The sequence below is a fragment of the Pseudarthrobacter sp. NIBRBAC000502770 genome (assembly GCF_006517815.1).
Taxonomy (GTDB): Bacteria; Actinomycetota; Actinomycetes; order Actinomycetales; family Micrococcaceae; genus Arthrobacter; species Arthrobacter niigatensis.
The window spans coordinates 4,247,401-4,303,442 of record NZ_CP041198.1 but is presented as its reverse complement, the minus strand read 5'-3'; the positions used below and the strand labels follow the sequence as shown (position 1 = coordinate 4,303,442).

General features: G+C 67.6%; 49 protein-coding genes and 3 pseudogenes (2 of these 52 only partly in view). 19 read left to right on the top strand and 33 right to left on the bottom strand.

The features are described from left to right. The 5 genes in view from NIBR502770_RS20480 to NIBR502770_RS20460 are tightly spaced (at most 45 nt apart) and all read right to left on the bottom strand, a layout consistent with a single transcriptional unit that may run on beyond the window. Positions 1 to 653, bottom strand: the 5' portion of a protein-coding gene (locus NIBR502770_RS20480; RefSeq protein WP_141158344.1) for an ABC transporter permease. 232 nt of this gene lie to the left of the window's left edge; the window shows 653 of its 885 coding nt (coding positions 1-653); the start codon lies at positions 651 to 653; the stop codon falls past the left edge of the window. Continuing rightward, positions 643 to 1,665, bottom strand: a complete 1,023-nt coding sequence (locus NIBR502770_RS20475) for an ABC transporter ATP-binding protein (RefSeq protein WP_246857341.1) — start codon at positions 1,663 to 1,665, stop codon at positions 643 to 645. The genes NIBR502770_RS20480 and NIBR502770_RS20475 overlap by 11 nt, the downstream gene beginning before the upstream one ends. Positions 1,666 to 1,710: 45 nt before the next feature. After that, positions 1,711 to 2,937 carry a hypothetical protein gene (locus tag NIBR502770_RS20470; RefSeq protein ID WP_246857340.1) on the bottom strand — a complete coding sequence of 409 codons (1,227 nt, stop codon included), beginning with the start codon at positions 2,935 to 2,937 and terminating at the stop codon, positions 1,711 to 1,713. A 9-nt stretch (positions 2,938 to 2,946) separates the two neighbouring features. Further along, positions 2,947 to 5,811: a PEP/pyruvate-binding domain-containing protein gene (locus tag NIBR502770_RS20465; RefSeq protein WP_141183178.1), complete on the bottom strand. Its 2,865-nt coding sequence runs from the start codon at positions 5,809 to 5,811 to the stop codon at positions 2,947 to 2,949. Between the two features lie 39 nt (positions 5,812 to 5,850). Then, complete coding sequence (locus tag NIBR502770_RS20460; RefSeq protein ID WP_141158346.1) at positions 5,851 to 6,891, bottom strand: universal stress protein; 1,041 nt, start codon at positions 6,889 to 6,891, stop codon at positions 5,851 to 5,853. Positions 6,892 to 7,308: 417 nt separating this feature from the next. Between NIBR502770_RS20460 and NIBR502770_RS20455 the strand changes: the two genes are divergently transcribed. Then, positions 7,309 to 7,968 (top strand): NAD(P)-binding protein, encoded by a 660-nt coding sequence (locus tag NIBR502770_RS20455; protein ID WP_141183177.1) that lies wholly within the window; start codon positions 7,309 to 7,311, stop codon positions 7,966 to 7,968. 63 nt (positions 7,969 to 8,031) lie between these two features. Here the strand turns inward: NIBR502770_RS20455 and NIBR502770_RS20450 are convergent, their stop codons facing one another. Next, entirely contained in the window at positions 8,032 to 8,643 is a 612-nt protein-coding gene (locus NIBR502770_RS20450) for a copper resistance CopC family protein (RefSeq protein ID WP_141183176.1), read from the bottom strand. 111 nt (positions 8,644 to 8,754) lie between these two features. Between NIBR502770_RS20450 and NIBR502770_RS20445 the strand changes: the two genes are divergently transcribed. Continuing rightward, positions 8,755 to 10,197, top strand: a complete 1,443-nt coding sequence (locus NIBR502770_RS20445; protein ID WP_141158349.1) for an NCS2 family permease — start codon at positions 8,755 to 8,757, stop codon at positions 10,195 to 10,197. 79 nt (positions 10,198 to 10,276) lie between these two features. Here the strand turns inward: NIBR502770_RS20445 and NIBR502770_RS20440 are convergent, their stop codons facing one another. Beyond that, positions 10,277 to 11,581: a sodium:proton antiporter gene (locus NIBR502770_RS20440; RefSeq protein ID WP_141183175.1), complete on the bottom strand. Its 1,305-nt coding sequence runs from the start codon at positions 11,579 to 11,581 to the stop codon at positions 10,277 to 10,279. Positions 11,582 to 11,778: 197 nt separating this feature from the next. On the opposite strand from NIBR502770_RS20440, the gene hutG reads away from it, so the two are divergent. Beyond that, complete coding sequence (gene hutG, locus NIBR502770_RS20435; RefSeq protein WP_141183174.1) at positions 11,779 to 12,771, top strand: formimidoylglutamase; 993 nt, start codon at positions 11,779 to 11,781, stop codon at positions 12,769 to 12,771. Positions 12,772 to 12,807: 36 nt separating this feature from the next. Here hutG and NIBR502770_RS20430 read toward each other — a convergent pair whose 3' ends face one another. Continuing rightward, entirely contained in the window at positions 12,808 to 13,473 is a 666-nt protein-coding gene (locus tag NIBR502770_RS20430; RefSeq protein ID WP_141158352.1) for a response regulator, read from the bottom strand. Then, the gene (locus NIBR502770_RS20425) at positions 13,470 to 15,050 is read right to left on the bottom strand and encodes a sensor histidine kinase (RefSeq protein WP_141183525.1); all 1,581 of its coding nucleotides are present in this window, start codon (positions 15,048 to 15,050) and stop codon (positions 13,470 to 13,472) included. The genes NIBR502770_RS20430 and NIBR502770_RS20425 overlap by 4 nt, the downstream gene beginning before the upstream one ends. A gap of 310 nt (positions 15,051 to 15,360) precedes the next feature. Here NIBR502770_RS20425 and NIBR502770_RS20420 point away from each other — a divergent pair, with 310 nt between their 5' ends. From NIBR502770_RS20420 to NIBR502770_RS20405, 4 genes are read left to right on the top strand one after another with little or no spacing between them, the layout of a single operon-like run. Beyond that, complete coding sequence (locus NIBR502770_RS20420) at positions 15,361 to 16,371, top strand: tripartite tricarboxylate transporter substrate binding protein (RefSeq protein WP_141183173.1); 1,011 nt, start codon at positions 15,361 to 15,363, stop codon at positions 16,369 to 16,371. Then, positions 16,368 to 16,871, top strand: coding sequence for a tripartite tricarboxylate transporter TctB family protein (locus tag NIBR502770_RS20415; protein WP_141158354.1), 504 nt, complete (start codon positions 16,368 to 16,370; stop codon positions 16,869 to 16,871). Before NIBR502770_RS20420 ends, NIBR502770_RS20415 begins: the two co-directional genes overlap by 4 nt. Beyond that, the gene (locus NIBR502770_RS20410; protein WP_141183172.1) at positions 16,872 to 18,410 is read left to right on the top strand and encodes a tripartite tricarboxylate transporter permease; all 1,539 of its coding nucleotides are present in this window, start codon (positions 16,872 to 16,874) and stop codon (positions 18,408 to 18,410) included. A gap of 51 nt (positions 18,411 to 18,461) precedes the next feature. Further along, positions 18,462 to 18,854 carry a universal stress protein gene (locus NIBR502770_RS20405; protein ID WP_141183171.1) on the top strand — a complete coding sequence of 131 codons (393 nt, stop codon included), beginning with the start codon at positions 18,462 to 18,464 and terminating at the stop codon, positions 18,852 to 18,854. Here the strand turns inward: NIBR502770_RS20405 and NIBR502770_RS20400 are convergent. Next, positions 18,851 to 19,732: a fumarylacetoacetate hydrolase family protein gene (locus tag NIBR502770_RS20400; RefSeq protein WP_141183170.1), complete on the bottom strand. Its 882-nt coding sequence runs from the start codon at positions 19,730 to 19,732 to the stop codon at positions 18,851 to 18,853. The genes NIBR502770_RS20405 and NIBR502770_RS20400 overlap by 4 nt on opposite strands. Positions 19,733 to 19,936: 204 nt before the next feature. Here NIBR502770_RS20400 and NIBR502770_RS20395 point away from each other — a divergent pair, with 204 nt between their 5' ends. Continuing rightward, the gene (locus NIBR502770_RS20395) at positions 19,937 to 20,194 is read left to right on the top strand and encodes a hypothetical protein (RefSeq protein ID WP_141183169.1); all 258 of its coding nucleotides are present in this window, start codon (positions 19,937 to 19,939) and stop codon (positions 20,192 to 20,194) included. A 79-nt stretch (positions 20,195 to 20,273) separates the two neighbouring features. Here the strand turns inward: NIBR502770_RS20395 and NIBR502770_RS20390 are convergent, their stop codons facing one another. The 5 genes from NIBR502770_RS20390 to NIBR502770_RS20370 form a co-directional block, all read right to left on the bottom strand. Beyond that, positions 20,274 to 20,519 (bottom strand): hypothetical protein, encoded by a 246-nt coding sequence (locus NIBR502770_RS20390; RefSeq protein ID WP_141158359.1) that lies wholly within the window; start codon positions 20,517 to 20,519, stop codon positions 20,274 to 20,276. Positions 20,520 to 20,681: 162 nt separating this feature from the next. Next, entirely contained in the window at positions 20,682 to 22,274 is a 1,593-nt protein-coding gene (gene hutH / locus NIBR502770_RS20385) for a histidine ammonia-lyase (RefSeq protein WP_141183168.1), read from the bottom strand. A 2-nt stretch (positions 22,275 to 22,276) separates the two neighbouring features. Beyond that, positions 22,277 to 23,974, bottom strand: coding sequence for a urocanate hydratase (locus NIBR502770_RS20380; RefSeq protein ID WP_141183167.1), 1,698 nt, complete (start codon positions 23,972 to 23,974; stop codon positions 22,277 to 22,279). 151 nt (positions 23,975 to 24,125) lie between these two features. Then, positions 24,126 to 24,953 carry an IclR family transcriptional regulator gene (locus tag NIBR502770_RS20375; RefSeq protein WP_141183166.1) on the bottom strand — a complete coding sequence of 276 codons (828 nt, stop codon included), beginning with the start codon at positions 24,951 to 24,953 and terminating at the stop codon, positions 24,126 to 24,128. Between the two features lie 184 nt (positions 24,954 to 25,137). Beyond that, the gene (locus tag NIBR502770_RS20370; protein ID WP_141183165.1) at positions 25,138 to 26,754 is read right to left on the bottom strand and encodes an HNH endonuclease signature motif containing protein; all 1,617 of its coding nucleotides are present in this window, start codon (positions 26,752 to 26,754) and stop codon (positions 25,138 to 25,140) included. A 314-nt stretch (positions 26,755 to 27,068) separates the two neighbouring features. Between NIBR502770_RS20370 and NIBR502770_RS20365 the strand changes: the two genes are divergently transcribed. After that, complete coding sequence (locus NIBR502770_RS20365; RefSeq protein ID WP_210418896.1) at positions 27,069 to 28,574, top strand: amino acid permease; 1,506 nt, start codon at positions 27,069 to 27,071, stop codon at positions 28,572 to 28,574. A 58-nt stretch (positions 28,575 to 28,632) separates the two neighbouring features. Here the strand turns inward: NIBR502770_RS20365 and NIBR502770_RS20360 are convergent, their stop codons facing one another. From NIBR502770_RS20360 to NIBR502770_RS20350, 3 genes and pseudogenes are all read right to left on the bottom strand, one after another. Next, a complete protein-coding gene (locus NIBR502770_RS20360) occupies positions 28,633 to 29,562 on the bottom strand; it encodes a hydroxymethylglutaryl-CoA lyase (protein WP_141183164.1) in 930 nt (309 codons plus the stop codon). Next, positions 29,562 to 30,769, bottom strand: a pseudogene (locus NIBR502770_RS20355) (CaiB/BaiF CoA transferase family protein). Before NIBR502770_RS20355 ends, NIBR502770_RS20360 begins: the two are co-directional and overlap by 1 nt. A gap of 261 nt (positions 30,770 to 31,030) precedes the next feature. Beyond that, a complete protein-coding gene (locus NIBR502770_RS20350) occupies positions 31,031 to 31,804 on the bottom strand; it encodes an IclR family transcriptional regulator (RefSeq protein ID WP_141183163.1) in 774 nt (257 codons plus the stop codon). A gap of 231 nt (positions 31,805 to 32,035) precedes the next feature. On the opposite strand from NIBR502770_RS20350, the gene NIBR502770_RS20345 reads away from it, so the two are divergent. The 3 genes from NIBR502770_RS20345 to NIBR502770_RS20335 all read left to right on the top strand — a co-directional run bounded on the left by NIBR502770_RS20345 (position 32,036) and on the right by NIBR502770_RS20335 (position 34,890). Beyond that, positions 32,036 to 32,815, top strand: coding sequence for an ABC transporter ATP-binding protein (locus NIBR502770_RS20345; protein ID WP_210418895.1), 780 nt, complete (start codon positions 32,036 to 32,038; stop codon positions 32,813 to 32,815). 55 nt (positions 32,816 to 32,870) lie between these two features. Next, complete coding sequence (locus NIBR502770_RS20340) at positions 32,871 to 33,737, top strand: ABC transporter permease (protein WP_210418894.1); 867 nt, start codon at positions 32,871 to 32,873, stop codon at positions 33,735 to 33,737. Positions 33,738 to 33,810: 73 nt separating this feature from the next. Continuing rightward, positions 33,811 to 34,890, top strand: coding sequence for an ABC transporter substrate-binding protein (locus tag NIBR502770_RS20335; RefSeq protein ID WP_141183162.1), 1,080 nt, complete (start codon positions 33,811 to 33,813; stop codon positions 34,888 to 34,890). A gap of 110 nt (positions 34,891 to 35,000) precedes the next feature. On the opposite strand, the pseudogene NIBR502770_RS20330 reads toward NIBR502770_RS20335, so the two are convergent. Then, positions 35,001 to 35,863 (bottom strand): annotated as a pseudogene (locus tag NIBR502770_RS20330) (SDR family oxidoreductase). A 139-nt stretch (positions 35,864 to 36,002) separates the two neighbouring features. Between NIBR502770_RS20330 and NIBR502770_RS20325 the strand changes: the two are divergent. Both NIBR502770_RS20325 and NIBR502770_RS20320 read left to right on the top strand, forming a co-directional pair. Continuing rightward, positions 36,003 to 36,356, top strand: coding sequence for a helix-turn-helix domain-containing protein (locus NIBR502770_RS20325; RefSeq protein ID WP_141183522.1), 354 nt, complete (start codon positions 36,003 to 36,005; stop codon positions 36,354 to 36,356). Positions 36,357 to 36,523: 167 nt separating this feature from the next. Then, entirely contained in the window at positions 36,524 to 36,787 is a 264-nt protein-coding gene (locus tag NIBR502770_RS20320) for a hypothetical protein (protein ID WP_141183161.1), read from the top strand. A 4-nt stretch (positions 36,788 to 36,791) separates the two neighbouring features. On the opposite strand, the gene NIBR502770_RS20315 is transcribed toward NIBR502770_RS20320, so the two are convergent. Next, positions 36,792 to 37,541 (bottom strand): 3-hydroxybutyrate dehydrogenase, encoded by a 750-nt coding sequence (locus tag NIBR502770_RS20315; RefSeq protein ID WP_141158370.1) that lies wholly within the window; start codon positions 37,539 to 37,541, stop codon positions 36,792 to 36,794. Positions 37,542 to 37,616: 75 nt separating this feature from the next. Continuing rightward, positions 37,617 to 38,996, bottom strand: coding sequence for an MFS transporter (locus tag NIBR502770_RS20310; protein WP_141183160.1), 1,380 nt, complete (start codon positions 38,994 to 38,996; stop codon positions 37,617 to 37,619). A 127-nt stretch (positions 38,997 to 39,123) separates the two neighbouring features. Between NIBR502770_RS20310 and NIBR502770_RS20305 the strand changes: the two genes are divergently transcribed. Further along, positions 39,124 to 40,017: a LysR family transcriptional regulator gene (locus NIBR502770_RS20305; RefSeq protein ID WP_141158372.1), complete on the top strand. Its 894-nt coding sequence runs from the start codon at positions 39,124 to 39,126 to the stop codon at positions 40,015 to 40,017. Positions 40,018 to 40,072: 55 nt separating this feature from the next. Here the strand turns inward: NIBR502770_RS20305 and NIBR502770_RS20300 are convergent, their stop codons facing one another. Beyond that, a complete protein-coding gene (locus NIBR502770_RS20300) occupies positions 40,073 to 40,972 on the bottom strand; it encodes a spermidine synthase (RefSeq protein WP_141183159.1) in 900 nt (299 codons plus the stop codon). 152 nt (positions 40,973 to 41,124) lie between these two features. On the opposite strand from NIBR502770_RS20300, the gene NIBR502770_RS20295 reads away from it, so the two are divergent. Further along, positions 41,125 to 41,538, top strand: a complete 414-nt coding sequence (locus NIBR502770_RS20295; RefSeq protein WP_141158374.1) for a VOC family protein — start codon at positions 41,125 to 41,127, stop codon at positions 41,536 to 41,538. Positions 41,539 to 41,647: 109 nt separating this feature from the next. Here the strand turns inward: NIBR502770_RS20295 and rfaE2 are convergent, their stop codons facing one another. The 10 genes from rfaE2 to NIBR502770_RS20245 all read right to left on the bottom strand — a co-directional run bounded on the left by rfaE2 (position 41,648) and on the right by NIBR502770_RS20245 (position 52,652). Further along, a complete protein-coding gene (gene rfaE2, locus NIBR502770_RS20290; RefSeq protein WP_141183158.1) occupies positions 41,648 to 43,177 on the bottom strand; it encodes a D-glycero-beta-D-manno-heptose 1-phosphate adenylyltransferase in 1,530 nt (509 codons plus the stop codon). Further along, positions 43,174 to 44,613, bottom strand: coding sequence for an aldehyde dehydrogenase (locus NIBR502770_RS20285; RefSeq protein ID WP_141183157.1), 1,440 nt, complete (start codon positions 44,611 to 44,613; stop codon positions 43,174 to 43,176). Before NIBR502770_RS20285 ends, rfaE2 begins: the two co-directional genes overlap by 4 nt. Positions 44,614 to 44,697: 84 nt before the next feature. Then, positions 44,698 to 45,414 (bottom strand): SDR family oxidoreductase, encoded by a 717-nt coding sequence (locus NIBR502770_RS20280; protein WP_141183156.1) that lies wholly within the window; start codon positions 45,412 to 45,414, stop codon positions 44,698 to 44,700. 44 nt (positions 45,415 to 45,458) lie between these two features. Beyond that, positions 45,459 to 46,850, bottom strand: coding sequence for a PfkB family carbohydrate kinase (locus tag NIBR502770_RS20275; RefSeq protein ID WP_141183155.1), 1,392 nt, complete (start codon positions 46,848 to 46,850; stop codon positions 45,459 to 45,461). Continuing rightward, positions 46,847 to 47,557, bottom strand: a complete 711-nt coding sequence (locus tag NIBR502770_RS20270) for an SIS domain-containing protein (RefSeq protein WP_141183154.1) — start codon at positions 47,555 to 47,557, stop codon at positions 46,847 to 46,849. Before NIBR502770_RS20270 ends, NIBR502770_RS20275 begins: the two co-directional genes overlap by 4 nt. Then, positions 47,554 to 48,819: a glycosyltransferase gene (locus tag NIBR502770_RS20265; protein ID WP_141183153.1), complete on the bottom strand. Its 1,266-nt coding sequence runs from the start codon at positions 48,817 to 48,819 to the stop codon at positions 47,554 to 47,556. Before NIBR502770_RS20265 ends, NIBR502770_RS20270 begins: the two co-directional genes overlap by 4 nt. Further along, positions 48,816 to 49,850, bottom strand: coding sequence for a glycosyltransferase (locus NIBR502770_RS20260; protein ID WP_141158381.1), 1,035 nt, complete (start codon positions 49,848 to 49,850; stop codon positions 48,816 to 48,818). The genes NIBR502770_RS20265 and NIBR502770_RS20260 overlap by 4 nt, the downstream gene beginning before the upstream one ends. After that, positions 49,847 to 50,935 carry a glycosyltransferase family 9 protein gene (locus NIBR502770_RS20255; RefSeq protein WP_141183152.1) on the bottom strand — a complete coding sequence of 363 codons (1,089 nt, stop codon included), beginning with the start codon at positions 50,933 to 50,935 and terminating at the stop codon, positions 49,847 to 49,849. Before NIBR502770_RS20255 ends, NIBR502770_RS20260 begins: the two co-directional genes overlap by 4 nt. Then, positions 50,935 to 51,471, bottom strand: a complete 537-nt coding sequence (locus tag NIBR502770_RS20250) for an HAD-IIIA family hydrolase (RefSeq protein ID WP_141183151.1) — start codon at positions 51,469 to 51,471, stop codon at positions 50,935 to 50,937. The genes NIBR502770_RS20255 and NIBR502770_RS20250 overlap by 1 nt, the downstream gene beginning before the upstream one ends. Positions 51,472 to 51,695: 224 nt before the next feature. After that, entirely contained in the window at positions 51,696 to 52,652 is a 957-nt protein-coding gene (locus NIBR502770_RS20245) for a sigma-70 family RNA polymerase sigma factor (RefSeq protein ID WP_141183150.1), read from the bottom strand. 147 nt (positions 52,653 to 52,799) lie between these two features. Between NIBR502770_RS20245 and NIBR502770_RS20240 the strand changes: the two are divergent. Next, positions 52,800 to 53,828 (top strand): annotated as a pseudogene (locus NIBR502770_RS20240) (NAD-dependent epimerase/dehydratase family protein); the annotation flags it as partial. Between the two features lie 118 nt (positions 53,829 to 53,946). Here the strand turns inward: NIBR502770_RS20240 and ccmD are convergent. Beyond that, positions 53,947 to 54,801 (bottom strand): heme exporter protein CcmD, encoded by an 855-nt coding sequence (ccmD, locus tag NIBR502770_RS20235; protein WP_141183149.1) that lies wholly within the window; start codon positions 54,799 to 54,801, stop codon positions 53,947 to 53,949. Positions 54,802 to 54,985: 184 nt separating this feature from the next. Here ccmD and NIBR502770_RS20230 point away from each other — a divergent pair, with 184 nt between their 5' ends. Both NIBR502770_RS20230 and NIBR502770_RS20225 read left to right on the top strand, forming a co-directional pair. Further along, positions 54,986 to 55,954: a hypothetical protein gene (locus NIBR502770_RS20230; RefSeq protein ID WP_141183148.1), complete on the top strand. Its 969-nt coding sequence runs from the start codon at positions 54,986 to 54,988 to the stop codon at positions 55,952 to 55,954. Further along, on the top strand, positions 55,954 to 56,042 hold the start of the coding sequence (locus NIBR502770_RS20225) for a phage holin family protein (RefSeq protein ID WP_141158388.1). 343 nt of this gene lie beyond the right edge of the window; the window shows 89 of its 432 coding nt (coding positions 1-89); it begins with the start codon at positions 55,954 to 55,956; the stop codon falls past the right edge of the window. Before NIBR502770_RS20230 ends, NIBR502770_RS20225 begins: the two co-directional genes overlap by 1 nt.

Here is a 56,042-nt window from a genome sequence, read left to right as displayed (position 1 = left end):
ATCGCCCCCACCGGAACAACGGTCAGCGTGGACAGGAACAGCCCGATTGCCGAGAGCCCGGCGAGGGACAGGGCAAGGTAGGCGGCGATCAGCAGTATCCGCAGGAAAGCTTCGCCAGGCTGGACTACCCCTCCGGAGAGCAGTGTCACCGGGCCTACGGGGAACAACGCAGCCCCAATGGCCGCACCTGCCAGGCCAACGGTCAACGGAGCCGCGATGCAGAAGGCGAGTGCCCCCGCGTACTTCACCAGGAGGAGCCTCACCCGCCCGGCCGGCGCCACCAGCAGGTACCGGAGGGTGCCCAGGTTGGCCTCTCCGGCGATCGTATCGCCGGCCACCACCCCCACCGCTAGCGGCATGAACAGCGGGACCGAGACCAGCATGGCGGTGAAAGCCACAAACAGGCCGTTCTGGGTGATCCGGTCGAGGAATGCAGGGCCCCGCCCCGGCGGGACCCTGGAAGAAACCTTCACGGCCACGGCAATGAGTACGGGGATGGCGGCGAGCGCCAGGAGCAGGGCCCAGGTCCGCCGCCGACCGAAAAGGACCTTGAACTCCGACCCCAACAGGGACAGCCCGGAACTGCGCGGCACTGCGGCCGGCCGGGCTGTTCCGGCAGCCTCCGGAAGATCCGCGGGAACACTACTGGGCAACGTCGAATCCTTCCCCGGTCAGGGCAACAAAGCGGTCCTCGAGACTTTCACGTTCGACGGCGAAGCCCCGGACACGGACCCCCGACTGGACCAGGCGCGCCACGACGTCCTCCGGCAGCACGGCCGGTTGCAGGCTCGCATCCAACGCCGCAACGATGGTCTCCCCCTCCGGCTGGGGGCGCCGTGGTTCCGGCCCCTGCGGGCTTGGACGGCCCGAACGTGCAGGCTCCGCCTCGGCGTCCCCCAGCCCGGGCACCAGCCCCAGCCCCGCCAGGATCTGCCGCGCCGCACCGCCGTCGGGTGTTACCAGCCGCAGGCGCGTGCTTCCGGCCTGGCGCAGCTCGGCCAGCGGCCCCTGCGCCACGAGCTTGCCGGCGCTCATGACCGCAGCGTGGGTGCACATCTGGTCCACCTCGGCCAGAAGATGGCTGGAGACAAAGACAGTGGTGCCCTGGTGCGCCAGCGAGCGCACCAGGTTGCGGACTTCGCGGGTCCCCTGCGGATCCAGGCCGTTGGTGGGCTCGTCCAGGACCAGGAGGTCCCGGGGCGAGAGCAGTGCGTTGGCGATGCCCAGCCGCTGCTTCATGCCCAGGGAGTACGCGTGCACGCGCTTCCCTGCGGCGTGTTCCAGGCCTACACGCTGCAGGGCCTGCTGCACGCGGGCCCTGCGCGTGGCAGGCACAGTGTGCGGGCTGGCGGAATCGAGCCGGTGGAGGTTGGCGGCGCCGGACAAAAAGGGGTAGAACGCGGGGCCCTCCACCAGGGCGCCGACGCGCGGCAACACCTCATGGAGTTTGTCCGGCATCTCCTGGCCCAGCAGCGTCACGGTGCCTGCAGACGCGGCAGCCAGCCCCAGCAGCATCCGGATGGTGGTGGTCTTCCCGGAACCGTTGGGCCCGAGGAATCCGAAGACCGTCCCGTGCGGGACGGCCAGGTCCACGTGGTCGACGGCGGCCTGCTGGCCAAAGTGCTTGCTGAGGCCCCGGGTCTCAATCGCCAGCCCCGAAGTCACCTGGCCTGCTCCGGCCCGGCCGCCACTCCCCCGTCCGTCCAATGCCTACCGCGCTGCCGCTGCGGCCTGCAGCCCCTCGGGCGGCACCATTCCAGCGAATATCCGGCCGTCGTCGGTCACCAGAACGTTCAGCAGCGCGGTGGAGAGCAGCCGGCCGCCGGGTACGGCGATGGTGGCCTGGGACAGCAACGGGTCCTGGAGCAGTGGTTCGGCCGCCGCAGCCGAGCCAGCCGCCGTACCCACCACCGTCTCCCAGCCGGTACCGGTGACGGCAACATTCCCCTTGGCGCCGCCGTGCATGGCACCCGGGCCATGGGCATCGGCAGGATCATGGGACTTTGCGGGATCATGGGGATTCTCCGGGACCGGGATCTCCTTCACCGTGCTGCCCGGGGGCGGGCTGAAGCTGAAGACTGACGGGTCCGGCGCGTCGAGCGAGAGGCTGGTGAACCCGGAAGCGAACGCAGGCTTGTCGGCGCCGCGAGCGGTCACCTGGACGGACAAAGGCATCCCGCTCTCACCGTCGACGGCGATGGCCACCTTGCCCACCAAGGTCCCGTCCGTGCGGGGCTCGAGCAGCAGGTTGTAGGCGGCACGCCCCGCAACGGATACATCGGGGCCAACGGAAACGGCAGTACTCGGGTCCACCTTTGACAGGAACTGTTGGGCCAGTTCAGCGGGAGTGTGCATGCCGGGTGACCCGTGCGGGTCGTTTGGAGGCGCGGGGTCCGTTGTGGGGGCAGGGCCCTGGGCGCGCTGGGGCAGGGCCAGATGGGCTGCCGTGTTGTCCTTTGAGGAGTAGAACCAGACATCGTTTCCGTGGCGAACCACGTCCCGTTCGGCCAGTTGGTCCATCACCTGTACACGGGCGTTGTCTTTGCCGTCCACGTAGATATGCGCGGTGTGGTTGCCCGTCAGGAGCTCAATCACCGAAGCGACACTGCCGGCGGACGCAGGACCTGACGCGGACCCGGATGGTTTCCCGGCGGCCGGAAGTTCCGGCAGCCCCAGGTCGGCCGACTGTTCCACCGTGCCCGAGAATGTGCCCCCGCGGTGGCTGGCGGCCAGCTCGAGGACCTGGGCGGGCGTCTTGGCGGGGAGAGGGTTGCTGGCACCGGCCGGAAGGGACCCGACCAGGGCTGCGGAGGCGATGGCCGCCGGAGCCACGACGGCCGGAAGCCATCGCAGCCACGCCTTGCGGCCCCTGGTGCTGCTTCGTTGCGCGTTGATGTGTTGAGACTGTCCGCTGGAATCCAGCCTGTTGGAGCCCATAAACCAAGACTACGCCCGCGCAGGGGGGTCTGTGCCCCTGGGGACGGGTCCATTCCGGGGGTTGCCGGGGTGTTCCGGCACGATGGTTCCTGCGGCGCCGTCGACCGTTATTCTTTGGCCCGTACTGATCAGGCCGGTGGCGTCCGGCACTCCGACCACTGCGGGAATACCGTATTCCCTCGCAACGACGGCGCCGTGGGAGTTGGCCCCGCCCATCTCCATCACCAGTCCTCCCGCCGTCAGGAACAGCGGTGTCCAGCCCGGGTCCGTGGATGGGGCAACCAGGATCTCGCCGGGTTCCAGGCGCGCCCCGACAGGATCCAGGATGACCCGTGCCGCAGCGGTCACCGTCCCGGCCGAGGCCGGGCTGCCGGCCAGGGTCCCGTTTGGCACGGCTCCGTTTCCTGCGGGTCCGACGGCGGTACGAACCGCTTCGGGTTCCGTGCCGTCCGAGAGCAGGACCCGGGGGATGTGCCGGCGCCTGAGCTCCACGGCATAGTCCTGGCGCCGCGCCGCCACGAGGGTCTGCATGTCCCGGACGGCAGCTCCGCTGTTCCCGGCTGTTCCGGCCAAGGCCTGCCGGGTCTCGGCGAAGTCCAGGAAGAATACGTCGTCGGGCCTTTCCACCGTTCCCGCCTGCGCCAGTTCGTTGCCCACCAGGAGCAGTTGGCGGCGGACTTCCCCGAGGGCCAGCACCAGCTGGTACTTTGGCAGCTCGCGCAGGCCGGCGAACAGCCGTGCCCTGCGGAGCGCGGCACGCACCAGCCGTCCCCGGATCTTGCCGCGTGCGGATGCCCTGGCCACAAGCCGGGCCACCTGCGCCTCGGCGGCCTCGGCGGCCTTGCTGAACTGGGCGTCTGGCGCCAGGGCCGGGTTGTCCAGCCGCAGGTAGTTGGCAAGGATTCCCAGGATGTGTGCCGGCTCCTCCGACCACCGCGGGAGTCCGACGTCGATTTCGCCCACTGCCCGGTGGCCGTACCTGTCCAGGAACCTTGCCAGGCCGGTGTCCAGGCGCGCCGGCAGTCGGCCGGCCTGGAAGGCTGCAGCCAGGGCTGCGGGGTCGCCGTCCATCAGGGCGGTGCGTGATTCGGCGTCCTCCTGGATTGACTGTGCCAGGTGCCACAGCTCCAGGTCCATTTCCGTGGTGACGTTGTTGGGCAGGCCGCGGATCACGGGCTGCAGCTCGGCCCAGGCATCGCCGCCCAGCAGCTTGCCGGCAACACCCAGCATGGCAAAGCCAAGGGCGGGAAGGGGAAGGATCGCCGGAACGATCCGGAACAGGCGTGAGCCCACCAGCTCCTCGGCATGGTCAAGGCGTGCCAGTGCGGCCGCGTCCTCAGCGGGAGCCAGGGAAGCGTCGAACTCCTGGATAAAACGGTCCAACCGGCGGAAGGCCGCGCTGGGACGGAACAACGCACCGAGGAAGTTGGCGGGAACCTCTGCCCGGACGGCCGCGGGCACGACGTGCCGCAGCAGCCCGAAAGGCGTCCTGGTGGTCACCGAAAAGGCGGGGTCTGCGAACAGTTGCCGCATGACCGTTGCCGTCCGGGCTTCCATGATGTCGAAGACGCGGGGAACGAGGCGGCGGCCCACGCTGCTGCGGATGGGCGTGGTGAAGTCGATGTAGATCCGCTGCCCCGCCTCGGCGTACGGGGACGGTCCTCCCCGGGGGTCGGGAACGGGGAACCCGGCAACGGTGGCCACCGATGAGGCGATCAGCCGGACGGCCGCAAGGCCCATCGGAGTAAGAGGCCGGGTGAGTCCCTGCGCGAGGCTGAAGCAGAGGTACGCCCTGGTCCCGCCGGCGGTGGAACCCGGCGGAACCCGGCCGGCGGCACCATTACTCCGGGGGACGGGATAGAGCGTGGTGATGGGCCTCGATTGGGTCAGCCATTGGGCGCCCCCACCGTCCACGGCCCATTCGGTGTCCTGCGGGGCACCAAAATGTTCCCCGGCCCGCAACCCCAGCCGCACCAGGCCGGCCACTTCCCGGTCCGTCAGGCAGGCGGCACCCCGGCGGCCCCGCACCTCTCGCAGCTCAGTCCCGCCGCCGGCGGCCGGACGTATCTCAACGGTCTTGTCGCCGGGTTTGCTTTCCAGCACCCTCCCGGTCAGGGCGTCCACCACGAAGTGGTCCGGGTTGACCGCGCCGGAGACCACGGCCTCGCCGAGGCCCGGGCTGGCGTCGATCACCACCTGCCGGCGGCTGCCGGTGACCGGATTCGCCGTAAACATCACGCCCGCAGTCTCCGCGTCCACCATCCGCTGGACCACCACCGCGAGCGCCACGGTGGCCGGGTCGATCCCGAGGCTTGCCCGGTAGGCAGTTGCACGGTCGGTCCACAGCGATGCCCAGCACCGCCGGACGGCATCCAGCACCGCCGCGGTGCCCACCACGTTCAGGTAGGTGTCCTGCTGGCCGGCAAAGCTGGCGAAAGGCAGGTCTTCCGCCGTGGCGGAAGACCTTACTGCCACCGGGACATCGGGACCCAAGGCGGTGTAGGCCTGCTCCACCGCCTGGGCAACTCCTGCGGGAATGGGAGCCGCCAGGATTGCTGCGCGGGCGGTTCCGGCGAGTTCTGCCACGTCGGGTGACGCCCCGCCGGCCCCATCCCCATCCCCATCCCCATCCCCATCCCCAAGCGCGGCGTACACCCCGGCCAGCGGCGGAAGCAATGCATCGGTGGCGCCTATAGCCTGCCGGTATGCAGCGGTGGTGAGGCAGAACCCCTCCGGAACCGGCAGCCCGGCAGACAACAGCTCTCCAAGGTTCGCAGCCTTGCCACCCACCAGCGCCAGCATTCCGGCGTTGAGCTGGGCCAGGTCAAGCACCAGCCCGCCGGACCCGTCATCGGTTGGGGTGCGCTGCGTCATATCCGTGGTCTTCCGCTGGCTGCCCGGTAAAGTCGCGGTCTACGCGGCGTCGCCCAGGATGGGGCCGAACCGTCCACGGTCCGCCAGGCGCGGGTCCTCCCGGTCCGGGACAGCCATGACTGGGCCCTTCGCATGGTGGAGCACGCCGTCCGACGTCGAGCCCAGCAGCATTCCGGTGAAGCCGCCGTGGCCGCGCGTACCCACCACCACCAGCTCAACGTGCCGGCTTTCCTCAACGAGCACGTCCACCGGCGAGCCGTCCTTCAATTCGTACTCTGCCTGCAGCCTGGGGTAGTGGCTGCGGAGCCACGCCATGCCGGCTTCCAGGGTGACGCGGATATCGTCGAAGAGGGCCTTGCGGTCCATGGGTGCGGGAACCCAGGCCAGCGAGCCGCTGTACTGGGGAACGGCGCAGACCACGCGGAGGGAGGCCCCGAGCCGCTCGGCCTGGTCGGCTGCTTCAAGGACGGCGACGCGGGCCTGCTCGGAGCCGTCCACACCAACCACCACCACATTCTCAACCGTGCGGTGGCCGGACTTGGCCTGTTCAGCCTTGACGCGGCGGTCCTCCGTGGACTCCCCCAGCCGGTCCGAGCAGAACAAAGGGACCGTCACGGTAGGGCACTTCGCGTGGGCGGGCAGGGCACTGCTGACGGAACCAAGGAGCCGCCCTACGAAGCCGCCGCGGCCGCGGGTTCCCACCACCAGGAGTTCAGCGGTTTCGGAGATCTCCAGCAGGACGCCTGCGGCGTCGCCGTTCTCCACCGAGGACGTGACATCGACGTCGTACGCGGCAACCTTTTCCAGTGCCTGCCGGAGAATCGCCTCGGCACCCTCGCGGATCACGGAGTCGTCCACGGTTGCGTAACCCCCGTCCAGGCCCGATGCGGCGAAGATCGGTACGGAGTAGGCGGTGACGATATGGAGGGGGCGCCGGCGGCGCTGGGCTTCGCGAGCGGCCCACACCAGGGCGCACTGGCCATGGTCCGATCCGTCGACGCCGACCACGATGCCCCGCGGGGCGGAAGGTGTACCGCCACCGTCCCGGGCCGGGTCCGGATGCAACTCTCGTGAGCCCATGGGGGCCGCCTCCTCGCGATACGCCTGATGTTGCGGCTATTCTGCCAGAAAACGGGCCGCTTCCTGTGCACCCGGCACAACACCGGCGCGGGCAGGAACAGGACCGCTCCTGCTCCCCACTATTCTCCGTCCCCCAGTGCTTAGCAAGCCTGTTCAGGGGCATGTGGGCGAAGTTATCCACAGGGTTTCGGATGGCTTCCGGAAAGCGCCTTCACAGGGCGGAAATGTTTTCTCCACTGGGCTATCCACGGCCGCGTTTTGTCTGTAGTCTTCAGGACATTGTTGGTCCGGGACGCCAACCGCATTTTCCTGCCAGGACGGTCCCGGGCCATGCGCTGCGGCCGTACTTGGGGGTAACGGAACGCGGGCCGGCGAGGACGCCGGCACCTGCCGAAGCTCCAAAGGAGGGAAACTGTAGTGTCAAGCACGCCTGGGAACGCCGGGACCGAACAGACCACCACTGTCGTCATTGGCACTGGCCTGTCCGGGCTGGCCGTGGCCGCCGAACTGCGCCGCCATGGGGTGGACTCCATCGTGGTGGACGGCCTCGATATCCTGGGCCAGGCGCAGCCTGCGAACACTACTTCACTGCAACGGTGCGACGCGGCGGACAGCGATACCCTCCGGGAACGCAACGAGATCCTGCGCCACCTGCGCAACTACGCCGCGAGCCACAGTGTGGATGTCCGGAACACCACGCGGGCGGTCCAGCTGACCATGCTGGAAACTGCGGACCAGGTGGCGCCCCAGTGGCAGGTACACACCCCCACGGGCATCCTGGTGGCTGACCATATTGTGCTCACCCGCTGCGCGCACAGCCAGTTGCGGCGCATGCTCAGCGATTTCGGCATTGCCGTGGGCCGCAACGTGGCGGCCGCCATGCGGGCCATTGGCATCTACCTGGTGGGGGTGGGCGAACTCATCACGCCATCACCCAAGGAAGTGCTGCGCCAGGCTAAAACCGTGGGCCAGGCCATCTCCGCCAAGGTCAACCCGGACGGCGGACTGGCGGGCGGCGGGCAGCCCTCCCGGGGTGCCCTGCCGGCCGCCGGCGGCTTTGCGGTACTCACCTGCTGAGGGTCCGCCGGCCGGGTGCGCGGCAGGAACCAACGGCCCGGGGCGGGTGGGACTGCTCCCGTCCTACTCGGCGTCTCCGTCACCGGTGAGCCTGCGCCTGGCCATGACGCCGAGCGCTACCAGCAGGCCGACGGCTACCACCGCAAAAATCACGATGCTCCACTGGAACGGCTCGCCCGCGGCCGCAGGCTCCGACGGCTCTTCCGTGGTTCCCGGCTGTGCGGTGCCCATGCCGGGGACCGTACCGGCCGCCGTCGAACTTCCACCGGTGGACGCGCCTGGCGCTGCGGCGCCGGACGCCGCAGAAAAAGTGAAGGTTCCCTCGATGGGGTGTGAGTCCGAGCTGACCACGCGCCACGCCACCGTGTACGTTCCCGCCGGGCCGCCGGGGCGCAGCTTTTGGGTGGCCACGTTGTCCACGATCTGCACGGAGCCGTCAGACCATTCGGTTCCGCCGGCATCCTTGACGGAGAAGGACGACCCGATGCCCAGCGGCTTGTTGCTGAACGTCACCGAAACCTCGGCGGGCGGAGCAGCCAGTGCCGCCCCCTGCGCCGGGCTGGTGGATTCAGCGGCATCATGGGCGGAGGCCGGGGCGGCCAGGCCCAGTGCAGCGGCTGCCAGGACAAACACACCGAGCACCAGGCTCAGCAACTGGCGGGGGACTTGGCGCATGGTGGGGCTGCTCCTCGTGTTGGCTTCCTTACAGACTAGGCGAAATTGCCTGCCCCCTCCCCGCCGCTCCCTTAGGATGCAGGTATCCCCACACACTTCCCCGGAGGACTAATGCTTAAGCAAGGCTCTGCCCTGGACCGGTATTTCAGGGTCACCGAGCGCGGCTCCAACCTTTCCCGCGAGATCCGCGGCGGGTTCGCCACGTTCTTCGCCATGAGCTACATCGTGGTGCTGAACCCCCTCATCCTGTCCGGCGCGGACTCCAACGGCACCACCCTGGGCTTCACCGCCGTCGCCGCCGTAACCGCACTGGTGGCCGGCGTCCTCACCATCCTCATGGGGGCCTGGGGACGGCATCCCTTCGCCCTGGCCACCGGCCTTGGCGTCAACGCCTTCGTGGCTGTCACCGTGGCCACCAACCCCGGCCTCACCTGGCCGGACATGATGGGCCTGGTGGTCCTGTCCGGCGTCACCATGCTGATCCTGGTCCTGACCGGCTTCCGCACCGCCGTTTTCAAAGCCGTTCCGGACGGACTCAAAACGGCCATCGTGGTGGGCATCGGCCTGTTCATCGCCCTGATCGGCCTGGTCAACGCCGGGTTTGTGCGGCGCATCCCGGACGTTGCGGGAACCACCGTACCGGTGGGCCTGGGCTTCGAAGGCAAACTCCTGGGCTGGCCTACCGCCGTGTTCGTGTTCGGCCTGATCCTGACCATCGCCCTGGTGGTGCGCAAGGTCAAGGGCGCCATCCTGATCGGCATCATCACCTCCACCGTGCTGTCCGTCATCCTTGAGATGACCCTGCACATCGGCCCCAGCTTCGACGGCAAGAACTTCAACCCGCAGGGCTGGTCCCTGGTTGCCCCGGCATTTTCCGGCTGGGCTGCCCCGGACCTGTCGCTGATCGGCAAGGCCAACCCGTTCGGCGCCTTCGAGCACCTTGGCTTCGTGGCAGCCACCCTGCTGGCCTTCGTCATCCTGCTCAGCATCTTCTTCGACGCCATGGGCACCATGGTGGGCCTGGCCAACGAAGCCGGCACGGTGGACGAGAACGGCAACATTCCCGACGTCGACCGCGTGCTCCAGGTGGACGCCCTCGGCGCCATCATCGGCGGCGGCGCCTCCGTCTCCTCCAACCAGATCTACGTGGAAGCCGGCGCCGGCATCGGCGAGGGCGCCCGCACGGGCGTGGCGTCCATCGTCACCGGCCTGCTGTTCCTGGTGGCCATGTTCTTCACTCCGCTGATCAACCTGGTCCCGTTCGAGGCCGTAGCCCCCGCACTGGTGGTGGTGGGCTTCATGATGGTCTCCCAGGTGGGCAAGATCGACTGGCAGGACTGGGGCATCGCCATCCCCGCGTTCCTCACCTTCACCCTGATGCCCTTCACCTACTCCATCGCCAACGGCCTGGGCGCAGGTTTCATTGCCTACGTCCTGATCCGCACCGTCCAGGGCAGGATCAAGGACATCCATCCGCTGATGTGGGCCGTGGCCGCAGCGTTCGCGCTGTTCTTCGCCATCGGCCCCATCGAGGCGGCCCTGGGGATGAAGTAACCCCTGTCCCGGGAAAGGGCTGGTGCGGCGTCCGCCGCACCAGCCCTTTTACTTTGCCCGGGTTTCCCTGGCGGTGCGCCTACACCGGGGTGTTGGGGGCGAGCCCCTCGTCGCCGGACACGGCCAGCGCCTTCCGTTGCCGCAGCCGGTCCAGCCGGTTCATCAGGGGCGAGGTGGTGGCTCCGTGGATCACGATGGACAGGGCCACCACCAGCCCGATAAAAGACCAGAGCCAGCGTCCCTGGCCGGTGAAGTGTCCTTCCCCCAACGCAAAGGCCAGGTAGTACAGGGAGCCGATTCCGCGGATGCCGAAGAATGACAGTGCCACGCGTTCCCGCGGACCGGTCTTGCCTCCCAGCAGGCCCAGCCAGCCTGCCAGCGGCCGGACCACCAGCAGGAAGGCAAGGGCCACCAGCAGTTCCGGCAGCCCGATCCCTGCCAGCAGCCCCCGGGCGATGGCACCGCCGAGCAGGACCAGGATCACCACCGTCAGGAGCCGCTCCAGCTGCTCCACGTAGGAGTGCAGCACCCGGTGGTAGCCGTTGGTGCGTTCTGCGGCGCGGATGGTCACGGCACACACAAACACCGCAATGAACCCGTAGCCCTCCACCATCTGCGTCAGCCCGTAGGCCAGGAACGTCGCGGCCAGGGCCACAAAGCCCTCCGAGTGGTTGGACAGCCTGAAGCTCTCCGCGCGGGCGGAGAAGAACAGCCTGGCGAGCAGCTTTCCGGTGAGGAACCCCACCACCAGCCCGACAGCCAGCCGCCACACCACGTCCAGTCCGAACCATTCGCCGAACCAGCCTGCGGGGTCCGCCCCGGCAACGCTGATGGCAATGGCAAGGTAGACGAACGGAAACGCCAGCCCGTCATTGAGTCCGGCCTCCGACGTCAAGCCGAACCGGACCTCGTCCTCTTTGTCGGTGTGGTCGTCCTGGTCCGCGGGTTCTCCCACCTGGACCTCGGATGCCAGGACAGGGTCCGTGGGGGCCAGGCTGGCGGCCACCAGCAGCGCTGCGCCGAGCCCCAGGCCCAGGAGCCACATCCCCAGCAGGGTCAGCCCGAGGATGCACAGCGGCATGGCAATACCCAGGAGGCGCCACGTTGTGGACCACCGCCGGCGTCCAACGGGGCGGTCCAGGGCAAGCCCGGCGCCCATCAGCGAGATGATCACGCACACCTCGGCAAGGTGCATGACAAAGTCGCTGTGCTCCACCGGGTTGGGACTTGGCAGCGAGGGGATCAGCGCGAAGGCTGCCATCCCGGCGCCCAGGAAGACCATGGGCATGGACAGCGGCATGTTGCGCAGCAGCTTGGGCAGGACCGCCGCGACGAAGACGGCCACGCCGGCCGCGGCAAAAAGGATGTCGGGGGCTTCAAACATGGGCTCTCCAGCCTGGAAGTGTTTCGTTGCCGGCCCGCAGCCATTGCCTGCGCCTGCGGAGCGGCCCGGTCCCACCCTATCCCCCGTACCACGGCGGGACGTTCCACGAATGCCCGGCGCCTCCTGATTCTCGGATTCCGGACAGGACGACGGCGGGCGTGCTGGCTTTCGCGCCAAGCGTGCGGTGAGCTTGGAGCATGTCCCTCCAGCTTCCCTCCGTTGACGTCCCGCCCCAGCCCTGGACCGGCAGGTTCGACGGCGACGGGCCGGCCCACCGCCGCTGGTGGCAGGCGGTGAACCATGAGAGTCCGTCGGCGGCCGGTGGGGCTGCGTTGGAACGGGATGGAGAACCGCTGGTGGCATCATCCAGCCGGCAGCCGGTGGCCCTGCTGGGCTTTTCCAGCGATGAGGGGGTGCGCCGCAACAAGGGCAGGACCGGCGCGGCGGCGGCGCCGGCGGCGCTGCGGAAAGCACTGGGTCCGCTGGCCTTCCACCTGGACCGTACCGTGGCCGACGCAGGCGATGTGGTGGTGTCCGGGGAAGACCTCGAGGCGGGCCAGGAACGGCTTGGCCAGGTTCTGGCGGAACTGCTGGATGCCGGCCACCAAACCGTGGTGCTGGGCGGCGGACACGAAACCGCCTATGCCAGCTACCTCGGCGTCAGCGCATCAGCCGCGGTCCACAGCGGGCAGCGCCTCGGGGTCCTGAACCTGGATGCGCACTTCGATCTCCGCGAGGAGCCGGTGGCCAGCTCCGGCACGCCGTTCCTGCAGATGGCCCGCGCGGAAGCGGACGCCGGACGCGAATTCCGCTACGCCGTCGCCGGCATCTCGGAGCCGAACAACACCCGGGTCCTGTTCGACACCGCGGACAAACTGGGGGTCCGCTACCTGCTGGACGAGGACTGCGACGCGGACCGGACCCGGGACTTCGTGGCGGGCTTCCTGGCCGACATTGACGTGCTGTACCTGACCATCGACCTTGACGTGCTGCCCGCCGCGGTGGCACCCGGGGTCAGTGCGCCGGCAGCCTACGGTGTCGAGCTACCCGTCATTTCGGCCGTCTGCCGGCAGGTGGCCCGGAGCGGGAAGCTGCTGCACCTGGACGTGGCGGAGCTGAATCCCGCGTTCGACATTGACGGCCGGACGGCCAGGACCGCCGCCCGGCTGATTGACACGCTGCTGCGCTGAGGGCTGGTCCCCCGGTGGCGTTCCGGCGGGGTCCCGTCAGGCCTTCAGGACGTACCGCCGTTCGGGCCGTCCCACCCCGTATTTGAGCCGCACGTCCAGCGTTCCTTCATCGTGCAGGTACTCAAGGTAGCGGCGGGCGCTGACACGGGAGGTTCCAAGTTCCTCGGCCACTTCGGCCGCCGACACGTCGCCGGTGGCGGCGTTCAACGCTGCCTCCACCAGCTTCAGCGTCTCTATGCTGCAGCCCTTTGGCAGCGGCCGTTCGGCGCGGTCCAGGCCGAAAACCCGATTCACATCCGACTGTTCGGCCACGTCCTTGGACGCATCCAGGCCCTGGTACGCATTCCGGTAGTGCTCCAGCCGCTCCTGCAGGTCCGTTTGCGAAAAGGGTTTGATCAGGTAATGGACAATGCCGCCGCGCAGCGCTTTACGGACGGTCTCAACCTCGCGCGCGGCACTGATGACCAGCACGTCCAGCTCCGGAGCGACAGCGCGGAGGCGTTGCATCAGGTCCAGGCCGTTGATGTCCGGCAGGTGGATGTCCAGCAGCACCAGGTCCGGCTGGAGCCGCCCGGTTTCCGCGACGGCCTGCGCCCCGGTATGGGCGGCCCCCACCACGGTGAAGCCAGGCGTGCGCTGGATGAAGCCGGCATGCACCTTGGCAACCATGAAATCGTCATCGACGATCAAAACCTTGATCACGGCCGGCTACTCCCTCGTTTCAGCACAGCGGTAAAGACTGCACCATTATCGTTCGCCACCGTCAGGTTCCCGCCGCTGCGGCGGCACACGGCCCGCGACAACGCCAATCCGAAGCCGCGGCTGCCGGCCGGGCCGGGGTCCTTCGTGGTGAAGCCCTGGCGGAAGATCCGGTCAGTGGCACCCCCGGGGACACCGGGACCGTTATCGCGGACAGTCACCACCACGTCTCCCGCCCCGTTGCCCTCCACCAGCACCCTGACGGCTGCCTGCGGAAGCCCGGTGACGGCGTCGAACGCATTGTCCACCAGGTTCCCCACCACGGTGGTGAGGTCCCGGGACAGCCCGTCATCGACGCTGTCCAGCACGGAGTCCGGGTCCAGCTGCAGGGCCGCGCCCCGTTCGGTGGCGAGGCTCGACTTAGCGATCAGCAGGGCGGCGAGCGCGGGGTCCTTGATGCGGGCCGACACTTCGTCGTTGAGCCGGGTCCGGTCCACGGTGGCGCCGTTGACGAACTGGACCACGGAATCGTACTCGCCGATCTGGATCAGGCCGGAGATGACGTGGAGCTGGTTGGCGAACTCGTGCGCCTGGGCGCGGAGGGTGTCCGTGGCGGTGCGGGTGGTGCCAAGCTCATGCTCCAGTTCGGAGAGCTCGGTCCGGTCGCGCAGGGTTGTCACCGAGCCGATCACCCGGCCGCGGGACTGGAACGGTACCCGGTTCATCACCACCAGCCGGTCCCCCACCAGCACCAACTGGTCGGGCCCGGGCTGCTCGCGGGTGAGGACTTCCTTGAGGGCGGGTTCGACGGCGAGCGCCGCCACGCGCTTGCCCACGCAGTCAGGCGGGAGGCCCAGCAGGGCACGCGCGCTGTGGTTGGCCACGGTGATCCGCTCATGCAGGTCCAGCGCCACGACGCCCTCCTTGAGGCCGTGCAGCATGGCCTCGCGGTTTTCCACCAGGCTGGTGATCTCACTGGGCTCCATGCCAAGGGTTTGCCGCTTTACCCGGCGCGACAGCAAAAAGGACCCGGCGATGCCCAGGACACTCGCCACGCCCAGGTAGGTCAGGAGGTTGGGCACGGCGTCGCCCAGGCGTTCGAGCACCGTTGGATAGTTGCGGCTGATGGAGGCAATCCCGATCATGCGCCCAGTGTCATCCAGGACGGGGACGTGCGCGGACAGCAACGGCGCAGGGGTCCCGCCCACCACTCCCGTCCAGGCACGGCCCTCCATGACCCTGCTGGCACCAAGCTCCAGCGGCAGGCCCAGCAGGCTGGGATCCGAGGACGCCACCACCGTGCGGTCGATGCGTGCCAGCGCCACCCGGGATGAGCCGGAAACGATCCTGACGGACTCCGCCACCGCCGGCAGTACTGCCCCGCCGCGCGGTTCCGTCTCCGGCAGGAGCTCACGCACCACGGGGTTGCCGCCCAAGGCTTCCGCTGCGGACAGGGCGCGCCGGCCCTCAATCCGTTCAAAGGCCGCCGCGGACTGCGCCAGGGAGATGGCCACGACGCCCACCAGTACGGCCAGGACGATGAGCAACTGCAGCAGCAGGTACTGCCCCGCAAGGGACATTCCTCGTCGTCGAGTCACAATGGTCTTCCTGGTATGTGCGGGCAGGGAACCGGAGGCCCGGGGCCAGTGGCAGGCCGCAGCGCCACACAGGATGTGGGCGCAGGGCCTGGGGTGGTGTACCGGGAACTATATCCCAAAGCCAGCGGCAGGGCGGCTGTGGGATGCCGGAAACGTGAACGCAATGAACACAACTTTCTCTGCGTACACAAGAGTGATCGGCGTCACTGCCGCCCCTAGCATCGGAACCACAAGGCATCGGAACCACGAGTCAGCCGATGCCGGTCAGATTTGTTCGAGAGAAGAGGAACACATGCGCCAGATCCGCGCATTGCGAGTTGCCGCCGTTGCTGCCGGCATCGCCCTGCTGGCCACCGGTTGCGGTGCCACCAGCAAGAGCTCCACGGGCCCGGAAAGCTCCGGCGCCGCCGCAGGACCCATCACCGGCCTGCAGATCATGGTCCCCAACACCCCCGGCGGCGGTTACGACACCACCGCCCGCGCCGCCGCCAAGGTCCTCGACGACGAGAAGATCTCCACCAACACCGAGGTCTTCAACCTCGCCGGTGCCGGCGGCACCGTTGGCCTTGCCCGCATTGTCAACGAGAAGGGCAACGGCGACCTTGCCATGCTCATGGGCCTGGGCGTTGTGGGCGCCAGCTACACCAACAAGTCCGAGTCCAAGCTGACGGACACCACCCCGCTGGCCCGGCTCATCGAAGAGCCCGGCGCCATCATGGTGGGCAAGGATTCGCCCTACAAGACCATCGACGACCTGGTGAAGGCCTGGAAGGCCGATCCCGGTTCCATCGCTGTAGGCGGCGGCTCCTCCCCCGGCGGTCCGGACCACCTGCTGCCCATGCAGCTGGCGGGCGCCGTGGGCATCGACGCCACGAAAGTCAACTTCGTCTCCTACGACGGCGGCGGCGACCTTCTCCCCGCGATCCTTGGCAACAAGCTCGGCTTCGCCGCCTCCGGCGCCGGCGAGTACCTGAAGCAGATCGAATCCGGCGAGGTCCGTGTCCTGGCCACCAGTGGCGAGAAGCGCCTTGACGGCGTGGACGCACCCACGCTCAAGGAATCCAACATCGACCTGGTGTTCACCAACTGGCGCGGCGTGGTGGCCCCTCCGGGAATCAGTGACAAGGACAAGGCGGCACTGATCGCAGCCCTGGAGAAGATGCACGGCACTGCGGGTTGGAAGGAAGCGCTGAAGACCCACAGCTGGACCGACGCCTTCATCACCGGCGACCAGTTCAAAACCTTCCTCAGCGAGCAGGACAAGCGGGTGGCGGATGTCCTGACCAAGCTTGGGTTGGCGTGACGTCGCTGACCACAGGCCTTAAAGGCCGCTCCGAGCTGGGGGTCGCACTCCTGCTCGGGGCGGCCGGCGTCCTGGTCTTCCTTGACGCCAACGGCCTGGCAACCCCGTATTCGAAGTCTGATCCGGTTGGGCCCAAAACCGTCCCGTTCATCGTGGCCGGGATGCTGGTAGTCTGCGCCGTCCTGCTGGCCATCAACGTCCTGCGCGGCGGCAAGGGTGAGGCCGAGGGCGGCGAGGACGTCGACCTGGCGCACCCCGCCGACTGGAAGACCGTCCTGCCGCTGGCCGGAGCCTTCATCCTGAACATCCTGCTCATCGACTGGGCCGGGTGGGTGGTCTCCGGAACGGTCCTGTTCTGGGGCAGCGTCCTTGCCTTGGGCAGCCGCCACTTTGTCCGGGACGGGTTGATCTCCGTTGCCCTGTCCCTGTTGACCTTCTACGGCTTCTACCTCGGCCTGGGCATCGCGCTGCCGGCCGGCCTCCTGGAAGGAATCCTCTAAATGGACGTCTGGTCCTCCCTGATGGACGGTTTCGGCACCGCCCTCACCCCCATGAACTTCCTGTACGCCGTCATCGGCGTCATCCTGGGTACCGCCGTCGGCGTCCTCCCGGGCCTGGGCCCGGCCATGACCGTGGCCCTGCTGCTCCCCGTCACCTACGCCCTGGAACCCACCAGCGCCTTCATCATGTTCGCCGGCATCTACTACGGCGGCATGTACGGCGGCTCCACCACCTCGATCCTGCTCAACACCCCTGGTGAATCGTCGTCGGTGGTCACGGCCATCGAAGGCAACAAGATGGCCAAGGCGGGCCGGGCGGCGCAGGCACTGGCGACGGCGGCAATCGGCTCGTTCGTGGCCGGCACCATTGGCACGGCCCTGCTGGCCGTCTGCGCACCGGTCGTGGTGAAGTTCGCCGTCAGCCTGGGCGCCCCCAGCTACTTCGCCATCATGGTCCTGGCCCTCCTGGCCGTCACCGCCGTGCTCGGCTCGTCCCGGCTGCGCGGATTCGCCTCCCTGGGCCTCGGCCTGGCCATCGGCCTGGTAGGGATGGATTCCGTCACCGGCCAGCGCCGCCTGACGTTCGGCCAGCCGCTCCTTGCGGACGGCCTGGACATCGTGGTGGTGGCCGTGGCCATCTTCGCCGTGGGCGAGGCCCTCTGGGTGGCGGCACACCTGCGCCGCACTCCCCTGCACGCCATCCCGGTGGGCCAGCCCTGGATGGGCAAGTCCGACTGGAAGCGGTCCTGGAAGCCGTGGCTGCGCGGCACCGCCTTCGGCTTCCCGTTCGGCGCCCTGCCAGCCGGTGGCGCAGAGATCCCCACGTTCCTGTCCTACGTGACGGAAAAGCGCCTCAGCAAGCACCCGGAAGAGTTCGGCAAGGGCGCCATTGAAGGCGTGGCCGGTCCGGAAGCAGCCAACAACGCTGCGGCCGCCGGGACGCTGACCCCCATGCTGGCGCTGGGACTGCCCACGAATGCCACCGCAGCCGTGATGCTGGCCGCCTTCACCAGCTACGGGATCCAGCCGGGTCCACAGCTCTTCGAAAGCCAGGGGCCCCTGGTGTGGGCCTTGATCGCCAGCCTGTTCATCGGCAACCTGCTGCTCCTGATCATCAACCTGCCGCTGGCACCGCTGTGGGCCAAGCTGCTGCAGCTGCCACGCCCGTACCTGTACGCGGGCATCCTGTTCTTCGCCACGCTGGGCGCCTACTCGGTCAACCTGCAGGCGTTCGACCTGGTGATCCTGCTGGTCCTGGGCGCACTCGGCTTCATGATGCGGCGCTTCGGGCTTCCCGTGCTGCCGCTGATCCTGGGCGTGATCCTGGGTCCGCGGATCGAAGGGCAGCTCCGCAAGACCCTGCAGCTGAGCGCAGGCGACCCGGCAGGGCTCATGGGTGAGCCGATCGCCGTCGGCATCTATGTCATTATTGGCCTCATCCTGCTCTGGCCCTTTGCCTACAAGGTGTACCGCCGCAACCGTCCGGAGCGCAGGCCGCTGCTCCCGGCCAACTCGGGTGCAGCGGATTACAGTGACTAAGCAGCCGCACCAAAGCCATCCACGCACATCGAGCAGAAGCAAGGAGACACCATGACGGTCGTTGTGGGATACGTCCCGACCCCCGAGGGCGAAGCTGCCCTGACCCAGGCCATCACCGAAGCCCGGAAGAGCAACAGCACCCTGGTGCTGATCAACTCCTCCAAGGGCGAGACTACGGTGGACACCCGCTTCGCCCAGGACCGGGACATCCAGGACATCGAGCAGCGGCTGGCCAGCCAGGGGATCCAGTACCTGGTCAAACGTCCGGTCCGCGGCCACGACGCCGCAGCTGAGGTGCTGGATGCCGCCGAGGAACACAACGCCGACCTGATTGTGATCGGCCTGCGCCGCCGCACCCCGGTAGGCAAGCTGATCATGGGCAGCACGTCCCAGCGCATCCTGCTGGAAGCGGACTGCCCTGTCCTGGCCGTAAAGGCGGACTAAGCCGTGAAGGCCGCCCGCGTCCGGAACAGCTCCTGGCGCTGGCGGCCCAGGCCCTCCACCTCTACCTCCACCACGTCGCCGGGCTGGAGATAGGGGAAACGGCCGCTTAAGGCCACCCCCTGCGGAGTTCCGGTGAGGATCACGTCGCCCGGTTCGAGCCGCATGTACTGGCTGCAGTGGTGGATCAGGGTGGGCACATCGAAAATGAGCTCCGCCGACGTTGAGTCCTGCCGCGGCTCACCGTTCACCCAACTGCGCAGCCTCAGGTTGCCGCCGTCGATCCGGTCCGCCGGTACCAGCCACGGACCCAGGGGCGTGGATCCGGGCAGCGATTTGCCTTTGGTCCACTGGCCGGCAGCGCCCGGCAGCTGGTACTCCCTTTCGGAAAAGTCATTGGCAGTGACGTAGCCGGCTACGCAGCCGGCAGCTTCGTCCGGCGAGCCAAGGTAGCTTGCCTCCTTGCCGATCACGATCCCCAGTTCCACCTCCCAGTCGTATTGCGTGGAGCGGGGCGGAAGCGGGGCCGGGTCGAACGGGCCCGTGACGGTGTTGCTCGGCTTGAGGAAGACCACGGGAATGGTGGGCGGCTCCGCTCCCGATTCCGCGGCGTGGGCGGCGTAGTTCATCCCGATGCCGACCACTGAGCCGGGCCGGGCCACGGGGGAACCAACCCGCAGCGCAGCAGCAGCGTCCAGGACCGGCAGCTCCCCTGCTTCGAGCGCCTTCCGGGCCTTTTCCAGGCCGCCGTCAGCAAGGAAGGCGCCGTCCACGTCGGCAGTGAGGGGCAGCAGGCTGAAGTACCGGTCAGGGCCTTCCGGGGAGGTTACCAGCACGGCGGGCTGCTCGTGGCCGCTTTCACCCAGGCGCATGATCTTCATACCGTGTTCTCCTCAGCTGTGTCGATGGGATCTCCGGGCCCTCCGGACACCCACTTCCATGGTCCTCGATAAGGACCCGCGTCCGGAACGGAACCTTTTGTGACCGTTTCAGCGGCCGGCCAAAGAGCAGTCATCTGACATATAGCGTCCTCAGTCGGTAGAATGGTGAAGCCACACCGGCACGAAACACAGAAAGTTCGGTACATGACTACAGCCCTCTTGGAGCGCGTTCCCGCCGCCCAGACCGCCGAAGGACCTGCCCCCCGGTCCATCAGCCTGGAGTTTTCCACCGCCGGCGAGGTCCACGCCGGACTCGAAGAGGCGGTGGCAGAACTGATCGAAGTTGCAGCCAAGGACGCTGCCTGCGGAATCCTGGTCACCAGGCTGCACCCGGGACGCTACACGGTGGCCCTGGACGAATCGGTCCCCTTCGGCGAAACCTACGAGTCCATCGCCGCCTGACCAAGGCCAAAAGAATCCCCGCCCTCCCATTGGGAGTGCGGGGATTTTTTGTTGCCTTGGGTTCTGCCCGGCCGGACCGTCAGCCGCGGCGGACCTGCACGCCGTCGGATTTCAGGAAAAGCTGCTTCTCCGCCGGACCTGACGGGCCCGCCGGCACCAGCCAGAGGACGTTGCCGCTCTGCGACACCTCTTCCACCTCCCCCGCAGCCACCACATGCGCATGCTTGATGATCTCGACACGGTCCCCGGCCTGGAGGGCCCTCCAGTTGGAAACCGCGGCGGAATGGGCATTGCGCCTCGACAGGACTGCCCCACGTGCTTTCATTTGAACTTCTACCCCTTTGTATCGTTCTGCCGCCACAGCCTCGTTGATGTGACTTTCACTACATCTTCAGTTCTACTACACTCCCGGAGCCAAGGCGTGCCGTGGCGCCGGATATTCCGCACTGCGGACGCGGGCGCAGCAGGCCCTGAAGATCCTTCGGTTTCAGGCAAGCGGCCCGACGGCGGATTCGGCCGCCGCACGAACGTCACCTGAGGCGACCAGCCGGTCAGCCGCCTCCAGTTCCGGGGACAGGAAACGGTCCGTGCCCGGCCCTTCCACCACCTCGCGGAGCGCTGCCACCACGGCGGTTCCGGCTGGCCCTGGGGTCAGCACGCCGCCGGAGAGCTGGGTGCGGATGTCCAGGGCCCGGGCCGAGGTCACCAGTTCGATGGCCAGGACGCGCCGGAGGTTCTCCACGGCTTTGCGCAGCTTCCGCGCCGCGTGCCAGCCCATGGACACGTGGTCCTCCTGCATGGCCGAGCTCGGAATGGAGTCCACGGATGCCGGAACGGCCAGCCGCTTGTTGTCCGAGACCAGCCCGGCCTGGGTGTACTGGGCGATCATCAGGCCCGAGTCCACGCCGGGATCCGCGGCCAGGAACGCCGGCAAGCCGTGCGAGCGGGCAGGATCCAGCATCCGGTCGGTGCGGCGTTCGGCCATGGAGCTGAGGTCCGCGACGGCGATGGCCAGGTAATCCAGGACGTATGCCACGGGTGCGCCGTGGAAGTTGCCGTTGGAGCTGACGCGGCCGTCCGGGAGCACCACCGGGTTGTCGATGGCTGCCGCCAGTTCCCGGGTGGCCACCAGCTCGGCATGGTCCACGGTGTCGCGGACGGCGCCGGCCACCTGGGGGGCGCAGCGCAGGGAGTAGGCGTCCTGGACCCTTGAATCCCCCACTTTGTGGGAGGCCACAATGGGCGAATCCGAGAGCACACGCAGCATGTTGTCCGCACTGGCCGCCTGGCCCGGGTGCGGCCGCAGCGCGGCGTGCAGCTCGGGCAGGAACACCTGGTCGGTGCCGAGCAGTGCCTCCACGCTCAGCGCGGCGGTGATGTCCGCCGTCGCCAGCAGCTGGCGCAGGTCCGCGATGGCCATGAGGAGCATCCCCAGCATGCCCTCGGTGCCGTTCACCAGCGCCAGCCCTTCCTTCTCAGCCAGGGTGACCGGTTCGATGCCATGCTCTGCAAGCAGCTCGGCGACGGGCCGCTCGCGGCGCCCGCCGTACGTGACGCCGTCGGGCCCTGCCGCTTCACCCTCACCCATGAGGACCAGGGCGCAGTGCGACAGAGGCGCGAGGTCGCCCGAGCAGCCGAGCGAGCCGAATTCGCGGACCACCGGGGTGATGCCGGCGTTGAGGACGTCCACCATGGTCTGCAGGACCACGGGGCGGACGCCGGTGCGGCCGGAGGCGAGGGTCTTGGCGCGCAGGAACATGATGCCGCGGACCACTTCCCGTTCAACTGCCGGGCCCATGCCTGCCGCGTGGCTGCGGATCAGCGATTTCTGCAGCTGGGTGCGCAGCCCGCCCGGGATGTGGCGGTTGGCCAAAGCGCCGAAGCCGGTGGAGATGCCGTAGGCAGGCGTGTCGCTGGAGGCCAGGCTGTCGATGTGGGCACGGACTTTGGCCACGGTTTCGAGTGCATCCGGGGCGATGGTGACCTTTGCGTCGTGGCGCGCGACGGCGAGAACATCCTGGGGCGTGACGCCGGCCGACCCGAGGGTGACAGTGAGCGGTTCGTGGGTAATCGTGGTCATGATTAGTTGCCTTCGTTCATGGGGATGCGGACGCCGCGTTCCTTGGCGACTTCGACGGCGCGGTCGTAGCCGGCGTCGGCGTGGCGGATGACGCCCATGCCGGGGTCGTTGGTGAGGAGGCGCTCGAGCTTCTGCGCGGCGAGGTCTGTGCCGTCGGCGACCGAGACCTGGCCGGCGTGGATGGAGCGGCCGATGCCGACGCCGCCGCCGTGGTGGAGGGAGACCCAGGTGGCGCCGGACGCGGTGTTGAGCAGCGCGTTCAGCAGCGGCCAGTCGGCGATCGCGTCCGAGCCGTCAGCCATGGCCTCGGTCTCGCGGTACGGGGAGGCGACGGAGCCGGAGTCCAGGTGGTCGCGGCCGATCACGATGGGCGCCTTGACCTTGCCCTCCTTGACCAGCTGGTTGAACAGCAGGCCGGCCTTGGCGCGTTCGCCGTAACCGAGCCAGCAGATGCGGGCCGGTAGGCCCTCGAATTCCACCCGCTCCTGGGCGGCGTCGATCCAGCGGTGCAGGTGCTTGTTCTCGGGGAAGAGTTCCTTGATTGCCTGGTCCGTGACCCGGATATCCTCCGGGTCGCCGGAGAGGGCCACCCAGCGGAACGGGCCCAGGCCCTCGCAGAACAGCGGCCGGATGTAGGCCGGGACGAAGCCGGGGAACTCGAAGGCCCGGGTGTAGCCGCCCTTGCGGGCTTCGTCGCGGATGGAGTTGCCGTAGTCGAAGACCTCGGCGCCGGCATCCTGGAATTCGACCATGGCCTGGACATGGCGGGCCATGGAGGCCTGGGCCTTCTTGGTGAAGCCTTCCGGGTCCGCCTCAGCCTCGCGGTGCCACTCGTCCACCGTGATGCCCTCGGGAAGGTAGGACAGCGGATCATGTGCCGAGGTCTGGTCGGTGACGATGTCCACGGTGAGCTCGCCTGCGTTGTGGCGGCGCAGGATCTCAGGGAAGACCTCAGCCGCGTTGCCCACGTAGCCCACGGACCAGCCGCGGCGCTCCTCCTTGGCCTTGAGCACCTTGGCGATGGCGGCGTCGAGGTCGGTTTCCACCTCGTCCAGGTAGCGCTTGCCGGCGCGGCGGCGCAGGCGGGACTCGTCGACGTCGACGATCAGGCAGGCGCCGTCGTTGAGGGTGACGGCGAGCGGCTGCGCGCCGCCCATGCCGCCACAGCCGCCGGTCAGGGTCAGGGTGCCGGCGAGGGTGCCGTTCTCGTCGCCGGTGAGTTTGCGGGCTATCGCGGCGAAGGTTTCGAACGTGCCCTGCAGGATGCCCTGGGTGCCGATGTAGATCCAGGAACCGGCGGTCATCTGGCCGTACATCATCAAGCCCTCGGCCTCGAGCCGGCGGAATTCCGGCCAGGTGGCCCAGTCGCCCACCAGGTTGGAGTTCGCCAGCAGCACGCGGGGCGCCCACTCGTTGGTCCGGAAAACACCCACGGGCTTGCCGGACTGGACCAGCAGGGTTTCGTCCTTGTCCATGGATTCCAGCGTGCGGGTGATGGCGTCGAACGCGGCCCAGGAGCGGACGGCCCGGCCCGTGCCGCCGTAGACCACCAGGTCATCCGGACGCTCGGCGACCTCGGGGTCCAGGTTGTTCATCAGCATGCGCAGGGGCGCTTCGGTCTGCCAGGACTTGGCGGTGAGCTCGGTGCCGCGGGCTGCTTTGACCGGGCGGGCACCGGTGGTGAAATCGGCGGGTGCCATGGTGGGCTCCTTCTTGTGTTGTCTGTTGGAGGAAAGAAGTTCTGTATCCACTAAAGCCCTTTGGAAACGCCCTTCACAGGGCTTTTGGCGGGGAGCTGTCCGGGATGCCAGACGCGATCCGGGCCTGTTGCCCGGATCGCGGTTCACGGCGTTACTTGGTGGGGCGTCCGTGGATCCGGACCGAAAGTTCGTCCGCCGCCTTCTGGACCCGGGCTGCCAGCGCCGGCCATTCCTCCGGGGCCAGCTTGTCTTCCAGGAAGGTGACCGCGACAGCGGCGGTGGGCCAGCCCGTGTGGTCGGTGACGGCGGCGGCGATGGATCCGAAGCCGGGGGTGACCTCACCGTGTTCGGTAGCGTATCCACGCTGCCGCACCCGGTCCAGGTGCGAGGAGAGCGACGAGTACTTCATGATGGCGCCCTCCACCTCATGCCGGGCACTGAAGGCGGCGGCGTTCGGGTAGAGCGCACGGACCTGCGACTTGGGCAGCGCTGCAAGGATGGCCCTGCCGCTGGCCGTGAGATGGCTGGGAAGCCGGACGCCGACGTCGGTCACCAGGGAGGGGCGGTTCTTGGCCCGCTCCTCCACGATGTACAACACGTCCCTTCCATGGAGCACGGCAAGGTGCGCGCTTTCGCCGATGGCGTCCACCAGGCTCGCGAGCAGGGGTCGGCCCAGCCGGGACAGCGGTTCCTGGCGGGAGTAGGCGGAACTGAGTTCGAAGGCGCTGATGCCCAGGCCGTAGCGCTGCTCCTCGTGGAGGTGAAGGACAAAGCCATTCGCCTCCATGACCCCCAGCAGGTGGTACACACTGGAGCGGGGCAGGTCCAGGCTGGAGGCAATCTGCGACGCCGCCATCGGTCCGCGCCTGGAAGCCAGCAACTTGAGGATGCGCAGGGTGTTTTCCGCTGCAGGAACCTTTGAAGGCACCTTGGCCGCGGCGCGGGGTTCCGACGAATCGGTGCTTAGTGCAGTGCTCATAAGCAGGAACGGTCCTTCTCGATAGCTGTGTCCGGTATCCCGTACTTAAGCTTGCGCCCTGGGTGGCGCCGTTTGCTATCCATTGCCCTTCGTTGTGTCTCGGATACCAGACATGGCGCGTCCCAGCGAGCCGGCAATGTTGAACACCGGCACCAGGCGTCGTCCCCTAGCCCGCCTCCGCGCTTCAGCACGAGAGAACGGGCGCTTCCAGCTCTACGAAGTCCAAAAACAGGTTCCACTCCGGAAAAGGGTCGGCAGGAAGCTGACCTTCCAGTGGGCCGGGGTCGTCGGGGACACCAAGCTCCTCAACAAAGCCGATGTCTTCAAGCGCGCACACGTCCGCCGCCTCGGTTGCTCCTATTGAGGTTTCGCGTTCCGAGGCGCCGCGGAACGAAGCCGGGAGCCATTGCGGCCAGCGGGCTGGTTCTGAGTCCTGCTGTTCGGGGTTGTAGTGGCGCCCTGTGGGTGAGGTCCAGCCTGGCGGCTCATCCTTGGTGGCCGGGTCGGGGATCCATTGGCTGTGATGTTTGAGCCGGTGGTGCTTACGGCAGAGCTGTGCCAGGTTGCTGACGTTGGTGGTGCCGCCGTGTTCCCACGCTTGGAGGTGGTCTGTTTCGTTGTCGGGAGTGCGGTTGGTGCACCCGGGGAACGTGCATTGGGCATCGCGCAGCCTGATCCAGCGTTTGATGGCCGGGGTGAGCCGGTAGTTCTTCCTGCCGATCTCCAGCGGCGCACCGTCCCGCGGGTCGACCAGGACCCGGTAGAACGACTCCGCCCCACCGGCGACGAGTCTGCGGGCCATCGATGCAGGGATCGGGCCGAAACCATCGAGGGTTGCGGGTTCGTCGGTGAGCCCGAGGAGGGCGAACACCGGCACGGTGACCAGGACATCGGCCCTCGGCGTGGGGACTTTCCCGATGGCGGTGACTCCTGCGGGTCCCGCGCCACTCTCCCCGCCAAGAGCATTGCCGGCGCCGAGCAGCAGGGATGCGGCGATGTCGGGGCGGAGCTGGCTAAGCGTGCGGGGTTCGTCTGGGCACTGGAGGCCGCGGGCGGTCGCGGTGGTCCGGTTCCAGATTGCGCACGCGGTGTCCCCGGGAAGGTAGAGGGAGACCCAGGCCATGCCATCCTTGTCCGGGGTGTATTCCATCCGACGGTCCGCCAAACCCTTGACATGGCGCTTCTCGATCGATTCCGGATGATGGCGCTCCCGCCAGCCCCGGACCTTGGCCCGGAACCGGGACGGGGCCAGCTCACCGGGGGCGGCACCCCGGTCAGCATTGGGCGCGGCAGGGTCGAAGAAATGCGCCACCAAAGACGCCGCATCCTCAGCGGTGAGGCTCTCGGTTTCGTCCGCAACGATCTTCGCGTGCTGCCAGGACATGGCCCCGGCGGACAGGGCAGCGAACACCGGCGGTAGGGAACAGATCCGGCGCGACTGGTCCACGAACGCCCCGGCGGCCGCGGAGCTGATGGTGAGGACCCCGGCGATCTCCTCCACCACCGACATCTGCGCGTAGGTGCGGTCATCCACGGACGCGTCCGGCGGGGTCATCGCTTCCTGGAACCCAACCGCGTCGGCAGCATCTCGTGCTTTCACCGCAGCGAGCTGCGCCTCCAACCGGGCAACGAGCTCCAGCCGTTCCAGCCGGAGCTCATACCGCCGCTGCAACACGTCAACATCAGCACCACCGCCGACCCCGGCGGCCAGGACGGCGTCCTCACGGTCCAGCGAATCCAGGGCAGCAACAAAGACGCCAATACCTTCCGACGTCGTTGCCCGGTCTGCGCTGTTTCCCATACCGACATCATCGCGCGACCCACTGACATTCAAACCGGAGCCATTAGCCGCCAAAGCCACCCGGCGCCACGGTGGCCCACCCGTAAAAGCCCGCGTGCCGCCGTCGTACGCGTATCCGCTGCGCAACCTACTTTTCGCACCCCTAATACCCCGCGCGAAAAGGAACCTGCGCAGCGCAAGAACCTATCCGACGCGTAATTGCACTGCGGACAGTCTGGAACCGAAGACACCAAGCCTCCGTGAGCCTCATCACGAAGGGCCTGGAAATGGTCTGCTGGTTAGCGGCTCCCTCCCAAAGACGAGAAGGTAACTCTATGCAACCCACCCCAACCCGGACGCAAACTCCGGTGGAAACGCAAAAGCCGGCAGCCGTCGTCGGACAAGTCCTCAACAGGGGCCTCAATGTCCGGCACATCCGCTTTATGGCCTTGGGCTCGGCCATCGGCACGGGCCTCTTCTACGGCTCCGCCTCCGCCATCCAGAAAGCAGGACCGGCCGTCCTGCTGGCCTACATTATCGGCGGCGCCGCGGTGTTCATGGTGATGCGGGCCCTGGGCGAGATGGCGGTGCGGCACCCGGTGTCGGGCTCCTTCAGCCAGTACGCAGGCCGCTACCTTGGGCCCCTCGCCGGGTTCGTAACCGGCTGGACGTACGTGTTCGAGATGGCCATTGTCGCTATTGCCGACGTCACCGCGTTCAGCATCTATATGGGATTCTGGTTCCCGCAGGTTGACCGCTGGATCTGGATCCTGGCCGTCATCTGCTTCCTGGCCGCGCTAAACCTGCTCAGCGTCAAGGTCTTCGGCGAGCTGGAGTTCTGGTTCTCGCTGGTCAAGGTAGCGGCCATCGTCGCCATGATCGCCGGCGGCGCGGCCATCATCGTGTTCGGTTTCCAGGCCGCGGACTCCACCGTGGCGCCCGGTCTTGGCAACCTGGCTGGGCACGGCGGGCTGTTCCCCAACGGCTTCGACGGGCTGCTGGCATCCTTCGCCGTAGTGATGTTCGCCTTCGGCGGGATCGAGACCCTGGGCATCACGGCCGGCGAGGCAGCCGACCCCAAGAAGGTCATCCCAAAGGCCGTCAATACCGTCCCGGTGCGCGTGCTGCTGTTCTACGTCCTCACCCTGGGCGTCCTGATGAGCCTCTTCCCGTGGGACCAGGTAGGCACCAGCGGCAGCCCCTTCGTGCAGATCTTCAGCAGCCTGGGCATTCCCGCAGCACCGCACATCCTCAACGCCGTGGTCATCACGGCCGCGCTGTCGGCGATCAACAGCGACATCTTCGGCGCGGGCCGCATCCTCTTCGGACTCTCCAACCAGGGCCACGCGCCCGCCGCCTTCGGGAAAGTCTCGCGGCACGGTGTCCCCTGGATGACCGTGGTCATGATGGCCGGGATCCTGCTGGTGGGCGTGGTCCTCAACGCCGTCATCCCCGAAGACGTGTTCCTCGTTATTGCCTCCATCGCCACCTTCGCCACCGTCTGGGTGTGGGTGATGATCCTGGCGTCCCATGTGGCCATGAAGCGGGAAATCGCAACGAAGGGACTGCCGGCGTCGGAATTCCCCTCGCCGTGGTGGCCGGCCGCGTCAGTCCTGACCATCGCGTTCATGGCGCTGGTGATCGCCGTCCTGGGCGCCTTCGAGGACACCCGGATCGCGCTGTACGTGGGCGCCGTGTGGCTGGGGCTGCTGGTCCTGGCCTACCGCCTGTGGACCAAGGGTGACGGACGACGGCGGCCCCACCTTGAGGACGAGACCCCGCCGCTGCAGGTGGTCGGGACCGCAGGGACAAAGGCTTCGGCCGGAAGCAGGCGGGGCTGAGGAAAGCGTCACTGCAACTCCGCCGTTGCGGCGTTTGGCGCAGAGTGTTCCCCCGGGCCTAGGCAGCCTTGGGGAACACTCCTGCGCCGGCGAGCCCTGAGCGCGGGGCCGTCTCCACTTTGGCGCAGATCCAGCGCCCCAGTTCGGTGGCTGCCAGCGGATCCATCGACGTGGCAAACCCTGCCCGTTCCAACATCCACACCAAGTCTTCCGTGGAGATATTGCCGGCCGCGCCGGGGGCGAACGGGCATCCGCCCAGGCCTCCCACGGCACTGTCAAAGACCCTGACGCCGGCTGCCATGGCCGCATAGGTGTTTGCCAGTGCAGTGTGTCGCGTTTCGTGCAGGTGGGCCCTCAGCGGCACACCCGTTTCGGATGCCAGGGCAGCAAAGACCTCGTTGACCTGCCATGGGACGGCGCAGCCGATGGTGTCCGCCAAGGCAACCTCGGCCAGCTGACCTCGTTGCAGTGCCCTGCGGACCACCGAAAGAGCTTGCTCTCCAGGCACGTCACCCTGATACGGACAACCGAAAGCTACGGCGGCCGTAACCGTGACGGGAATGGCGGCAACGCCGGCGATTCCGGATACTTCTTCCAGCGCGTCCAGGGCGGCGGCGACAGTCGTGTTCTGGTTGGCTGCGGCGAAGGCATCGGTCACGGGCAGGACGTAGTTGATCTCGTCCACACCCGCGTCCACGGCCCTGTGCGCACCGCGGGTGTTCAGAACCAGGCCGATGTAGCTGGCGCCGGCATCCCGTGGCACCCCGGCCATGACGGCATCGGCATCCGCCATTTGCGGAACTTTTTTGGGGTTGACGAAGCTCACGGCTTCAATCCGCCTGGCGCCCAGGGCAATCAGATCGTTGATTAGGCGCAGCTTGTCGTGGGTGCTGACCGGAATCTTTTCATTCTGCAGCCCATCCCGGGGACTGACGTCAACGATGGAGACTGAATCTCCGCGAGTACCGGTTCCCGCAATTCCGTTCATCAGATGGCACCTTCGTCCTTGGCATGCTGCAGTTCTTCGTCGTTCAGTTTGAGCAGACCCCCGTAGACGTCGCTGTTGTGGGAGCCAGGTGACAGCGGCCCGTTCCACGCGATGCCGCCGCTGGTCCGGGACAGCTTGGGGATGACGCCCGGCTGGACCACCGCCCCCAACTGTTCATCGGGAACTTCAACCAGCATCCCGCGCGCCCGGAGCTGGGGGTCTTCGAAGATGTCCTCGATGGTACTCACAGTGCTGTTGGGAACAGCGTGCCGGTCAAGGCACGCCACCAGTTCCGAGTGGATGAAGCCTGCCGCCCATTCGGCGATCAGTTGTTCCAACGCCTCCTGGTTGACTCCCCGGGAAGCATGGTTGCTGTAGAGGGGTCGGAAGCCAGCTCCGGGGTGCCCATTGCAGCAGCCAGCCGCACGAACACAGAGTCCTGGTTGGCAGCGATCACCACCCACTTTCCGTCGCTGGAGCGGAAGATATTCGACGGCGCTATGCCCTTCAGCCCGGAACCGCTGGGGCCGGGCACAATACCTTGAGCCGCATAATCGGGAACGGCACTTTCCAGGAGGGAAAAGCATGCCTCAACAAGGGACACGTCCACGACCTGCCCCGTCCCTCCCCTGGCATCCCGCCAATACAAGGCCAGCAGTATTCCCTGCAGCGCATAGAGCGACGCCAGGCTGTCCCCCAGCGAAATGCCCGTCCGTGGCGGAGCCTGGTCCGGGTAGCCGTTGAGGTGGCGCAGGCCGCCGCGGGCCTCTGCCACGGACGCGTAACCCGGCTTGTTGGCATCAGGTCCGGTCTGGCCGTAGCCGGAAACCCTGGCGATGACCAGGCCTGGGTTGCTTTGCCAAAGCACATCGGGGGCGAGCCCCAGTTTCTCGAGTGTTCCAGGGCGGAAATTCTCGAGGATGACGTCGGCTTCCCTGCAGAGTTCCAGGAACAGTTCACGTCCGCGGGGCGACTTGAGGTCCAGCGTCACGCATTTCTTCCCCCTGGACTGGACCGACCACCAGAGCGTGTGGCCATGCACCCGGGCCCGCCCCCATTCCCGCATGGGGTCGGGACGGTCGGGAGACTCGATCTTGATGACTTCCGCGCCGAAGTCTGCGAGCTGCCGTCCTGCAAACGGGCCTGCGATAAGTGATCCGAGCTCCAGGACACGCACGCCGGTCAACGGGCCGCCGGCCTTTTCCATGGCAGCGCCAGGGGCAGGTGCAGCGCCGGGCCCTGTCCACGACCGTCTGCCAGGTCCAGCGTCTGCGTTCTGCCCGGCGCGCATGCCGTCAGGGGGTGCGGTCTGGGAAGTTTCCACCATCTTTGGGACTCCTGTTCTGACGGCAACCGGTGCCCGGGCCGCGTTGCCCGGCCTGCCGTGGGATCGCGAAGCATCGTTGGCACGACAACTCATATTGTGGACCTAAATTCACAATGTGGATAGAGGGAGGTGAAATCGTCGCTACTGCGGGATGGTGCCGCCGATGACCCTGGTACCCTCTTCCGCGGCCGCCAGCACCTGTTCCACCCAGGACGCGCAGACGTCGAAGGGCATCCTCAGGGCCGGCCCCATCACCGTAAGAGCGCCGAAGAGTTCGCCCTGTGGGCCGAAAATCGGCGCCGAGATGCCGCTGGCGCCGGACACGCGCTCACCGGTGGTGATGGCGAAGCCGTCCGCGCGGGCTTTGGCGACCGATTCTTCCAGGCTCGCGGCATCGGTGATGGTCTGGTCGGTCAGTGATGCCAGGCCCGACCGGTACACCCGCTCGGCAACTTCCGGATTCCAGGCCAGCAGGACCCGCCCCGCCGCACCCACGTGGAGCGGCATGATTTCACCGACACTTACCGCCCGCCGGAGCATGCGGCGGGTCTCGGCAAGGGCGATGCAAACCCGTTTCCCTTGGGATTCGCGAAAGATGCAGGCGGTCTCGCCCAGTTCGTCACGAAGCCTTCGCAGCACGGGCGTCAGCAGCTCCAGGAAATCCAGCCCCTGGGTTGCGGGTGCCGCCCAGTGGGCCATCCGGACCCCCACCCGGTACCGGTCTCCGTGCCTGTCTAGAATCCCTTCCTGCACCATGTTCGCCACAAGGCGCTGGACGGTGGAGTGCGGTACCCCGGTGCTGGAACGGATCTCGGCCAGCGACAGCTCGGGCTGCGCGAGGGAGAAAGCATCGAGGATGGCAGTGATCTTCCGCAGGACCAACAGGGGCGTGGCCGACGTTTCGCTGGAGCTCATGGGGAAAGTGTATGAGCCGAGGGGTCATTGAGTGTGACCGAAGTAACTGTTAGCATCAGGTCCACATCATGATGGCGAACCCACGATGTGGCAGGAAGGACCTGCCGACGAGTAACACCACCAGAGGCCGCACGCAGGTCTCCGGACGCGGACCGATGCACCACTTTCGTTCCGACAGCGTGGACCAACAGGGGGAAACAAACGGCCGGAGTTGGCCGGGAAGAGGCAAAGATGCCAGCTGCACAGCCAGCCACGTCCGGATATGCCGTGGAGCTCACCGGGTGCACCAAACAATTTCCAGCATCCGGGGGCGAGACCTACTTCGCAGTCCGCGACATTGACCTGAAGGTGGAACCCGGCCGCTTCGTCTCGATCGTCGGCCCGACGGGATCAGGCAAGTCCACCATCCTGAACATGGCAGCAGGGCTTCTGACTCCCAGCTTCGGAGAGGTCAAGAGCTTCGGAGAGCCGGTGGCGGGAGTGAACCGCCGGGCGTCCTACATGTTCCAGCAGGACGCCCTGCTGCCGTGGAAAACGGTCATCGACAACGTCAGCCTGGGCCTGACCATGGCCGGCGTCTCCAAGGCGGAGGCCCACTCGGAATCGCGGCGCTGGCTCGAAAAGGTGGGCCTCAAGAACTTCGCGGACCGCTATCCGCACCAGCTCAGCGGCGGCATGCGCAAGCGCACGGCCATCGCACAGGCCTGGATAGTTAACCCGGACATCCTCCTCATGGACGAGCCATTTTCAGCCCTCGACGTCCAGACCCGCCAGATCATGGAAAACGAACTCCTGCAGCTTTGGCAGGAATCCGGCAAGGCAGTGGTCTTCATTACCCACGACCTCGACGAAGCGATCGCATTGTCCGATGAAGTGGTCATTCTGGGAGCCGGCCCGGGAGCACGGTGGTGGGAAGCTACCAAATCGACATCCCCCGCCCGCGCGACCTGCTGGATATCCGTGACGACCCCCGGTTTGTGGTGCTGCACCGCGAGATCTGGGGCCGCCTGAAAGTCGAAGTTTCAAAGACCTACGAAAACGCTATGGCGGAGGAAGGTGAAGCGGCGTGACCATACTCGGTTCACGGAGGCCCGGGTCCCGCGGGAACGGCTCTCCCGGCGGCACCCAGGACCGCAGGCCCGCCAGCCGCCCGGCCCGCCGGGGAGAAATGTCACCCTTGGCCATGCGGAGCATCCAGCTCCTCCTCACGGTTCTCGTCCTGGGAGCGTGGGAGGTCCTGGGACGGGCCGGGGTGATCGACGAATTCTTCTTCCCCCTCCCTTCGGACATCTTCCAGACCGTATGGCTCTGGGTGTCCTCAGGGTTCGTATTCCCCCACCTTTGGGTGACCATGCAGGAAGCCATCCTCGCCTTCCTGGTGGGAGCCGCCGTCGGACTCCTCCTGGGCTTTATCCTCGCCCGCGTCCGAATCCTTGAGCGGCTGCTGGACCCCTTCCTCCAGATGTTCAATGCGCTCCCGCGCGTGGTCCTGGCTCCGATTTTCCTGCTGTGGTTCGGCCTTGGCATCTGGTCCAAGGTCGCCTTCGGCTTCACCCTGGTGTTCTTCATTGTCTTCTTTAACACCCTGGAAGGGGTCAAGAGCGTGGACCGGGTCCTGGTGGACAACGCCAGGATGCTGGGGGCCAGCGAAAAGCAGCTCCTGCGCCACGTCTTCATCCCCAGCGCCCTGACCTGGATCTTCTCCAGCCTGCATATCAGCGTCGGCTTCGCCATTACCGGCGCAGTGGTGGGCGAGTACCTTGGCGCGTCGGGAGGCGTCGGATATGCCATCGCCCAGGCCCAGGGCGTGTTCGACACCAAGGGCGTGTTTGCCGGGATGTTCATCCTCATGATCGTCGTCCTGATCATCGACCTCCTCGTCAACCGCCTGGAGCGGCACCTGCTCAGGTGGCGCCCGGTACGGTCTTCCTGACCCCTGACCCCGCCCGGCCCAAGAGCTGCTTTACCTGCGCAGAAACTCAACAACCCGCCTGAAAGGGACACTCATGACACAGAAAGCAACCCGGCGCCGTGGCCGGGTCCTCCTCCGGCCACTGACCCTCATTGCGTCAGTTGCCCTGGCGCTCTCAGCCTGCGGCGCACCCGCGGCGGCCCCTCCCGGCCAAAGCGGATCGGCCACTGCCGGCGGCGGGGGCGGTGGCAAGGTGGTGATTGGCGTCGGCGGACAGACCCTCCTGACCTACCTCCCGACCACGTTGGCCCAGCAACTTGGGTACTACAAGGATGAGGGCGTGGATGTTGAGCTCCAGGACCTCCAGGGCGGCTCCAAGGCCCTGACCGCCATGATCGGCGGCAGCACCAACGTGACCAGCGGGTACTACGAGCACACCATCCAGATGCAGGCCAAGAACCAGCAGATCAAAGCGTTCGTGGACATGGGCCAGTCATCCGGCCTGGCCCTGCTGGTGTCCCCGAAGAACGAAGGCCAGATCAAGTCCATCGCGGACCTGAAGGGCAAGAATGTGGGCGTCACAGCTCCGGGTTCTTCCACCGACATGTTCGTGAAGTTCCTGCTGGCCAAGAACAACATGCAGCAGTCTGATGCAGCTGTTTCCGCCATCGGCGCCGGCTCATCTGCCGTTGCCGCTGTTGAGCAGGGCCAGGTTGACGCCGCAGTGATGCTCGAACCGGACGTCTCAGTGCTTACCAAGCGCATCGGCCACAACCCAGTGGTCCTGGAGGATGTCCGCAGCTCCGAGGGCCTGAAGGAAGTGTTCGCCACCGATTCCTGGCCTTCCGCCTGCCTGTACGCCAAGACTGACTGGCTCAACCAGAACAAGGACACCGCCACCAAGCTGGCCAAGGCCATCAAGCGGACCCTGGAGTACATCAACGGGCATTCGGGGGCAGAAATCGCGGCCAAGATGCCGGAAAACTTCGCCGGCGGCGACAAGGATCTCTACGCTAAGGTCATCGATGACCTCAAGAACACTTTGAGCAAGGACGGCACTTTTACCGACGACGGCGTCCAGGCAGTCCTGAAGACCCAGCAGGTGGCCAACCCTGACGTGGGAAACAAGGACATCAAGCTTGCCGATACGTACACCAACGACCTGGTTAAGTAACCCGAGGGAAGCACAACCGGCGCAGCGAACAACGTCCCAGCCCGCCTAAGAGACAGAGAAAAAGGTGCCCGGCCCCTATATGGGGACGGGCACCTTTCAGTTCGGCTGTCCTACGCGGCAGCAGCGGCGGCCCGCACCGCCTGGCCAAGGGACGTCGTCGGGCGGCCGATCAGCCGCCGGAGGTCGCCGGTGCTGACCAGGAGGTCGCCGCGGGCAATGCCCATGTCGGAATCCGCCAGGATCTCCGCAAAGGCTTCCGGCACACCCACGGACGCGAGCAGTTCCGCATAGTCCCCGCGGGCAGGTCGTTGTAGCTGACGGCCTTCCCGGTGGCCGCGCTGATCTCCGCAGCGAGGTCCGCCATGCTGAAGGCCTTGTCGCCGCCAAGCTCGTAAACCTTGCCGGCCTGGCCGTCGGCCACCAAAACCGCGGCAGCCGCGTGGGCATAGTCGGCCCGGGCAGCGGCGCTGACCTTGCCGTCACCGGCGCTTCCCGCAACAGCGCCCTGCGCAAGCGTTCCGGGCAGCTGCTCCGTGTAGTTTTCCAGGTACCAGCCGTTGCGCAGCAGCACGAACGGAACCCCGGACTCACGCAGCAGCGCCTCGGTGGCCTTGTGCTCGTCGGCCAGCAACATGGACGTGGTGTCCGCGTTGGCGATGCTGGTGTAGGCCAGCAGCTCCACGCCCTCGGCCTTGGCCGCTTCGATAACGGTGCGGTGCTGGTCAACCCGCTGTCCCACTTCGCTGCCGGAGATCAGGAGCACCCGCGTGGCACCCTTCAAGGCAGCGGCAACCGATCCGGCGTCGGCGTAGTCCATCGGCTGTACGCGTACCCCGCGCTCCACGAAGTCCGCCAGCTTCGCCACGGACCGGCCGGCCGCGACAATATTCCCGGCCGCCACCCCACGCTCCAGGAGTGCTTCAAGAACGTGGCGGCCCAACTGGCCAGTGGCGCCTGTAACAACAATGCTCACGATGATTCCTTTCGGGATTTTGCTCTGTCGAAGGGCACAACCGGCCCGTCGGCGGATAACTTCCCAAAAGTGAGTACGCACTTTGAAGTAAGGTACTGACCTTGGAGTAAGCTTGTGGCATGCGAGCCGCCCCCTGCCCATGGCCTTTGACGACGGCGTGTTCCCGGCCGGGTGCCCCAGCCGGACACTGCTCGACCACGTCACCAGCAAATGGGGCGTCCTGCTCCTCATTGCCCTGTCGGAGGGCGAACAGCGGTGGAGCGACCTGCGGCGGCGGGCCGAGGGCATCAGCGAGAAGATGCTGGCACAAACGCTGAAGACCCTGGAGCGCGACGGCCTGGTCAGCAGGAAAGCCCAGCCTGTCATTCCGCCCCGGGTGGACTACAGCCTCACCGACCGGGGCTACGAACTGAGTGCGCTGCTGGTGCCTCTGGCAGCCTGGGCTTTTGACCACGCCGAAGAGATCATCAACGGGGCCGTCCCGGCCAAGTAGTCGCAGCACCGGAAAATGAGTACCTGTTACTGCTGTGGCTGGTGTGAATAGCGCTTAGCGTAGCCGTACGGTGGCGGCCGGAATGGGAGGACCATCCTCCGCTGGGAGCATTCCGCCAACCAGCACCGTTAGCAGGCGGCAGGTTGCCGCTTGAAGGAGTTGGTCACATGGCCAGGGACTACGCACAGGATCTTTCCGGCATGGGCCGGCCCGTCAGCCTGGGGTCCGCCCTTTCCGGGGCATGGGGCCGCACGTTGACGGCTTTCGGACCCCGCTGCCCTTACCGGGTAGGGGACACCGTCATAGGCGACGACCCCTTCAGCGGCAGGCGCGAAGGGGTCGTCGTGTGGCAGGACCGCCGGTCAGTGGGAGTGAAGACCCCGTACGGCGTCTTCTTCTTTGACCACCGGCTGGTCAAACCCCTGGACTGAAGTACTAACGGGCCGACCAGCCACCGTCCATGGTGTAGCTGGCGCCGGTGACCATGCCGGCGTCCGGGGACGCCAGCCAGGCCACCAGGGACGCCACCTCGTCCGGCTCCACCAGGCGCTTGATGGCGGCTTCGGTGAGCATCACCTTCGCCAGGACCTCGGACTCCGGGATGCCGTGCATCTTGGCCTGGTCCGCGAGCTGCTTCTCCACCAAAGGCGTGCGCACGTATCCGGGGTTGACGCAGTTCGACGTAACACCGTGCGGTCCCCCTTCAAGCGCGGTCACCTTGCTGAGCCCTTCCAGGCCGTGCTTGGCCGAGACGTACGCGCTTTTGAACGGAGAGGCGCGCAGTCCATGAACCGAGGACACGTTGATGACGCGGCCGAACTTGTTGGCGTACATGTGCGGCAGGGCAGCCCGGATGAGCAGGAACGGGGCCTCCAGCATCAGGCTGATAAGCCTGCGAAAGTCTGCGGGATCGAACTCCTCGATGGGGTTGATGCGCTGGATGCCGGCGTTGTTGACCAGGATGTCGCAGTCAAGGCTCAGCCCGGCCAGGGCGTCGACGTCCAACAGGTCCACTTCCCAGGCGCTGCCGCCCACCTCATCGGCGAGGGACGTTGCGGCGGCGGCATCGACGTCGGCCACCACCACTTTCGCTCCGCGCGCCGCCAGTGCGCGCACGCAGGCGGCCCCGATTCCGCTGGCACCGCCGGTGACCAGCGCCTTGCGTCCATTCAACGTGTTGTCCATTCCAGTTCTCCTTGTGTACAGCCAACGACTTGCGCGCCCGGACGGTCCAGCGGCCGGGTCAACCCAACAGCCAGGTCAGCGGCGTCCAGCGGTCAGCAGCCCCTCGCGGGCCGCGTCTTCCTGGTCCACGTCCTCCAGGGCAATGCCCTTGGTCTCCTTCAGGCTTAGCACGGCCACCGTGGTGATGGCACAGGCCACCACCAGGTAGATGGCGGTGGGCAGCCACGAACCCGTGTCCTTCAGCCACTGGGTGGCCAGCAGCGGCGCCAGCGAACCGGCGAAGATGGACGTCACCTGCGAGCCGAGGGATGCGCCGGAGTACCGCATGCGGGTGGGGAACATCTCGGCCATGATGGCGGGCTGGCCCGCATACATCAGGCCGTGCAGGCACAGGCCGATGGTCACGGCCAGGACGATGACGACGGCGTTCCTGGTATCGAACATCGGGAAGGCGAAGAACGGCCAGGTGGCACCCAGGATGGCGCCGGCCAGGTAAACGGGCTTGCGGCCAATCCGGTCCGCGAGGCGGCCGTACTGCGGAATGATGGCGAAGTGGATAAGGTGCGCGATCAGCAGCGCCAGCAGGAGCGAGGAAGTGTCGTACTTGTGCACGCTCTTGAGGTACACGATCGCGAAGCTGACCACCAGGTAATACATGATGTTTTCCGCGAACCGCAGGCCCATGGCCTGGAAGATGCCCTTGGGGTACTTGCGCAGGACCTCGAAGACGCCGTAGCTGACGGCCTGTTCCTTCTCCACCAGTTCCTTGGCTTCGAGGAAGATGGGCGATTCGCTGACGTTGGTGCGGATGTAGTAGCCCACGAAGACGATCACTGCGGAGAGCCAGAACGCCACGCGCCAGCCCCAACCGAGGAAGGCCTCGCTGCTCAGGGTGGTGGACATGATGTACAGCACCAGGGTGGCCAGGAGGTTGCCCACCGGGACGGCCGCCTGGGGCCAGCTGGACCAGAAGGCGCGGGTCTTGTTGGGGCTGTGTTCGGCCACCAGGAGCACGGCACCGCCCCATTCGCCGCCCAGCGCGAAGCCCTGGATGAAGCGCAAGGCCACTAGCAGCGCAGGGGCCAGGTACCCGATGTCGGCGAAGCCCGGCAGGCAGCCCATCAGGAACGTGGAAACACCGATGATGATGATGGTGAGCTGCAGCGTGGGCTTCCGGCCCAGCTTGTCGCCGATCTGGCCAAAGACGATGCCGCCCAGCGGGCGGGCGATGAAGCCCACGGCATAGGTCAGGAACGCCTGGATGATCCCGTCCAGGTCGTTGCCTGTGGCGGGGAAGAAGTACTTGCCGAAGACCAGCGTGGCCGCGGTGGCGTACAGGAAGAATTCGTACCATTCCACCACCGTGCCCACCATGGAGGCGGCGACAATCTTCTTCAGGCCCGTTCCCTTGGGTGCATGCCCGGCGTCGTTCGCCAGGCCTTGCTCAATGCTCATGGTTCTCCTCAGTGTCCACATTGACACGTGCTGTGATCTCCAGCACAAGTGACTCAGATGAGTATTGCTGCACAGGTCCGGCTCTTCAATGGCCAAAGAGGCAGTCAACGTGTGCACAATTGCAGATATGAACGCGAACCCCGATGACCTGCTGGTGCTCCTGGCGGTGTCCCGCTCCGCCAGGTTCACGACGGCGGCCCAAGCCTTGGGCCTGAACCACACCACCGTCTCGCGCAGGATCGCCGCGCTCGAGAAGTCCCTGGGCGGCCGGGTCCTGTCCCGTGCCGCGGGCGGCTGGGAACTCACGGAGCTTGGCGAACGCGCCGTGCGGGCGGCCGAACAGGTGGAGGCGGTGCTGGGCACGCTGGGACCGGGCGGCCAGGCACCCGACCCGATTGCCGGCGTCGTGCGCATGACCGCGACGGATGGCTTCAGCGCCTACATTGCCGCCCCTGCCGTGGCACGGCTGCGCCGGGACCATCCGGGCCTGAGCGTGGAGGTGGTCACCATGACCCGCCGGGCGCTGCAGCAGCGGTCAGGGCTGGACATCGAAGTGGTGGTGGGCGAGCCGCAGGTGCACCGCGCGGAGGCCATCCGCCTGGGCGATTACCGGCTGGGCATGTATGCCTCCCGCGCCTACCTTGCAGAGTATGGGACACCCGCCACCGTGGCCGAACTCAACGGGCATCCGCTGGTCTACTTCGTGGACTCGATGCTCCAGGTGGACGACCTCGATGCGCCGCGGCGGCTCGTTCCCGCCATGAAGGACGGCCTGACCTCCACCAACGTGTTCGTCCATGTCGAGGCCACCCGTGCCGGCGCCGGCGTCGGCTTCCTGCCGTGCTTCATGGCCGACCTCCACGACGACCTGGTCCGCCTGCTGCCCGAAAAGATCGGCGAACTGCTCCCCTACTGGATGGTCCTGCGTCCGGACTCACTCCGCCGCCCTGCGGTGGCCGCCGTCGTGCAGGCCCTCAGGGAACGGATGTCCGAGCACCGCGATGCACTCCTGGGCCGCTGAAGACGATAACTGCGTGGGCCCACGCCCGCCGGGTTCCCTGGCCGTGCTTGCGGGGTCAGGGTGCGGGTGCGTCGTGGCGGACCGGAGCCCCCGCCGCGAATGCCCGCACCTGGTCGTCATCCCACAGGTGCGCCGGGACGGCCCCGCCGAGGAGCCGGCGGCGAAGCTGCGGATCGTCCCCGAAGGGCACGTCGCTGCCGGCCATCACCATGTTTCCGTACCGCCGGCCCTTCAGCATGGCGGGATCGGCAATGATCACCGTGTGCTTGAAGGCGGCCGCAATGGTGGCCGCGTCCTCCCGGGCGTTCTTCAGGTCCGGGGCGTCACCGGAATTGGCAACATACAGGCCGCCCGGCGCCAGGACCCGCTTGGCGTGCTGGTTGAATTCGGCGGTGGTGAGGGGCCGGGGGGTGAATGCTCCCGCGAAGACGTCGCGGATAATGAAGTCCCTGGTGTGCTCCGTGAGGGTTTCGGTCACGGCACGGGCCTCCCCCACGCGGATCCGCAGCAGGGGCGCCTTGGGAAGGTCGAACCAGCCGCGCACGTACTCGGCGAGCTTCCCGTCCAGCTCCACCACCACCTGCCGCGCATCGGGGTAGGCGGCGGAGAAGTAGCGGGCCAGGGAGCAGGCACCGCCGCCCAGGTGCAGCCCGCGCAGCTTTGCTGCGGAGACGTCCGACGGCGGCCACCGCGACTCAATGAGCGCCGCCATCCACCGCATGTACTCAAAGTCCAGGAACAACGGGTCGGCCAGGTCAATGTGCGAGCTCATGACGCCGTTGATCTTCAGGAGCCAGCCGGTGGAGTTGTCCTGGTCGGCGATGAGTTCACAGTCGCCCGTATCGATGTAGTAGACGCCCTCTGCCGGACCGTTCACCACAGCCCCCTTGGGAACCTCAACCACACCGGCTGCCGGGCGTCCGGCCCGGTTCGCCGACCGTCCGCGTTTCGCCATTGCCCGTTGCCCCGCTTCAGTCCGTGTGAGTTGTACAGGGTCAACCCTAGTTGTTGCCCGCCATTGGAGCTGAAGCGGGGCAACGGTCCCGGAAGCCCGCACCGCCTGATGGAAGGCTGGTGGTCTGCGGCGGCGGGGTCAACAATGACAGGATGGAATACACAGCGAGGGTGGCTTCATCCGTCCAGTTCGTCTCGGAGCTGGACAGGTCCGTGACCTTCTACCGGGACCTGTTCAACTGCGTGGAAACCATACGCTCGGCCGACGCGGCCCTCCTCCTGGCGCCCGGAGGCTTCGAGCTCTACCTCATTGAACGCGGCCCCCGTGAGGAGCACTACTCGGGTGGCCTGGGGCAGCACCTGCTGATGTGGGCGACAGACACCGCTGAGGGCCTGGCGTACTTCGAGCGGGCGCTGAAAGACCTGGGGCGTTACACGGAAACCCGCGCAAAGGGCGGCGTTACCGTCGTCGAAGGCCGGGATCCCGACGGTATCCGCGTCATCGTCACCCACCCGGATCCGGCAGAAAAACCCCGTTCGGTCCTGGACAGCCACCTGTACAGCTGAGGCGAGGCCCCGAGGGGGCTGGAGGGTCAGTTACCGAAAGCGGGGGGCGCGACGACGTCGGGCCGCGCCTCGGCTTCGTCCCTCGGCTGCCGCCGGGACGGGCCCACTGCTACGGTGCCGTGGCAGCCCCCTGGCCGTCGCGGATCCGATTCACCACGGCAGTGGTGGACCGTTCAGCCACGTAGTCCAGGATGGCCACGCGGCCGCCGTATTCTTCCACCGCGGGCGTCTCGGCCAGCATTTCGGGCGTGTAGTCCCCGCCCTTGGCGTACACCTCGGGCCGGAGCAGGCGGATCAGCGGGGCGGCCGTGGGGGTGTCGAACACTGTCACGTAGTCCACGCAGCTCAGCGCCGCCACCACCGCTGCCCGGTCCGCCATGGTGTTGATGGGCCGGCCGGATCCCTTGAGCCGGCGGACGGAATCGTCGCTGTTCAGCGCCACCACCAGGATGTCGCCCAGCTGCTTGGCCTGGTTGAGGTACCGGGTGTGGCCACTGTGCAGGACGTCGAAGCAGCCGTTGGTCAGCACGATCCGCTGCCCCTGGGCGCGGTGCAGCTCCAGTTGGCGCTCCAGTTCCTCCTCGCTCAAGGCCGTATCGGCGAACGCCTCCAGGTACCGGCTGAGCTGGGCGGTACTGCACACCGAAGTGCCGGGCTGGTGGACCACCACGTCGGCGGCCGACTGTGCCAGGTCCAGGCTGGCCGTCAGCGGGAGGCCTGCGGCACGGGCCAGCGTCAGGGCCGCCACGAACGTATCGCCTGCCCCGGACGCCTGCTTTTCGGCAGCCGGCCGCGCCCACGTCCGGTGCCGCACGCCGTCGGGCGTCAGCAGGACGGTTCCGTCCCGGTCCAGGGTGACCACCACCGCACGCGCGCCGGTGCTGGCCAGCAGGTCTGCAGCAGCACCGCCTACGGCGTCCACCCTGCCCTGCCCCTCCGGCAGCCTGCGGTCGAGCAGCCGTGCGGTTTCCTGGGCATTCGGCGTCACCAGGTCCGGCTGCAGGGCCGCCCACGGCCGCGGGTCGTGGGCGTCAACCACCACCAGTGGCCGGCCTTCCCCGGTCCAGTTCCCCAGGGTTCCCGCCAGTGCGGCGCGGACGGGGCCTGCCACCACACCGGTCCCGTAGTCGCAGACCAGCACGGCGTCCTGGCGTTCGACGGCGGCCCGCACCGAGGCGGCGAGCGCGGCCAGGGCCTCGGCCGGGACAGTGCCGGCCGAGTCGTCGAGGCGCAGCATCACCTGGCCGCCGCTGCTGATCCGAATCTTGGTGGTGGTGACCATATCCGGGTGGGTGTGGAGGTGCCGGACGTCGATGCCGGCGGCGGCAAGCTGCCCGCGCAGGTCCTCGCCGGCGTCGTCAGTGCCGATGATGCCGGCCACTGCCACCTTCGCTCCCAGGGCCGCAAGGTTCATGGCGGTGTTGGCCGCCCCACCGGGAACCGATTCGCGGGTTTGGATGTCCACGACGGGGGCGGGAGCTTCCCGGCAGAGCCGTTCGATGCTGCCGCTCCACCAGCCATCGAGCATCACGTCGCCGATCACCAGGATGGAGGGGTTTTCGGCGGCCAGCCTTCCCGGCAGCCAGTCAGACAGCGCCCGCTGGGTTGAGAGGTCGATGGAGTCCGGGGACGCGTTCATGGCTGGTCCACTTCGGCACGGCCGGCCCGTGCATAGGCCGGCGGAGCTTCGATGTGCACCACCTTGACCTGCGTGAATTCGTCCAGCAGCTCGGGCCCGTAGCCGAACCCGGCGCCGCTCTCCCCGCGGGGCTGGGCTGCCCCGCCCGGAGCGCCGCCAAAGACCGCGTTGACCTTGACCGTTCCCACCGGCAGCGCGGCCACGGCCTGCTGGATGTGCGCAAGGTTGCTGCTCAGGACGGTGGCGGCCAGGCCGTACCTGCCGCTGCACGCCAGGCGCAGGCCGTCGTCGAACGTGTCCACCACCTGGACCGGGGCCACCGGGCCGAACGTTTCCTCCGCCATAACCTGCATTCCTTCGGTGCAGCCGAGCAGGACGGTGGCGGGGTAGAAGGATCCGGGCCCGTCCGGCAGTGCACCGCCTTCCACGGCGCGGGCGCCGCGGTCCAGGGCCTCCGCAACATGCCCGTGGACGGCGTCGCGCATCCGTAGGTCAACCAGCGGCGCCACGGATCCGTTGCTGTTCCGGAGGGCAGCCTCGGCTTCGAGTGCGCTGCAGAACGCCTCGGCGATGTCTTGATGGACGTAGATGCGTTCCACGGCGGTGCAGATCTGGCCGCTGTTGCTGAAGGCGCCGATGGCGGCCTGTTCCGCAGCCCACGCCGGGTCCACGTCGCGGTCCACCACCAAGGGATCGTTGCCGCCGTTTTCGCGGATGACGTGGGCACCGGTACGGGCTCCTGCCTCCGCGATCCGGGCACCTGAGGCGCTGGAACCGACGTGGGCGAGCACGTCCACGTCCGCCCGGGACAGGGCTTCCCCCACCCCTGCGCCGCCGGAGAGGGTCAGGAAGACGCCGGCGGGAAAGGCCGGTGCCAGGACTTCGCCCAGCGCCTCCCCCAGCCGGGGGCAGCGCTCGCTGGGCTTGTGGATGACCGCGTTGCCCGTCACCAACGCGGCCCCGATCATGCCGCAGGCTACTGCCACCGGGTCATTCCAGGGGGTCAGCAGGACGGCCACGCCGCGCGGCTCGGCGATGGTGTAGTCGGAGGCGAGCCGGCTCCCGCGGAGGCTGTGGCCGCGGTGCACCGGGCCCAGTTCGGCATACTGCTCAAGGGTGGATACGGCGGCGGCGATTCCGGCCAGCGCTTCTTCTTCGGGCCGCCCGGTTTCGCTGGCATTCAGCCCTGCGAGCTCCCGGGCGGCAGCATCCAGCGCCTTGGCGGCGGCGCGAAGGGCCGCGCCGCGCTCGGCCGGAGCTGTCGCCGCCCAGCCGGGCGCAGCTCTGCGGGCCACGTCCACGGCATCATTTACTGCGTCCGGGCCCGCCTGGGGCACCGTCCAGAGCACTTCACCGGTCCGCGGGTCCTGGATGGTGATGCCGGCGCCCTCGACTGTTTCCTTGCCTGCGGTTGTTTCAGTGGCTGTGGTGGGCATGGTGTTCCTCCCGCCTTTCGGTGCTGGTATGTCGTGTGCTGGTGGTCCGGCTGTGCCGCCAGGGTGTGGCGGCCTGTGCCCGGTTTAGGGCCAGGAGCCCTCTTCCTCGTGGCAGATCAGCATTTCCCTGACCTCGCAGCCGGTGGGCTGGTTCAAGGCGAACAGGATGGCCTGTGCGGTGTTGGCGGGATCGTTGAGCCGGGAATCGTCCTGCGGTTTGTACTGCTCGGTCCGGTCATCGAAGAACCGGGTCTTCATGCCGCCCGGAATCATGGTGGTCACGCCGATTTCCCCTCCGGTTTCCGCGGCCAGCGCGTGGCTGAATCCCACCACGCCGAACTTGGAGGCGCAGTACGCGGTGGCATCAGCCACGGCGCGTTTGCCCAGGGTGGAGGCTACGGTGACCACGCGCCCGTGGCTTTCCTTCAGGTACGGCAGGGCGGCGCGCACGGTGGAAACCGTGCCCATCAGATTGACCCCGATGACCTTTTCCCACTCGGTGGCTTCGACGTCGGCGAGCTTGCCGCAGCGGTCGATCCCTGCCGCGGTAACCACCGCGTCGAGGCCGCCGAGGGTTTCCGCGGCTTCCCGGACTGCGTGCTCCACGGCAGCACGGTCTGCGACGTCCACTTCGAACGCCTTGACGCCCGAGACGGTACTGATGTCGCGGTCCAGGACCACCGGAGTGCCACCGGAGCGGAGGACTGCTTCGACGACGGCGGCCCCCAGTCCGGAGGCACCTCCGGTGACCAGGACGCGTCCGGGCGTGGTGGCAGCAGTTGCGGTTGGTTCTGCGGTCATGGTGTTCCTTTCAGTGGGAAAACAAGACAGAAAAGGGAAGTGGTTCAGCTGACCTTGGCGAGCGCGTCAGCCAGGCCGGTGGTGGAGCGGGCCGGGTGGAAGGGAACGGTGAGGCAGCGGCCGCCCCACCTTTCCACGAGGTCGGCCTCGGGCAGGCGGGCTCCCTTGTAGTCGCCGCCCTTGACCCAGATATCGGGGCGGAGCCGGTCCAGGGCGGCTTCCGGGGTGTCCTCATCGAAGACCATCACCGCGTCCACGCATTCCATGGCAAGGAGCAGTTCGGCCCTGTCGTGCTGGCCGATAATGGGACGCTGCGGGCCTTTGAGCCGCCGCACCGAGTCATCCGAGTTCAGGCAAACGATGAGGCAGTCCCCCAACCCGCGGGCTGCGGTGAGTGACCGGACGTGGCCGGCGTGGATCAGGTCGAAGCAGCCGCCGGTGGCCACCACCGTCCCGCCGCGCTCGCGCACGGAACGGGCCAGGAGCAAGGGTTCGGTGGTGCGCCGGCCGGCAGCCGGCGCCGGATGTCCGGCGGCAGCGTCGGCCCCTGCAGTGTCCGGCAGGGCCGAGACGCCCCCGGCCGCCAGGAAGTCGGCGGCATCGTGGACTGCCAGCGCGGCAGCTTCCGGAAGGTCGCTGCCGGCCAGGAGGTGCACGGCGAGGCTGGCTGCCAGGCGGTCGCCGGCCCCGCAGGGGTCGCCGGCTTCCACCCTTGGCGCGGGGACGGCCCGGGCAGAGGTATCACCCTGCCGCAGCAGGACCGCCCCTTCCTCGCCCCTGGTCACCAGCACGGCCCGGCTGCGCCACCGCTGGAGCAGAATTTCCGCCACGGTGTCTGCCGAGCCTGCAGCGCTTCCGGAACCAGCTTGGACGGCTTTGGTTGCTTCAGAAATGTTCGGTGTCACCACGGCAACCCCGGGCACCGGTTCCGGCCCTGAAGGGTGCGGGTCCCACACGATGGGGACCTCACCCGCCAGCCGGCCCAGCAGCGCGCGGAGCCGGGGGTTGGCCGCCAGCCCCCTGCCGTAGTCGGCGACGATGACCACGCCGGCCTGTTCCACGGCGCGGAGCATCGCCGGGCTCACGTCCGGAACCGGCGATTTTTCACAACCCTGGTCGAAGCGGACCACCGGATGCGAACCCGCCCGGACCCGGGTTTTGACGGGCGAGGGATAGCCACTGGTGCCCGCGACGAGCTGCACCCCGGCCAGGTGTGCACGCAACTGGCTGCCGGCGTCGTCATTGCCAAGGACCGTCACCAGGGTGACGGGCCAGCCGTCCTGGGCCAGCATGCGCGCCACCAGGCCTGCGCCGCCGGCGCGGCGTCGGACACCCGAAATGTCCACCACGGGAACGGGGGCATCCGGGCTGAGCCTGGTGGCCTCACCTGAAAGGTCGACGTCGAGCATCACGTCTCCCACGACGACGATCCTCATGCCCGGCCCCCTCTCGGGAACCCGGCCACTACGGACGGGGTGTGCCGGGCAACCTCAAGATCGAAGGCACGGCAGATGGCATGCAGGGCGATCAGGTGCCCTTCCTGGGCGTTGGCGTTCAGGGCGTCGATCATGACGGCCTGGTCGCAGACGTCCGCCAGCGGATTGGGGCCGGAGCCGGTGAGCGCCCACGTGGTTACGTTGAGCCGGGCCGCCGCTTCTGCGGCGCGCAGCAGGTTGGGGCTCTTGCCGCTGGTGGACAGCAGCATCAGCACGTCGCCGGAACGGCCGTGGGCGCGGACCTGCCGGGAAAAGACCTCGTCGTACCCGTAGTCGTTGGCGATGGCGGTGACCGCCGACGACTCCGCGTGCAGGGAGATGGCGGAGAACGGGACCCGTTCGCTGTCGAACCGGCCCACCAGTTCGGCGGTGAGGTGCTGCGCCTCCGCGGCTGAGCCGCCGTTGCCCGCGGCCAGGATCCGCTGCCCGCGCAGCAGGCGCTGGGCAAGCTCCACGCCCCAGGCGGCCAGCCGGCCGGACTGGCTGCGGAGCGAATCAAGGGCCGGAATGACATTGTCCAGGTGGGTGCGGACGGCCTCGGCGCTGGCGGGGTCCACGAATGTGGCGCCTGGGAGCACCGCGGGCAGCGGCGGTGCTCCGGTGAGGGTACGGAGGTCTGCTTCGCGCAGGGACGATTCGGCAGTCACAGGGCAGCTCCTTCCATCGGTACGTTCCCGGCCGGAACGCTGGCCGGGGCACCGGCCATGGCCAGCTGGTAGGCCTTTTCGGTTTCCGCTGCCACCCGGTCCCAGGAGTAACGGGTGCGTGCGCGCCGCTCCCCGGCCTGGCCGAGTTTTGTCCTGAGGGCGGGGTCTTCCAGCAGCAGTGACAGTGCCGAGGCGATGGCCTCGGGGTCCCGTGGCGGGACGTGCAGGCCCGTGGCATGGTCAACCACCGTGTCCCGGAGGCCGCCCACGGCTGCTGCTACTACCGGGACGCCGCAGGCCATCACCTCGAGCGGGACGATGCCGAACGGTTCGTACCAGGGTGCGCAGACCACGGCATCGGCACTGCGGAAGATGCCGGGCATCTCCGTCCGGGCCACCTGCCCCTGCAGGGTCACGTGTTCAGACACGCCCAGCCCGGCGGCAAGGTCCAGCAGGCGCCGGATCTCGGGGTCGGAGTGCATGACGTTGGTGTCCCCCCCGCCGCCCACGATCAGGAGTTCGACGTCGTCGAATCCCGCCGCCTTGAGGTACGGGAGTGATCGGATCACCAGGTCAACGCCCTTGCGTGGCACCAGCCGCCCCACCGACAGGATCCGGTAGCGGCGCTTTCTTTCGGCCACCGGCCCATTTGCCGAGAAGAAGCCCAGGTCCACCCCACAGGGCGCAATGGAGATCTTGCCGGTGGCGATGCCCATGGCCTTGAGCTCGAAGACCTCGTCTGAGCAGGTAGCGATGATCCGGTCGGCAGCGCGTCCCACGCCGGGTTCCAGCCAGCGGCGTGCCTCCGGGCTGGTGTCCTCCGCGCCCTGGTGCCTCCGCTTGACGGTACCCAGCGCATGGAACGTCTGCAGCATGGGCACGCGGTACCCGGCGTCGGGCCGCCTGGCCGCCTCCAAGGCTGCCAGGCCGGACATCCAGAAGTGGCCGTGCACCACGTCCGGCGGCCGCTGCCCCCAGTCCCTGGCCACGCCGTCCGCGAGGTCGCCCATGTAGGGCAGCAGCTGGTCCTTGGGCACGTGGCGGGCGGGCCCGGCGTCCACGTGGACCACGTCGAACCGGCGCCCCACCCGGACCCGTGCGGGAAGCTCCGTTGCGTCCCTGCGGGTGTAGACGGTGACGTGGTGGCCGCGCTTGGCAAGGGCCTCGGACAGCGCGGCAACATGGACGTTCTGCCCGCCTGCGTCCACGCCGCCCAGTGCCGCCAGCGGACTGGCGTGCTCGGAAATCATGGCGATCTTCATGGTGTCTTCCTCTCCCGTGCCGGAACGAGGATCCGCTCGTCCGGCCGCTCGTTAACGGGGTGCCGGGGCCGGTTCCGCAGGTCCGCCAGGAGCCCATCCCAGCGGTCCTGGAACTTGCCCAGGCCGTAACGCTCCAGCGCCGCCTCCCGGGCGGCGAGTCCCCGCCGTCGGGCTTCATCCGGATTGGCCACCAGCCGCGCCGCACAGCGGAGCAGCTCGTCGACGTCGGCAGAGACCACGCCGGCTTCCTGCGGCACGGCACGTGGGGCCTCAGTGGTGGCAAGCACCACCACCGGCATGCCCAGGTGCATGGCTTCCAGGAGGGACAGCCCCAGCGAGGTCCAGCGCATGGGATGGACGTAGACGCGGCAGCGGGCAAGTTCCCGGTGCAGGTCCCGTGTCTTCAGGTCGCCCCGGGCCGTCACGCGTGAAGCCTCGATTCCGGTGGCTGCCGCCAGGCCTTCCGTCTTCATGCCGAACACTTGCAGCGGAGCCACCGAAGCGAAGGCCGGCAGCAAGTCCGTTCCTGTGACCCGGCCCCGCCGCACAGGTTCGTTGACCACTACCCCCAGTTCCGGCAGCTCACCGGTGTATAGCTGTCCGGGGTCCGGGATTCCGTGCTCGATCACGGTGATGGGAGCGGAGCCGTTGTCCCAGGCCAGGCGGTTGAAATGGGTTACGTGGACCACCGGGATGCGGTCCTGGCCGGCGAGCGGGTGGCTGGTGTTCGGGAAATTTCCCTTGGGGGTGTTGTGCTCCACGAACACGGCCGGCAGGTCGACGCCGGGCTTCCGTCCCAGGTTTCGTACCACTTCATCGATCTCTTCCGGGCGTTGGAGGACGACGGCGTCCACGGCGTCAGCGTCGAGCGTGGCCAGGTCCACCTCCCGCACTGATTCCGGCCAGTCCCTGCCGGCGCGGCCCAGTCCCCACGCGCCGCCTCCGGGCAGGACGGGAAGCAGGTACTCGTGGCGACCGCGGACAAAGGCATCCGTCCAGGAACCGTGGACGTGCCAGAGCAGGATCCTCATCTGTTGCGGGCCTTTCTACGGGTGCTGACGTGCGTGCTGAAGGAGCTCACTCCACTTACCAGGCGCTCCACCGCTGCCACCACTTCCTCCGGCGACACCGAATCGAGGCACGGGTGGCCCGGTACCGGGCAAATCCGGGCCCGGGTCATGCGGCACGGCGCATTTTGGTCTCCGAGGAGTTCCAGCGGCACGCCGTAGGGTGCCCAGCGGATCGCAGGGACCACGGGGGAAAACAGGCAAGCGACAGGCGTGCCCACCGCGGCCGCCAGGTGGGCCGGGCCGGTGTTGCCGCTGATGACCGCATCGGCCCCGGCCATGACGCCCGCCATAGTGGCAAGGTCGGTGCGGCCGCCCAGGTCCAAGGCGGAGGGGCCTGCCACCGTGGCCGTGAGCGACGTCTCGCCGGGACCGCCGGTCACCACCACGCGGTACCCGGCCCCCTGGAGGAGTTCGACGGCGGCAGCATGGTGCAGCGGAGGCCACGCCCTTGCCGGGACGGCCGCGCCGGGGTGGACCACGACGTAGGGTCCGGTACCTACGAGGGCAGCCACTTCGGCCACGGAGTTGATGCGCAGCTTTCCGTCGTCGCCCGCCGGGAGCCGGAAGCCGGCGGCTTCCGCGATGCCCAGCGCCCGTTCCGCTTCGGGCTGGTCCTCGGGGAAGTCCTCCCCCGGTTTCAGGCGGACATCGAGCAGCGAGCCAGCGTAATCCGTGGAGGCACCGGTGATGCGCTCCACGCCTGCCAGGCGCAGCAGGAGAGCCAGCGGCAGGGGCGATTGGTGGAAGGAAGTGAGGATGACGGCTTCGGTGATGCGGGAATTGCGCACGTATTCGATCAGGCGGTCCGCATGCGGGCCCGTCATCCGCGGCGCCGGGTTCATGATCCACGGGCTGTCCCAGCTGTAGACGTCATCGACGCCCGGGAGCATGGCAGCGGCGGCTTCACCCTGCCGGCCGCACAGCATCACCACGTGGTTGGTGCTGCCGCCGTGCTGGGCGCGGCCGTTGGCCACCGCGCGGACGGCCGGGCCGGAGAGGAGGACATCGCCCATGCTGTCCAGCCGGGCCACCAGGACGCGCCCCATCAGGGCAGCTCCTGCAGCAGGCCCACGGCTAAGGACAGGTCGGAGGCGACCAGCCGCGCCGCGGCCACCTCCTCGGCGCGGGTCACGGGCGTGGGGACCAGGACCCCGGTGGCGCCGGCAGCTTCGGCGGCCCCCACGTCGGCGCCAATGTCCCCGATAAGGGCGGCTTCCGATTCGTGGATCCCAAGTTTGCGGCAGGCGCTGTGCACCATGCCGGGAGCCGGCTTGCGGCAGGAACAGCTGTCCTGTTCCGCGTGGGGGCAGACCTCCCACACATCGAACGGCCCCAGGAGTTCTTCCACCCGGGCATTGACTTTTGCCACGTCGTCGGCCGTGATCAGGCCGCGGGCGATGCCCGACTGGTTACTGACAACCCCAGTGGCAATTCCTGCCGCCCGCAGGCCATCCAGCACCTCTTTCGCGCCGGCCATCGGCCGTACCTTGCCGGGATCCCCGTTGTAGGGCACATCGACAACCAGGGTTCCGTCCCTGTCGAACAGGACAGCCCGGAGCGTGGACATTTCAGAGCTTCCCATAGCCAACCAGTTCCCTTCTGCTGTTGCTCCTAAACAAGGCCCCGTGCCTTTTGGCCGCATCCGCGGCGTACCGGTACCCACCTTGAACAGGCAAGATAAGGAGTGCGCCGCGCAGGCGTTGGGACTGCTACGCCGTGCCGGCGATGCAGCTCTGCGCAGCAACAGCCACTTCTGCTGCGTACCGGTACCCGCAGCGGTGCCCGCCGGAGCGTGCAGTGCGGCCGCTACCTGGCCCCCGTGCCGCCGTGGCGCCGGTCCGCCCGCTTCGCGGCGGTGGAGTGTCCGGCCCTCAGCGGCCGGTGGAAGGGCGCAACCGTGTTGGCAGGGTGGCCCCGCCGGCCTGCGCCGCCCGGCGTTGCATCGCCGAGGGCCCCGTCCACTGCTCCGGCACGGGCGCCTTCCTCCAGCCTGCGATGCAGTTCCACCAGCACCTTGGCCAGGCGGCGGGAAACCTGCATCTGGGACATGCCCAACCGCTTCCCCAGCTGCACCTGGGTTTCCTCGCAGAAGTAGCGGCGGTACAGGAGCTCGCGGTCCGAGTCGTTCAGGTCCTGCATGGCGTCGCGCAGGCAGGACAGTTCTTCAAGGCGCTCCAGCGGTGTCTCGGGGCACGCCAGCACCTCGCCGATGGATGGTGCATCCGAGTTGGGGTTGACCGCGTCCAGGGAATCGGGGTGCATGCTGCTGGACGCCGACATGGCCTCCTGCACCTCGGCCGGATCGCTCCCCAGTTCGCTGGCCAGCTCCATCACGCTGGGATTCCTTCCCAGCGACTGGGTCAACTCCGGCTCTGCCCGGAACAGCCGGGTCCTCAGGTCCTGGATGTGGCGCGGCGGGCGGACCACCCAGGTCCGGTCGCGGAGGTACCGCTTGAGTTCGCCGGTGATGGTGGGCGCAGCGTAGGCGGGGAAACTTTCCCCCTTGGCCTGGTCGAAGCCACGGGCTGCCTTGACCAGGCCCAGATAGGCAACCTGGTTCAGGTCTGCCCGCTCCCTGCCGCGGGCTTCGAAGCGCGCAGCCAAGGCTTCTGCAAGGTCCAGGTATTTGAGGACCAAATCGTTTTCGAACGTCTCGCGAAGCCGCCCGGAGGTGGCGGGCGGAGTGTGGTTTTGTGCTGGTACCGGCTGCCGGCGGTGGACGGGCGCAGCGTCGACGGCAAATGCGGCAAAGGATTCGGGCATGAGTGTTGATTTCCCTCGGTCTGGTTCCGAAAGCCTGCGGCAAGACTTAGAAGTAGGAAATCATAAGCTTGCTTATAAAACAATGCTCCTCCGCTATAAGCTCTGAAAGTAGGGGGAACTGGATCGAGCCGCCAAGGAGTCTTAGGTATGCGCATCGCCATTACGGGAGCCAGCGGAAACGCGGGGACAGCACTGCTGCGCAACCTGCAGCGCCAGCTGGCCAGGAAGCCCGGCAGCCTGCAACTGGTGGGAATCAGCCGCAGGCTTCCCGATACGTCCGGGGAACCCTACAGCGGCGTGCAGTGGCACACCCTGGATGTGGGCCTGGAGCGGGACATGCCCCTGTTGGAAAAAGCGCTGGCCGGGGTCGATGCAGTGGTCCATTTGGCATGGCAGATCCAGCCGAACCGCGATCTGGATCTTCTGCACCGGACCAATGTCACGGGGACCGGAAATGTCCTGAAGGCGGCTGCACGCGCGGGAGTCAAGCAGGTTGTCTGCGCTTCCTCGGTGGGCGCGTACAAGGCGTCCGGCAAGGACCAGCGGCGGGACGAGTCATGGCCGGCAGATGGCATGGCAGGCTCGCATTACAGCCGGCACAAGGCAGAGCAGGAGAAGCTCCTGGACGGATTCATGGCCGCACACCCGGACATCGCCGTCGCGCGGCTGCGCCCTGCGCTGATCTTCCAAGGACAGGCCGGGGCTGAAATTGGCAGGTACTTCCTTGGCCGCGTCTTGTCCCGGCTGGTACCACCCAGGCCATGGCTGCCCATCCTCCCGGTCCCTGACAACCTGGTTTTCCAGGCAGTCCATGCGGACGACGTTGCGGAGGCCTATTGGCGGGCAGTCGACCAGCGCGCCAGCGGAGCCTTCAATATTGCCGCCGAGCCGGTCCTCACGCCCCAGGAACTGGGCCGCATCTTCGGCGCGAAGAGGATCCTGCCCATCCCCATGCGGCTGCTCCACGCACTGGTGGACCTGACGTGGCGGGCCCGGCTGCAGCCCACAGACGCCGGATGGGTGGAGATGGCTGCCGGCGCCCCGATCATGGACACCAGCCGCGCGGAACGCATCCTGGCCTGGGAGCCGAAAGTGGCATCGATCGATGCCGTCAAGGAGCTGCTTGTGGGCATGGGAACGGGGGAAGGAGTCAGTCCCTCCCCGCCCTCAAACCCCGCGCCCGCTAGGCGCAGGAGCGGCCGGCCGGCTGCTCCGGCGCCTATGCGTCAGCCCTGGTACCCTGGCCAGGGGATGCCGGGAGCATCTGTGCCGGCGCCATTGATTGAAGCGTCGATTAGATGCCGGCGCCCTGGTCGCCGCCCCGGTCGCTTCGCACGTCTTCGCCCGCGGCGGCATCCCTGGTCTCTGCATGGCGCCTCCGTCCCGGCTCGGCCTCCGGCGCCCTGTCGCCTGCACCGGCAGCGGGAAATTCGCGGTCCCCGCCAAGGCCCCGTCCAGCGTCGTCGCGCCCATCGTCAACATAGCCCGGCTCCCCCCGCGAACCAGCCCCAACATCTGCGGCGGAACCTGACTGGGAGGCACTGCGTCCGGCGTGGCCCAGCCCTTCGTTTGCATCATGCCTGGCGCCATAGGCTTCGGTGCGGTCCTGCCGGGCGTCGTGTATTACGCGACGATCCGTCCCGGCGTCGTGCGTTTGCGGACGCTCCGAACCGGCGCCATACCCCTGGGGTCGATCCTGCCCGGCGTCGTGGACATCGTGACGATCGTGCCCGGCATCCACTCCGCCCCGCTCCTCCCGGGCGTCCTGCACCACGCGGCGGTCCTGCCGGCTGCCGTCCGGGCCGACGTCGGGATCAAGCTCGTCTGCCTTCCGGGCGCGGCTGGCAACGTCGCCCCGAAGGGACTGGGCTTCCTTGCTGCGCTGTTCAGCCTCTTTTTGCAGCCGCGCTGCATCTACCTTGGCCTGCTCCGCATCCGCACGGGCCCGGATGGCCTTCGCTTCACGCTCGCGGGCATCGATTTCCATGTTCTCGGCTTCGCGCCGGATCTCGGCCGCCTTCTCCCGGTGTTCCTGGTCCCGCTTTTCCTGCATTGCCTTCCGGCGCCTGCCTCCGGCCAGGAGCAGCAGCACGATCAGCGCCACCACAACAACGGCAACTACAACCCATACCCATGGAGCTGTGTCCACGTTTCCCACCACTTTCCACTTCGTTGTGACCGGGCAGGCCCTCGCCTTCCGGCTGACATTTTTGGAACGGTTATAACTCGTTTAGCAAGGGTACTTACCTTTCATTAGTAATCATGCTTATCATTTTACGGCCAGTATTGCTGGTTCTTGATCAACAACCGGCCTTCTTGGAAAGAGAGCGAAGATGACAGAGAACCAATGGCCCCAGGACCCCGCCTACACGGCTCCGCCGGCCAATACAGGAATTCCCGGCGAGCGGCCGCCCGCCACCTTCCCCTCCACCGCCGCTCCCCTTGAGGGCGACAGCCAGGCTGGTGACACCTACGGCTCCTCCCGCAAGGACGCAGCCAAGGACGAAGCTGCCGACGTAGCCCGTACCGCAGCAGGGTCCGCGCAGAATGTGGCCCGGACGGCGAAGGACGAGGCTGCGAACGTTTCGCATGAGGCGAAGGCAAATGCGCAGGACCTGCTGGGACAGGCGAAGTCAGGCCTGACCAGCCAGGCAGGCACGCAGCAGCAGAAGGCTGCCGAGGGCATCCGCAACATCTCCACCCAGCTGCACAGCATGGCCAGCGCCCCGGACCAGCAGGGCATGGCCAGTGACCTGGTCCGCCAGGCAGCGGAGCGCACCTCCTCGATGGCCACCTGGCTGGAAAACCGGGAACCGGGTGACCTCCTGAACGAGGTCCAGCGCTTCGCCCGGAACAAGCCCGGGACCTTCCTGCTCCTCGCCGCCGGCGCCGGCGTCCTGGCCGGCCGCCTCACCCGCGGCCTCACCGCAGGCCCGCCCGAAGCATCGGCGTCCACTGCTGCCGGCACCGGTGTTGGCGGCCAATACGCGGGCAGCACCTACGGCGACCAGTACAACCAGTCGTACCCGGTAGCGGGCGGGACAGTTCCTCCTCCGCCGGTCCAGCTTCCCGGCCCGGCCACCACCACGGCAGGATACGACGGCGGCGCTCCCGGCAGCAGCTACCCTGAATCAGCGGGGGCGGCGAGCGGGCTGGACAGTCCGCAACTCGTGGAAGAGCCATGGTCCGGTAACCAACTCTCGGACGATCCGCTCCGTGACCGCGCCCTCGCCGACGATCCCATGGCCAACGATCCCCTCACCCAGGACCGCACCCCGGGCGGCCAGGCGGGTGGTTTGTGATGAGCAGCCAGATACCGGAGCCGCCGCCCAGCGCGGCGCATGTGAAAGCGGATAACGCCTCGATCGGTGAACTCCTCGGGGACGTGAC

Coding starts and splice junctions, on each gene's coding strand:
- NIBR502770_RS20470 (WP_246857340.1), bottom strand. CDS start 2,937: ATGGGCTCCAACAGGCTGGATTCCAGCGGACAGTCTCAACACATCAAC.
- NIBR502770_RS20465 (WP_141183178.1), bottom strand. CDS start 5,811: ATGACGCAGCGCACCCCAACCGATGACGGGTCCGGCGGGCTGGTGCTT.
- NIBR502770_RS20460 (WP_141158346.1), bottom strand. CDS start 6,891: ATGGGCTCACGAGAGTTGCATCCGGACCCGGCCCGGGACGGTGGCGGT.
- NIBR502770_RS20450 (WP_141183176.1), bottom strand. CDS start 8,643: ATGCGCCAAGTCCCCCGCCAGTTGCTGAGCCTGGTGCTCGGTGTGTTT.
- NIBR502770_RS20445 (WP_141158349.1), top strand. CDS start 8,755: ATGCTTAAGCAAGGCTCTGCCCTGGACCGGTATTTCAGGGTCACCGAG.
- NIBR502770_RS20440 (WP_141183175.1), bottom strand. CDS start 11,581: ATGTTTGAAGCCCCCGACATCCTTTTTGCCGCGGCCGGCGTGGCCGTC.
- hutG (WP_141183174.1), top strand. CDS start 11,779: ATGTCCCTCCAGCTTCCCTCCGTTGACGTCCCGCCCCAGCCCTGGACC.
- NIBR502770_RS20425 (WP_141183525.1), bottom strand. CDS start 15,050: ATGTCCCTTGCGGGGCAGTACCTGCTGCTGCAGTTGCTCATCGTCCTG.
- NIBR502770_RS20420 (WP_141183173.1), top strand. CDS start 15,361: ATGCGCCAGATCCGCGCATTGCGAGTTGCCGCCGTTGCTGCCGGCATC.
- NIBR502770_RS20410 (WP_141183172.1), top strand. CDS start 16,872: ATGGACGTCTGGTCCTCCCTGATGGACGGTTTCGGCACCGCCCTCACC.
- NIBR502770_RS20405 (WP_141183171.1), top strand. CDS start 18,462: ATGACGGTCGTTGTGGGATACGTCCCGACCCCCGAGGGCGAAGCTGCC.
- NIBR502770_RS20400 (WP_141183170.1), bottom strand. CDS start 19,732: ATGAAGATCATGCGCCTGGGTGAAAGCGGCCACGAGCAGCCCGCCGTG.
- NIBR502770_RS20395 (WP_141183169.1), top strand. CDS start 19,937: ATGACTACAGCCCTCTTGGAGCGCGTTCCCGCCGCCCAGACCGCCGAA.
- NIBR502770_RS20390 (WP_141158359.1), bottom strand. CDS start 20,519: ATGAAAGCACGTGGGGCAGTCCTGTCGAGGCGCAATGCCCATTCCGCC.
- hutH (WP_141183168.1), bottom strand. CDS start 22,274: ATGACCACGATTACCCACGAACCGCTCACTGTCACCCTCGGGTCGGCC.
- NIBR502770_RS20380 (WP_141183167.1), bottom strand. CDS start 23,974: ATGGCACCCGCCGATTTCACCACCGGTGCCCGCCCGGTCAAAGCAGCC.
- NIBR502770_RS20375 (WP_141183166.1), bottom strand. CDS start 24,953: ATGAGCACTGCACTAAGCACCGATTCGTCGGAACCCCGCGCCGCGGCC.
- NIBR502770_RS20370 (WP_141183165.1), bottom strand. CDS start 26,754: ATGGGAAACAGCGCAGACCGGGCAACGACGTCGGAAGGTATTGGCGTC.
- NIBR502770_RS20365 (WP_210418896.1), top strand. CDS start 27,069: ATGCAACCCACCCCAACCCGGACGCAAACTCCGGTGGAAACGCAAAAG.
- NIBR502770_RS20360 (WP_141183164.1), bottom strand. CDS start 29,562: ATGAACGGAATTGCGGGAACCGGTACTCGCGGAGATTCAGTCTCCATC.
- NIBR502770_RS20350 (WP_141183163.1), bottom strand. CDS start 31,804: ATGAGCTCCAGCGAAACGTCGGCCACGCCCCTGTTGGTCCTGCGGAAG.
- NIBR502770_RS20345 (WP_210418895.1), top strand. CDS start 32,036: ATGCCAGCTGCACAGCCAGCCACGTCCGGATATGCCGTGGAGCTCACC.
- NIBR502770_RS20335 (WP_141183162.1), top strand. CDS start 33,811: ATGACACAGAAAGCAACCCGGCGCCGTGGCCGGGTCCTCCTCCGGCCA.
- NIBR502770_RS20325 (WP_141183522.1), top strand. CDS start 36,003: ATGGCCTTTGACGACGGCGTGTTCCCGGCCGGGTGCCCCAGCCGGACA.
- NIBR502770_RS20320 (WP_141183161.1), top strand. CDS start 36,524: ATGGCCAGGGACTACGCACAGGATCTTTCCGGCATGGGCCGGCCCGTC.
- NIBR502770_RS20315 (WP_141158370.1), bottom strand. CDS start 37,541: ATGGACAACACGTTGAATGGACGCAAGGCGCTGGTCACCGGCGGTGCC.
- NIBR502770_RS20310 (WP_141183160.1), bottom strand. CDS start 38,996: ATGAGCATTGAGCAAGGCCTGGCGAACGACGCCGGGCATGCACCCAAG.
- NIBR502770_RS20305 (WP_141158372.1), top strand. CDS start 39,124: ATGAACGCGAACCCCGATGACCTGCTGGTGCTCCTGGCGGTGTCCCGC.
- NIBR502770_RS20300 (WP_141183159.1), bottom strand. CDS start 40,972: ATGGCGAAACGCGGACGGTCGGCGAACCGGGCCGGACGCCCGGCAGCC.
- NIBR502770_RS20295 (WP_141158374.1), top strand. CDS start 41,125: ATGGAATACACAGCGAGGGTGGCTTCATCCGTCCAGTTCGTCTCGGAG.
- rfaE2 (WP_141183158.1), bottom strand. CDS start 43,177: ATGAACGCGTCCCCGGACTCCATCGACCTCTCAACCCAGCGGGCGCTG.
- NIBR502770_RS20285 (WP_141183157.1), bottom strand. CDS start 44,613: ATGCCCACCACAGCCACTGAAACAACCGCAGGCAAGGAAACAGTCGAG.
- NIBR502770_RS20280 (WP_141183156.1), bottom strand. CDS start 45,414: ATGACCGCAGAACCAACCGCAACTGCTGCCACCACGCCCGGACGCGTC.
- NIBR502770_RS20275 (WP_141183155.1), bottom strand. CDS start 46,850: ATGAGGATCGTCGTCGTGGGAGACGTGATGCTCGACGTCGACCTTTCA.
- NIBR502770_RS20265 (WP_141183153.1), bottom strand. CDS start 48,819: ATGAAGATCGCCATGATTTCCGAGCACGCCAGTCCGCTGGCGGCACTG.
- NIBR502770_RS20260 (WP_141158381.1), bottom strand. CDS start 49,850: ATGAGGATCCTGCTCTGGCACGTCCACGGTTCCTGGACGGATGCCTTT.
- NIBR502770_RS20255 (WP_141183152.1), bottom strand. CDS start 50,935: ATGGGGCGCGTCCTGGTGGCCCGGCTGGACAGCATGGGCGATGTCCTC.
- NIBR502770_RS20250 (WP_141183151.1), bottom strand. CDS start 51,471: ATGGGAAGCTCTGAAATGTCCACGCTCCGGGCTGTCCTGTTCGACAGG.
- NIBR502770_RS20245 (WP_141183150.1), bottom strand. CDS start 52,652: ATGCCCGAATCCTTTGCCGCATTTGCCGTCGACGCTGCGCCCGTCCAC.
- NIBR502770_RS20230 (WP_141183148.1), top strand. CDS start 54,986: ATGACAGAGAACCAATGGCCCCAGGACCCCGCCTACACGGCTCCGCCG.